This window comes from Collinsella aerofaciens, from assembly GCF_015555045.1.
Lineage (GTDB): Bacteria > Actinomycetota > Coriobacteriia > Coriobacteriales > Coriobacteriaceae > Collinsella > Collinsella aerofaciens_W.
The window spans coordinates 1-57,671 of record NZ_JADNJQ010000007.1; the positions used below are offsets into that span (position 1 = coordinate 1).

Annotated in this window: 51 protein-coding genes and 1 other RNA gene; 11 read left to right on the plus strand and 41 right to left on the minus strand. The window is 59.8% G+C overall.

From position 1 onward, the window contains the following. Positions 1-747: 747 nt before the first annotated feature. Together I2E45_RS03750 and I2E45_RS03755 are read right to left on the minus strand one after the other, a co-directional pair. The gene (locus I2E45_RS03750) at positions 748-2,052 is read right to left on the minus strand and encodes an MFS transporter (RefSeq protein WP_195444374.1); all 1,305 of its coding nucleotides are present in this window, start codon (positions 2,050-2,052) and stop codon (positions 748-750) included. A gap of 141 nt (positions 2,053-2,193) precedes the next feature. After that, a complete protein-coding gene (locus I2E45_RS03755) occupies positions 2,194-3,477 on the minus strand; it encodes an O-acetylhomoserine aminocarboxypropyltransferase/cysteine synthase family protein (RefSeq protein WP_117776343.1) in 1,284 nt (427 codons plus the stop codon). 158 nt (positions 3,478-3,635) lie between these two features. Here I2E45_RS03755 and I2E45_RS03760 point away from each other — a divergent pair, with 158 nt between their 5' ends. After that, on the plus strand, positions 3,636-4,154 hold the full coding sequence (locus I2E45_RS03760) for a C-GCAxxG-C-C family protein (RefSeq protein WP_148332163.1): 519 nt from the start codon (positions 3,636-3,638) through the stop codon (positions 4,152-4,154). Positions 4,155-4,221: 67 nt separating this feature from the next. Here the strand turns inward: I2E45_RS03760 and I2E45_RS03765 are convergent, their stop codons facing one another. The 3 genes from I2E45_RS03765 to rpsA form a co-directional block, all read right to left on the minus strand. Then, positions 4,222-4,860 carry a YigZ family protein gene (locus I2E45_RS03765; protein WP_195444376.1) on the minus strand — a complete coding sequence of 213 codons (639 nt, stop codon included), beginning with the start codon at positions 4,858-4,860 and terminating at the stop codon, positions 4,222-4,224. A gap of 229 nt (positions 4,861-5,089) precedes the next feature. Next, positions 5,090-5,451: RNase P RNA component class A (gene rnpB, locus I2E45_RS03770), an RNA gene on the minus strand. A gap of 340 nt (positions 5,452-5,791) precedes the next feature. After that, positions 5,792-6,958 (minus strand): 30S ribosomal protein S1, encoded by a 1,167-nt coding sequence (rpsA, locus tag I2E45_RS03775; RefSeq protein ID WP_022095232.1) that lies wholly within the window; start codon positions 6,956-6,958, stop codon positions 5,792-5,794. A gap of 315 nt (positions 6,959-7,273) precedes the next feature. On the opposite strand from rpsA, the gene I2E45_RS03780 reads away from it, so the two are divergent. Next, positions 7,274-8,032: an HAD family hydrolase gene (locus I2E45_RS03780; protein WP_271742132.1), complete on the plus strand. Its 759-nt coding sequence runs from the start codon at positions 7,274-7,276 to the stop codon at positions 8,030-8,032. Between the two features lie 188 nt (positions 8,033-8,220). On the opposite strand, the gene I2E45_RS03785 is transcribed toward I2E45_RS03780, so the two are convergent. Continuing rightward, the gene (locus I2E45_RS03785; protein ID WP_195444379.1) at positions 8,221-9,540 is read right to left on the minus strand and encodes an L-cysteine desulfidase family protein; all 1,320 of its coding nucleotides are present in this window, start codon (positions 9,538-9,540) and stop codon (positions 8,221-8,223) included. Positions 9,541-9,810: 270 nt separating this feature from the next. Here I2E45_RS03785 and rpiB point away from each other — a divergent pair, with 270 nt between their 5' ends. Next, positions 9,811-10,278, plus strand: coding sequence for a ribose 5-phosphate isomerase B (rpiB, locus tag I2E45_RS03790; RefSeq protein WP_035138007.1), 468 nt, complete (start codon positions 9,811-9,813; stop codon positions 10,276-10,278). 151 nt (positions 10,279-10,429) lie between these two features. Here rpiB and ndk read toward each other — a convergent pair whose 3' ends face one another. From ndk to I2E45_RS03810, 4 genes are all read right to left on the minus strand, one after another. Continuing rightward, complete coding sequence (ndk, locus tag I2E45_RS03795) at positions 10,430-10,834, minus strand: nucleoside-diphosphate kinase (RefSeq protein ID WP_006234152.1); 405 nt, start codon at positions 10,832-10,834, stop codon at positions 10,430-10,432. A 386-nt stretch (positions 10,835-11,220) separates the two neighbouring features. Beyond that, positions 11,221-12,651 carry an argininosuccinate lyase gene (gene argH, locus I2E45_RS03800; RefSeq protein ID WP_195444381.1) on the minus strand — a complete coding sequence of 477 codons (1,431 nt, stop codon included), beginning with the start codon at positions 12,649-12,651 and terminating at the stop codon, positions 11,221-11,223. A gap of 118 nt (positions 12,652-12,769) precedes the next feature. Continuing rightward, on the minus strand, positions 12,770-12,940 hold the full coding sequence (locus tag I2E45_RS03805) for a hypothetical protein (protein ID WP_195444383.1): 171 nt from the start codon (positions 12,938-12,940) through the stop codon (positions 12,770-12,772). A 233-nt stretch (positions 12,941-13,173) separates the two neighbouring features. Next, the gene (locus tag I2E45_RS03810; protein ID WP_035138001.1) at positions 13,174-14,400 is read right to left on the minus strand and encodes an argininosuccinate synthase; all 1,227 of its coding nucleotides are present in this window, start codon (positions 14,398-14,400) and stop codon (positions 13,174-13,176) included. A gap of 554 nt (positions 14,401-14,954) precedes the next feature. On the opposite strand from I2E45_RS03810, the gene I2E45_RS03815 reads away from it, so the two are divergent. Continuing rightward, positions 14,955-15,782 carry a Cof-type HAD-IIB family hydrolase gene (locus I2E45_RS03815; protein ID WP_195444385.1) on the plus strand — a complete coding sequence of 276 codons (828 nt, stop codon included), beginning with the start codon at positions 14,955-14,957 and terminating at the stop codon, positions 15,780-15,782. A gap of 274 nt (positions 15,783-16,056) precedes the next feature. Here I2E45_RS03815 and polA read toward each other — a convergent pair whose 3' ends face one another. Then, positions 16,057-18,807: a DNA polymerase I gene (gene polA, locus I2E45_RS03820; protein WP_195444387.1), complete on the minus strand. Its 2,751-nt coding sequence runs from the start codon at positions 18,805-18,807 to the stop codon at positions 16,057-16,059. Positions 18,808-18,973: 166 nt separating this feature from the next. On the opposite strand from polA, the gene I2E45_RS03825 reads away from it, so the two are divergent. Beyond that, positions 18,974-20,371 (plus strand): aminopeptidase, encoded by a 1,398-nt coding sequence (locus I2E45_RS03825; RefSeq protein ID WP_195444389.1) that lies wholly within the window; start codon positions 18,974-18,976, stop codon positions 20,369-20,371. Positions 20,372-20,471: 100 nt separating this feature from the next. After that, positions 20,472-21,281: a YaaA family protein gene (locus tag I2E45_RS03830; RefSeq protein ID WP_195444391.1), complete on the plus strand. Its 810-nt coding sequence runs from the start codon at positions 20,472-20,474 to the stop codon at positions 21,279-21,281. A gap of 134 nt (positions 21,282-21,415) precedes the next feature. Here the strand turns inward: I2E45_RS03830 and I2E45_RS03835 are convergent, their stop codons facing one another. Next, positions 21,416-21,937, minus strand: a complete 522-nt coding sequence (locus I2E45_RS03835) for a hypothetical protein (RefSeq protein ID WP_006234163.1) — start codon at positions 21,935-21,937, stop codon at positions 21,416-21,418. Positions 21,938-22,108: 171 nt separating this feature from the next. On the opposite strand from I2E45_RS03835, the gene thiC reads away from it, so the two are divergent. Both thiC and thiD read left to right on the plus strand, forming a co-directional pair. Then, the gene (gene thiC / locus I2E45_RS03840; protein ID WP_117820371.1) at positions 22,109-23,443 is read left to right on the plus strand and encodes a phosphomethylpyrimidine synthase ThiC; all 1,335 of its coding nucleotides are present in this window, start codon (positions 22,109-22,111) and stop codon (positions 23,441-23,443) included. A 182-nt stretch (positions 23,444-23,625) separates the two neighbouring features. Then, positions 23,626-24,456 (plus strand): bifunctional hydroxymethylpyrimidine kinase/phosphomethylpyrimidine kinase, encoded by an 831-nt coding sequence (thiD, locus tag I2E45_RS03845; protein ID WP_152067745.1) that lies wholly within the window; start codon positions 23,626-23,628, stop codon positions 24,454-24,456. Between the two features lie 333 nt (positions 24,457-24,789). Here thiD and I2E45_RS03850 read toward each other — a convergent pair whose 3' ends face one another. The 4 genes from I2E45_RS03850 to I2E45_RS03865 form a co-directional block, all read right to left on the minus strand. Next, entirely contained in the window at positions 24,790-25,449 is a 660-nt protein-coding gene (locus I2E45_RS03850; protein ID WP_195444393.1) for an SGNH/GDSL hydrolase family protein, read from the minus strand. Between the two features lie 78 nt (positions 25,450-25,527). Continuing rightward, positions 25,528-26,679: a TIGR02452 family protein gene (locus I2E45_RS03855; RefSeq protein ID WP_195444395.1), complete on the minus strand. Its 1,152-nt coding sequence runs from the start codon at positions 26,677-26,679 to the stop codon at positions 25,528-25,530. A gap of 137 nt (positions 26,680-26,816) precedes the next feature. Then, positions 26,817-27,512 (minus strand): Bax inhibitor-1 family protein, encoded by a 696-nt coding sequence (locus I2E45_RS03860; RefSeq protein WP_195444397.1) that lies wholly within the window; start codon positions 27,510-27,512, stop codon positions 26,817-26,819. Positions 27,513-27,595: 83 nt separating this feature from the next. Next, entirely contained in the window at positions 27,596-27,934 is a 339-nt protein-coding gene (locus tag I2E45_RS03865) for a hypothetical protein (protein ID WP_195444399.1), read from the minus strand. Positions 27,935-28,183: 249 nt separating this feature from the next. Between I2E45_RS03865 and I2E45_RS03870 the strand changes: the two genes are divergently transcribed. The 3 genes from I2E45_RS03870 (at position 28,184) to I2E45_RS03880 (ending at position 30,735) form a co-directional block, all read left to right on the plus strand. Beyond that, a complete protein-coding gene (locus I2E45_RS03870; RefSeq protein WP_006234237.1) occupies positions 28,184-29,233 on the plus strand; it encodes an inorganic phosphate transporter in 1,050 nt (349 codons plus the stop codon). 67 nt (positions 29,234-29,300) lie between these two features. Then, positions 29,301-29,924 (plus strand): DUF47 domain-containing protein, encoded by a 624-nt coding sequence (locus I2E45_RS03875; protein ID WP_035137980.1) that lies wholly within the window; start codon positions 29,301-29,303, stop codon positions 29,922-29,924. 280 nt (positions 29,925-30,204) lie between these two features. Next, positions 30,205-30,735 (plus strand): nitroreductase family protein, encoded by a 531-nt coding sequence (locus I2E45_RS03880; protein WP_195444401.1) that lies wholly within the window; start codon positions 30,205-30,207, stop codon positions 30,733-30,735. Between the two features lie 166 nt (positions 30,736-30,901). Here the strand turns inward: I2E45_RS03880 and I2E45_RS03885 are convergent, their stop codons facing one another. The 25 genes from I2E45_RS03885 to I2E45_RS04005 form a co-directional block, all read right to left on the minus strand. Beyond that, the gene (locus I2E45_RS03885; RefSeq protein WP_195444403.1) at positions 30,902-31,576 is read right to left on the minus strand and encodes a DivIVA domain-containing protein; all 675 of its coding nucleotides are present in this window, start codon (positions 31,574-31,576) and stop codon (positions 30,902-30,904) included. A 61-nt stretch (positions 31,577-31,637) separates the two neighbouring features. Then, positions 31,638-31,925, minus strand: a complete 288-nt coding sequence (locus I2E45_RS03890) for a YggT family protein (protein WP_040358293.1) — start codon at positions 31,923-31,925, stop codon at positions 31,638-31,640. 15 nt (positions 31,926-31,940) lie between these two features. After that, positions 31,941-32,663: a cell division protein SepF gene (sepF, locus tag I2E45_RS03895; RefSeq protein ID WP_195444405.1), complete on the minus strand. Its 723-nt coding sequence runs from the start codon at positions 32,661-32,663 to the stop codon at positions 31,941-31,943. Between the two features lie 60 nt (positions 32,664-32,723). Then, positions 32,724-33,461, minus strand: coding sequence for a YggS family pyridoxal phosphate-dependent enzyme (locus tag I2E45_RS03900; protein WP_117746754.1), 738 nt, complete (start codon positions 33,459-33,461; stop codon positions 32,724-32,726). Between the two features lie 119 nt (positions 33,462-33,580). Next, a complete protein-coding gene (locus I2E45_RS03905) occupies positions 33,581-34,438 on the minus strand; it encodes a phosphate signaling complex PhoU family protein (RefSeq protein ID WP_195444407.1) in 858 nt (285 codons plus the stop codon). Between the two features lie 92 nt (positions 34,439-34,530). Continuing rightward, positions 34,531-35,334, minus strand: a complete 804-nt coding sequence (gene pstB, locus I2E45_RS03910) for a phosphate ABC transporter ATP-binding protein PstB (RefSeq protein ID WP_089571588.1) — start codon at positions 35,332-35,334, stop codon at positions 34,531-34,533. 12 nt (positions 35,335-35,346) lie between these two features. After that, complete coding sequence (pstA, locus tag I2E45_RS03915) at positions 35,347-36,252, minus strand: phosphate ABC transporter permease PstA (protein WP_006234250.1); 906 nt, start codon at positions 36,250-36,252, stop codon at positions 35,347-35,349. A gap of 3 nt (positions 36,253-36,255) precedes the next feature. Then, entirely contained in the window at positions 36,256-37,182 is a 927-nt protein-coding gene (pstC, locus tag I2E45_RS03920; RefSeq protein WP_117820381.1) for a phosphate ABC transporter permease subunit PstC, read from the minus strand. A gap of 1 nt (position 37,183) precedes the next feature. Next, a complete protein-coding gene (locus I2E45_RS03925; protein WP_055251678.1) occupies positions 37,184-38,020 on the minus strand; it encodes a phosphate ABC transporter substrate-binding protein in 837 nt (278 codons plus the stop codon). Next, a complete protein-coding gene (locus I2E45_RS03930; RefSeq protein WP_195444408.1) occupies positions 38,017-38,817 on the minus strand; it encodes a polyphenol oxidase family protein in 801 nt (266 codons plus the stop codon). Before I2E45_RS03930 ends, I2E45_RS03925 begins: the two co-directional genes overlap by 4 nt. A gap of 210 nt (positions 38,818-39,027) precedes the next feature. Continuing rightward, positions 39,028-40,182 carry a cell division protein FtsZ gene (ftsZ, locus tag I2E45_RS03935; protein WP_195444410.1) on the minus strand — a complete coding sequence of 385 codons (1,155 nt, stop codon included), beginning with the start codon at positions 40,180-40,182 and terminating at the stop codon, positions 39,028-39,030. 199 nt (positions 40,183-40,381) lie between these two features. Continuing rightward, complete coding sequence (locus I2E45_RS03940) at positions 40,382-41,170, minus strand: cell division protein FtsQ/DivIB (RefSeq protein ID WP_271742121.1); 789 nt, start codon at positions 41,168-41,170, stop codon at positions 40,382-40,384. A gap of 424 nt (positions 41,171-41,594) precedes the next feature. Then, the gene (gene murB, locus I2E45_RS03945) at positions 41,595-42,506 is read right to left on the minus strand and encodes a UDP-N-acetylmuramate dehydrogenase (protein ID WP_195444412.1); all 912 of its coding nucleotides are present in this window, start codon (positions 42,504-42,506) and stop codon (positions 41,595-41,597) included. A 5-nt stretch (positions 42,507-42,511) separates the two neighbouring features. Further along, entirely contained in the window at positions 42,512-43,930 is a 1,419-nt protein-coding gene (murC, locus tag I2E45_RS03950; RefSeq protein WP_195444414.1) for a UDP-N-acetylmuramate--L-alanine ligase, read from the minus strand. A gap of 97 nt (positions 43,931-44,027) precedes the next feature. Further along, positions 44,028-45,143: an undecaprenyldiphospho-muramoylpentapeptide beta-N-acetylglucosaminyltransferase gene (gene murG, locus I2E45_RS03955; RefSeq protein ID WP_195444416.1), complete on the minus strand. Its 1,116-nt coding sequence runs from the start codon at positions 45,141-45,143 to the stop codon at positions 44,028-44,030. Beyond that, positions 45,133-46,626 carry a putative lipid II flippase FtsW gene (ftsW, locus tag I2E45_RS03960; protein ID WP_195444419.1) on the minus strand — a complete coding sequence of 498 codons (1,494 nt, stop codon included), beginning with the start codon at positions 46,624-46,626 and terminating at the stop codon, positions 45,133-45,135. The genes murG and ftsW overlap by 11 nt, the downstream gene beginning before the upstream one ends. A gap of 36 nt (positions 46,627-46,662) precedes the next feature. After that, positions 46,663-48,069: a UDP-N-acetylmuramoyl-L-alanine--D-glutamate ligase gene (gene murD / locus I2E45_RS03965; protein WP_195444421.1), complete on the minus strand. Its 1,407-nt coding sequence runs from the start codon at positions 48,067-48,069 to the stop codon at positions 46,663-46,665. 9 nt (positions 48,070-48,078) lie between these two features. Beyond that, positions 48,079-49,098: a phospho-N-acetylmuramoyl-pentapeptide-transferase gene (mraY, locus tag I2E45_RS03970; protein WP_195444423.1), complete on the minus strand. Its 1,020-nt coding sequence runs from the start codon at positions 49,096-49,098 to the stop codon at positions 48,079-48,081. 3 nt (positions 49,099-49,101) lie between these two features. Next, positions 49,102-50,526 (minus strand): UDP-N-acetylmuramoyl-tripeptide--D-alanyl-D-alanine ligase, encoded by a 1,425-nt coding sequence (locus I2E45_RS03975; protein ID WP_195444425.1) that lies wholly within the window; start codon positions 50,524-50,526, stop codon positions 49,102-49,104. Between the two features lie 127 nt (positions 50,527-50,653). Next, positions 50,654-52,276: a peptidoglycan D,D-transpeptidase FtsI family protein gene (locus I2E45_RS03980; RefSeq protein ID WP_195444427.1), complete on the minus strand. Its 1,623-nt coding sequence runs from the start codon at positions 52,274-52,276 to the stop codon at positions 50,654-50,656. 260 nt (positions 52,277-52,536) lie between these two features. Continuing rightward, entirely contained in the window at positions 52,537-53,007 is a 471-nt protein-coding gene (locus I2E45_RS03985; protein WP_152067760.1) for a hypothetical protein, read from the minus strand. A 90-nt stretch (positions 53,008-53,097) separates the two neighbouring features. Further along, the gene (gene rsmH / locus I2E45_RS03990) at positions 53,098-54,063 is read right to left on the minus strand and encodes a 16S rRNA (cytosine(1402)-N(4))-methyltransferase RsmH (protein WP_006234266.1); all 966 of its coding nucleotides are present in this window, start codon (positions 54,061-54,063) and stop codon (positions 53,098-53,100) included. 20 nt (positions 54,064-54,083) lie between these two features. Further along, on the minus strand, positions 54,084-54,512 hold the full coding sequence (locus I2E45_RS03995; protein WP_226802758.1) for a division/cell wall cluster transcriptional repressor MraZ: 429 nt from the start codon (positions 54,510-54,512) through the stop codon (positions 54,084-54,086). A 468-nt stretch (positions 54,513-54,980) separates the two neighbouring features. After that, positions 54,981-55,922: a site-specific tyrosine recombinase XerD gene (gene xerD / locus I2E45_RS04000; RefSeq protein WP_195444429.1), complete on the minus strand. Its 942-nt coding sequence runs from the start codon at positions 55,920-55,922 to the stop codon at positions 54,981-54,983. A gap of 2 nt (positions 55,923-55,924) precedes the next feature. Next, positions 55,925-57,586, minus strand: coding sequence for a CTP synthase (locus I2E45_RS04005; RefSeq protein ID WP_055286060.1), 1,662 nt, complete (start codon positions 57,584-57,586; stop codon positions 55,925-55,927). Between the last annotated feature and the right edge of the window lie 85 nt (positions 57,587-57,671).

Here is a 57,671-nt window from a genome sequence, read left to right on the forward strand (position 1 = left end):
GGCTACATGTCTCCGGTCGAGTTCAGGGAGGCGGGGCTGTCCCTCCCGGAATCGTCCAAATAGGTGTTGCCAATCCACAGTCGTTCCCCGCGGCCCCTCCCGCCCCGGCGGCAACACGTCCCGGGCCCTCTACGGGGCAGGGGCTGACGGCCGTCCGGGGCGGTCGGCCAGCGACCACCGGTACGGCTCAATCGTATAACCATGCAACGGAAAAGAGCCGCCCTTTCGGACGACTCAAACTGTAATGGGGCTCTTTTAGCTACTTCCAGAGGACCGATAGTCGCCTCGCAAGCCGCAAAGGCTGACACTGTTTTGATGTCATTTCAAAACTATGCCGGTTTACGTCGATGAATCGCGGACTCTCGACCAAGCCTGAATTCTAGAATACAAAACCGCAGGTAGACGACTTGGCATTTTTCCAAAAAAGGACGTATGGTGGCCATATGGCGAATCATCGCCGTAAACCGGCATAGTTTTGAGAAAACTGCCTCCCGAAGGCTCACACAGAGGGCTTCGCAGTCCCAAATGTCGCGCTTTCTTTCGTTTCCACGGATCAGAGGGGAACGTACGCCACGAAAACGGCCCATCTACTACGTTTGACCGCGCACCCCTGACCATACCCCTGATTTCCGAAAATCAGTAAGTCATCTGCCTGCGCTTTTGTTTTTACCAATTGCGCTATGGTTGGAGCCGCGCGGTCAAACGTAGTAGATGGGCGTGTTTCGTGGCGGACGCCCTCCAGAAACGCTAATGCCGGGTGCGCGTCCTCACCAAACGTACCAATGTGAGCGCAAAGCCCACGGCTGCAACGGCCATCAGCACGTAGAATACCGCGCGGAAGCCAAAGAGGAACACATCCGGACGGCCCACCACATAGCTCGTGACCGTCTTACCCATTGCCGCGCTCATCTGTCCATACAGGATGCGCGACGCCGCCGTAATGCCGAGTGCCATGCCAGCATAGCGCGCCAAACTTCCCAAGCTGCCCGCAAAACCGAGCGCTTCGCGCGGAGCCGAGCCCATATACAGCGAGTTGTTGGGGCTCTGGAAAATCGACGTACCGCACGACATAAACGCGGCACAGCACACGATCACAGGGATGGAAGAGTGCTCGTCGAGCGTACTTACCGCAAAAAGACCGCATACGTACAAGCCCAGGCCGACCGCCGTGGGGCCCTCGCAGCCAACACGGTCCGAAACCGTACCCGAAAGCGGGCCGATAAAGGCATTCACCATCGGCAGCGCCAAAAACAGCAGGCCCGAAACGTCAGAACCAAAGCCGTGGGCGTCCTGAAAATAGAACGGCAGGATAAACTCGGATGCGCCAATGCCAACGAACACGATGAGCATGCAGGCAAGGTTGATAGTGAAGGCCGAATTTGCAAAGCAGCGACGAGCGGCCTCGGCAAGGGACATGGGACGGTCGCCGGCCTCCGGCTTAACATGCGGCAGTGTGTAGAGTCCCACGATAAACGAGATGACGCCAATAGGCAGGTTGATGAGGAAGATACTCTCCCAGGGAAAGCTTGCCACCAGCATGCCACCGAGCACGGGGCCACACATCATGCCGAGGGCCACGAAGGTCGCGAGAATACCCATGGCACGGCCTCGTTCGCGCGCCGGAAACGACTCGGTGATGATACCCATGTTGTTGGCCATGGCCGCCGCGCAACCGACGCCCTGAACAATGCGTGCCAGGATAAGAACCTCGAGCGAGGACGAAAGGCCGCACAGCAGCGAACCGACCGAAAAGACGATGACGCCCAGCTGGAACACATTCACCTTGCCGCGCACGTCGCCCAGACGGCCAAACGGCAACATAGCCACGCATGTCGCAAGCAGATACACCGAGCTTACCAGCTGAATGCGATCGAGGCCCACGCCCAGCTCCTTTTGCATCACGGGCAGCGCCACGGTCACGACGGTCGAATCCAGACACACCATAAACGTCATGATGAGCACGGTAAACAGAATCGCCCACTTGTTCTTGCCATGGGTGTCGCCCTCTAGGGCAATGTGCTCGCGGCGCAGCTGCTCTGCAGTTTTCTCCATATCCATCCTTTCGAGTGGCGCAACGCAAAAACGGGGCCCCAATCGCCTGCAAACAGCCGCAATTGGGGTCCCGCCTACGGAATCGGAACTATATGTCACCGGAACCCCAAGGGGCACCGTCGCTTCATACGGGAAGCTAGCCTAGCACTGCTCAAGCGCCTGCTCAAGGTCGGCAATCAGATCGGCCGTGTCCTCGAGGCCGCACGACAGGCGCACCATGTCGGCGGAGATGCCACAGGCGATGAGCTCCTCATCGTTCATCTGGCGATGCGTGGCATTAGCGGGATGCAGGCAGCAAGTGCGGGCGTCGGCCACGTGCGTGGCGATCTGGGCGAGCTTGAGGCTCTTCATAAAGGTCTCGGCCGCCGCGCGACCACCGTTAAAGCCAAAGCTCACAACGCCGCAGGTACCGTTGGGCATGTACTTCTGAGCGAGGTCATAGTACTTATCGCCCTCCAGGCCCGGATAGCTCACGAAGCGCACCTTGGGGTGGCTCTGCAGGAACTTGGCAACGGCCAGGCCGTTCTCGCAATGACGCGGCATGCGCACATGCAGGCTCTCGAGCGAGCTGTTCAAGAAAAACGCCGCCTGCGGGTTCTGCATGGGGCCAAGATCGCGCATGAGCTGCGCGGTGGCCTTGGTAATGAAGGCACCCTCACGACCGAACTTCTCGGCATAGGTCACGCCGTGATAGCTCTCGTCGGGCGTGGTGAGACCCGGGAACTTGTCCGCATGGGCCATCCAGTCAAACTGGCCGTGGTCGACGATCACGCCGCCCAGGTAGGCAGCATGTCCATCCATGTACTTGGTGGTGGAGTGCGTAACGATGTCGGCGCCCCACTCAAAGGGACGACACATCACGGGCGTCGGGAAGGTGTTGTCGACCATCAGCGGCACGCCGTGGTCATGTGCGGCCTTGGCAAAGCGCTCAATATCGAGCACAGCAAGGGCGGGGTTTGCGATCGTCTCGCCAAAGACGAGCTTTGTGTTGGGCTCAAACGCTGCCTCGAGCTCCTCATCGGTGCAGTCGGGGGCGACGAACGTGCAGGTCACGCCCATGCGGCCCATGGTGTGGGCGAGCAGGTTATACGTACCGCCGTAAATGGCAGAGCTTGCGACCACGTGATCGCCGGCACCGGCAACGTTAAAGATCGCGAGGAAGTTCGCAGCCATGCCCGAACTCGTGAGCATCGCTGCGGTGCCGCCCTCCATCTCGCAGATCTTGGCGGCAACCAAATCGCACGTGGGGTTCTGCAGACGGCTGTAGAAGTAGCCAGACTCCTCCAGGTCAAACAGCTTGCCCATGTGCTCCGACGTGTCGTACTTCCACGTGGTGGACTGGTAGATGGGCACCTGGCGCGGCTCCGCATCTCCCGGGTGATAGCCGCCCTGAACACATGTAGTACCGATGGTCTGCTCGCTCATATCCAACTCCCTTACTTGGGTTTTGTTTTATTCGGTTCACGATACCGCTACCGCACACCCCTCTCAACCCATCACCAAGGTGGGTTGAGAGACAAATGAATCAAGGGTGTTTATCTCAAGCCTTGGGCATTTGCTCGATAGATAAAAACGAGGCATACATGAAGCTCTCGATGATTACATGCCCCGTCACGGGTACCATAGGCGGGTACACCGTGACCAAGGAGACAACGATGAAGCAGATCGATACCACCCAGCTCGACACCGCCGCCTGCCAGGCTCAGGCTGCCGAATACCACGCCCGCGGCTTTAACTGCGCACAGGCCGTTGCCTGCACGCTCGCACCTGCCGTCGGGCTCGACCCCCAGACCGCCTTTACCCTCACCGAGGGCTTTGGCGCCGGCATGGGTGGCATGACCGAGACCTGCGGCGCCATCTCGGGCGCTGTTGCCATCATGGGCTTTGTAATGAGCGACGGCATGGAGAACCCCAAGACCAAAGGCCAGACCTACAAGCTGTCGCGCGAGATTGCCAAGCGATTTGGCGAGAAGAACACGACGACCGTCTGCGGCACGCTCAAGGGCATCGGATCGGATAAAGGTCCGCTCCGCAGCTGCCCCGGCTGCATCGACGATGCCGTCGAGATCGCCTGCGATGTGCTAAAACAGCTCGCCGAGTAAACGGCAGCAGCATAAAACGACGGCCGGCGCGTTTGGGATCCATCCAAAAGAACGCCGGCCGTCGCCGTTAGAACTCGGCAAATTTGGGAGCGCCGACCTCGATCTCTTCGCGCCCCGCCATAAGCTCGCGCATCTTGGCGCAAAAATGCTCCTGCTCCCCCGCTTTGAATACCAGGTGAAGTGTCACGGCATCCGCGTAATCGGTATCCGAAACCTTGGCACCCGAATCCTGCGCCAAACGAAGCACCTGCTCATACTGCGGATAGGCCACATGCACGTCAACAGGCACGACACTCGTCATCTCGACAATCTGCCCGGCCTCCCGAGCAGCTGCCACCGCCGCCTGCGTCGCCGCAGTATAGGCGCGCACCAAGCCACCAGGTCCCAACAGCGTGCCACCAAAATAGCGCGTCACCACGCAGCAAACATTTTTGAGCTCTGCGCCGCGCAACACCTCGAGCGTCGGCATACCGCTCGTGCGGCTCGGCTCACCATCATCGCTCTGGCGCTCGCGTCCATCGACTAAAATCCACGCGGGAACATTGTGCCGAGCGTCGTAATGACGCTTGCGAACCATCTCGATAAAGGCATTCGCCTCGTCCTCGGACTCAATATGGACCAGCTGGGCAATAAACCGGCTCTTGCGGTCCACAAACTCGCCCGAAGCCTCAATATTCGATTGCAGAGTAAAATAGCTGTCCAACAAAGCCCCTCAACAAAATTAAGCGCAGCAACAAACAGCCTCAATAATACGGCAAAGACAGAACCGTTGCCCTTGCCGACAAGAACGGAAACGCCAATAATGCCGTCACCAACAGCGAGAACCCGTCAGCGCGAGCAAGGTGCCTTGAAAGACGAGGGCATTGACCTTATGGTCATGCCCGAAGGCTTGTAAGGCAGATTGCCGCGCTGACGGGTTCGCAGCGTCAACATAGTTGCCAAGTGGGCCTATAAGCCGGGTTCTGTCGTGAACGGTCATTTATCTTGTCTGCACGTTACCGTGCAGTTCCACGCACGCTACCCGAACGCGGACCGGGCCGGCCCATAGCGTTCCTATTCGCGCTTGCTCCGGATGGGGCTTGCCAAGCCGCCGTGTTGCCACGACGCTGGTGGTCTCTTACACCACCGTTTCAGCTTTTCCCTTTACGCCTTGCGGCGCAGGTGGGAGTCTTCTTTTCTGCGGCGCTTTCCGTCGGATCACTCCGCCCGGCCGTTAGCCGGCATCCCGCCCTCTGGAGCCCGGACTTTCCTCACGCGTACTGCAAGCAGCACATCGCGCGACCGTCTGGCCCACTCAGCAGTGCAAGAGTGTAACACACCGTTGCCGCAGGCAATGGCACAACGCAAACGCTCGACACGATAAACCAAGAACCGCCATGCGTTACAATGGTCCTGTCGATGGGCAACGTCGTCAGTCGAGACGCGACCGCGCTCCGCACCCCTCCGTCTACTCGGTGTGTTCCCGCCTCCTCCCCGAGGCGGGATGTCGGCATTTTTCACGCACCGACAACCCAATAGCCTATGGACAGCCCGGGCAGCATTACGCACGGGCAGCATCGCACATCTCGGCAGCAAAAGCAAAAAGGGACCCGTCCATTACGGACGGATCCCTTAAAACAAGTGATCGTCAAACCGATTTACTCGGCGTCGGTCTCCTCGTCCTTCTTCTCGGAAGGAAGCGGGGTAACCTCGATCTCGACGCCCAGAGTCTCAGCAGCGGACTTCATGGACAGGGAGATACGACGACGGTCGAGGTCGATCTCCATGACCTTGACCTGAACCTTGTCGCCCACGTGGGTGACCTGAGAAGGCTGATCGACGTGCTTGTTGGCCATCTCGGAAATGTGCACCAGGCCCTCGATGCCCTCGCCCAGGTCGACGAAAGCGCCGAACGGGACAAGCTTGGTCACAGTGCCCTCGACGATAGCGCCGACGGGGTACTTCTTGACCAGTGCACGCCACGGATCCTCGGTGGTCTGCTTGAGACCCAGGGAGATGCGCTCGCGGTTGAGATCGACGTCGAGAACCTCGACCTCGACCTCCTGGCCGACCTTGACAACCTCGGAAGGATGGTTGACGTGGTTCCAGGAGAGCTCGGAGATGTGGATGAGGCCGTCGATACCGCCGAGGTCGACGAAGGCGCCGAAGTCGACGATGGAGGAAACGGTGCCCTGGAGACGCATGCCAGACTTGAGCTTGGACAGAATCTCGGAGCGCTCGGCCTTACGGGACTCCTCGAGCACGACGCGACGGGAGAGGACGACGTTGTTGCGGTTGCGGTCCATCTCGATGACGCGAGCCTCGATGCGGGTGCCCATGTAGGAGGTGAGGTCCTTGACACGACGGAGGTCGACGAGGGAAGCGGGCAGGAAGCCACGCAGGCCGATGTCGAGGATCAGGCCGCCCTTGACAACCTCGATAACCTCGCCCTCGACGTTCTCGCCGGAGTTGAACTTCTCCTCGATGCGGTTCCAAGCACGCTCGTACTCGGCACGCTTCTTGGACAGGACCAGACGACCGTCCTTGTCCTCCTTCTGGAGAACCAGAGCCTCGATGGGATCACCGAGTGCAACGATGTCTGCAGGGTTAGCGTCCTTGCGGATGGACAGCTCGCGGACCGGGATAACGCCCTCGGACTTGAATCCGATGTCAACGAGCACCTCGTCATGCTCGATCTTAACGACAGTGCCGTTAACGAGATCGCCCTCATCAAAGTCGGTAATCGTACCGTCGATGAGGTTGTTCATCTCCTCCTCGTTGACATCGTCAAGAGAGAAAATGGACGAGTTCTGAATCTCACTCAAAGGTGGACCCCTTTCGAACTACGGGGCCCCGATTGCTAGGACCTACAGAAGGGTGCGACAAGCACACAACGTTTAGGAACACTCGGGAGCCGACAGATACTAATGTGACGCTTATGCAATCACGTTCGTATAGGTTACGGGGAAATGAGTTCGATTTCAAGCGTGAACTGCGATTTTTTACTCGTGTGGAGACTTTTTCGTAATCTTATGAACACACGTATCCGCAACTTGACGATAACCAGCAAGGCATTTGGCTTTGGGGTAAAGTATCCGGAGCCAACGACTCTAGATCAAATTTACGAGAAAGGTGCCCGCGTGCTCAAAGCAGTCGTTTTCGATATGGACGAAACGCTTCTTAGCATCAACCTCAACGCGTTCATCCTTCGCTATTTTAAGGATGTCTCTTCGATGCTCGCGGATATCGGGCGCCGCAGCCGCGGTGGCACGATGGCACGCCTCGGCACCATCCTGGTCGACCTCAACGCCAATCGCCGCAGCGGCACGGACAACCGCACCAATCTTGAGTTTTACCAAGAAGAGGTCGAGCGCCGATGCGGGATCCGCCTCTCCGATCCCCTCATCTACGAGGCGTTTACCTACTATGACCGCGAAGTTCTTCCGTACAAGAACGACGATGTCATTAACGCCCACGCCATGCCGGGCGCACACGCCGCGCTCCAGGCCGTACAGGACGCAGGGCTGCGTTGTGCGCTCTTTACCAACCCCAGCTTTCCCCAGGGGGCCATCGAGTGCCGCATGGGTTGGGGCGACCTGGCCGACGCTCCCTTTGAGCTCGTCACGCACATGGGAAACACCACCCGCTGCAAGCCCGATGCCACCTACTATCTAGAGCAGCTTCAGGTGATGGGGCTCGAGCCGCACGAGGTCCTTATGGTGGGCAACGATCCCAAGCGCGACTTCCCCAGTCCCGCCTGCGGCATTCAAACTGCCTATGTTGGCCAGGGAAAACCCGGCCGAGCCACCTGGCGCGGAACCATGGAAGACTTCGCCCGCGACTTTAACGCCGTAGTAGAAGCCTTCTACGAACACCAAGTAGCCGACGAACTGTCGTAGGACCCCTCGCTCCAAACCAAATATCGCCGCAGGTTGAGCACAAGTCAGCGAAAATGCCCTAAGCGAGCAATGTGCCTTGAAAGAGGAGGGCATAGGCCTTCTGGCCATGCCCGACGATTGAAAGGCAGATTGCCGCTTAGGGGCATTTGCAGCGTCGACTGGTTACGCGGTTTGGTAAAACCGCGTAACTAGCACACCTGGGTTTTGCCGATCATGATGTTGAGGATCTCGACGTCGGTGTCCTTCATGCCCACGCGGCCTACGTAGCCCATACTGGCGATCGTCTGCTCAATGGTATCTTGGATCAGGCCCTCGCCGGCGCGGAAGCCGCGGCCTTGCATGGCCATATCGTGGCCCAGAATCGCCGCATCGACGGCAGCCGAGATCTTGGCGGCACAGCTCGCCTTGGCGCCGTCGCACACGATGCCGCCCACGTTGCCAAGCGTATTCGAGACCGTCGCGCCAATCTGTTCGCGCGTGCCACCGCACAGCCAGGTAATCGCAGCGCCGGCGCCGCACGCAGCGCAAATAGCACCGCAAAACGCCGAGAGCGCACCAATATAGCTCTTGATATGCACGGCGATAAGATCGGACAGCATCACGGCGCGCACCAGGCGCTCGTGGTCGCAACGCAGGTACTCGGCATACTCCATGACGGGCAATGCGCAGGTAATGCCCTGATTGCCCGAGCCGCACACAATGGCGACCGGCAGCGCGCAACCGTTCATGCGGGCGTCGGACCCGGCGGCCGCACGGGCACGGGCACGGCAGGCGACGTCATCAGCACGAGCGCCCAACAGTGTACGACCCACCTCGGCGCCCCAAGCGTGCGCAAGGCCCTCGGCACTGATCGCGCCATTCAGCTCAATCTGACGCTCAACGGCAGCGCGGGCGTCCTCAATGTCACCGTCCTCGATAAAGTCGATGATGGACTCAACGCTCATAGGGGTATCGGCGTTATCTGCCGCACGCTCGGCCACCACGCGCTCGGCGCAGGCGGCACACTCCCCCGCTGACTTGCCGCATACCGGAATACCATCGAGCGTATGGCACGTGACATTAGTGTGGTGATCGGTAATCTCGACGACCGCGGTATGGCCCCCGGCCGTCGCAGTCACCTTGATGTAGAGGTTGGGCACACCCTCGACAAGCGACACATCGCAGTAGCCGGCGTCGGCGAGGAGCTCGGCCACGCGAGCGCGGTCTTCATCGTTAACGCTCTCGAGCACCTCGAGCGCGCTCTTAGCGTCGCCGCCCACGGCACCCAGCACGGCCGCGGCCTCAATACCGTGCATACCGCCCGAGTTGGGCACGGTCACGCTCTTGACGTTCTTGATGATGTTGCCCGAGCAGGCAACGTCCATATGATCGGGTTCGCAACCGAGCGTCTGGCTCGCCAGCGCCGCTGCATAGGCAACGGCAATGGGCTCGGTGCAGCCGAGTGCACAGACAAGTTCGCGGTTTAAAACATCGCAAAACGCGGCATCACGGATGGAATCGGTGGGCATAGGTATCTCCTGCTTGCATAACGGGCTGGGCTCTCAAAAAAGTTAGCTCCTTTATTTGATAACAATGCATCAAAAACCGCAACCATGGTTCCGGCGGACGGCGCTCAAGCACAAACTGACAGCATTCATTCATGAGAAGCCGGTCTTGTTTCATGCTAAAGCGTTTGACCAAAAAACGCCCGAGCGTTTACACAAAAGTCGCGCTATCATGCAGTCGAACGCGGTAAAACCTTTAGCAATTCCGCCGCACGGACCAGAGAGGAACCACTCATGAAGATTGGTATCGGCAACGACCATGCCGCCGTCGAGCTCAAGAACATCATCTCCGAGCACCTGAAGGAGCGCGGCTGTGAGGTCGTGAACTTTGGCACCGACACCTCCGAGAGCTTTGATTACCCCATCGCCGGCTACAAGGTGGGCAAGGCCGTAGCCAACGGCGACGTCGATCTGGGCATCCTGATCTGCGGTACCGGCGTCGGCATCAGCCTGGCCGCCAACAAGGTCGAGGGCGTACGCGCCGTCGTCTGCTCCGAGCCCTTCAGCGCCAAGCTCTCCCGCATGCACAACAACACCAACGTGCTTGCCTTTGGCGCCCGCGTCGTGGGCTCCGAGCTCGCCAAGATGATCGTCGACGAGTGGCTCGACGCCGAGTTTGAGGGTGGTCGCCACGAGCGTCGCGTTAACCTCCTCAACGAGATCGACCACACGCGCGGCCTTAAGATCGTCGACGAAGCCTAAACTATTCAGTGCCACAAGCTAACAGCAGGGGCCCGCTCGGAACACATGTCCGAGCGGGCCCCTGCATAGATTTTGGAATAAAAGGGCGCCGCAGATGGAGTTCCGCGGCGCCCAAGCCACACGCTAACAGCTTTAAGGAGTCAAAGCTGGTTTAGCCAAAGAAGCGCTTGATCTCAATCTCGGCGTTCTCCAAACAGTCGGAGCCGTGGATCACGTTGGCGTTGACATCGACGGCAAAGTCGCCGCGGATGGTACCAGGAGCAGCGTCAAGCGGGTTGGTAGCGCCCATGAGGGTGCGCATCTTAGCAACAGCGGAGAGACCGGAAACGACCATCTTGACGACCGGACCGCTCGTCATAAAGTCGCAGAGACCGCCAAAGAAGGGCTTGTCGGCCAGATGGGCGTAGTGCTCCTCGACGGTAGCGCGCTCGAGCGTGGTCATCTCCATGCGCTCGATGACAAGGCCGCTGCGCTCGATGCGAGCAACAATCTCGCCGATCTTGCGGTCACGCACGGCGTCGGGCTTAATCATGATGAAGGTCTTCTCGATAGCCATAAAAGTAGCCTTTCAAGTAGGTTCGCGCGTGCCCAAGTCCCATTCCGGCACCCGCCTGGACTGCATCGTAACAGAGTTTTAGCTGCAGTTAAACAAAAAGCTGTTTATTGAAACGTTGCAATTTATTGAAGCGTTCCATATGTGTCACTTCTGTTTCGAAGCTCGATTAGAGTACCATCCGACTGCCCATCAACCGCATCGAGCAGAGCAGACGGTCGGTTGCCGCCCGCGAACGTACCCCCTTCACAACCTGCCCAAAGGTCCTACAGAAGTTCTCGACAAGCCCCTCCCCCATAGCAACAAAATACGGGCGTCCGCATCAGCAGATACCCGTAAAAGCAAAAACGATTTATCGATAAATGGCCAAAGCCGCTTCAGTCAAATCCCTACTTTGCCCCGTGGCCCATCTCGACGACCTTGGTCAGCGATCCAAACACGCCCTCGTCGGCCACGAGCTGTGCCTCGGCGCGCTGCAGCTGCACGGCAACGGCGGCAGGGGCGGTACCGCCCTCGGTCGTACGCGCGGCGACAATTGAGGGGATGTCGAGCGCCTCGGTAATATCGCGTTCAAAGAGCGGGCTTGCCTCCTGGAACACCTCAAACGGCAGGTCCTCAAGATTGCAGCCACGCTTCTCACACATCAGGACCAGATGGCCCACCACGGCATGTGCCTCGCGGAACGGCAGACCACGCTTAGCCAGGTAATCGGCAACATCGGTGGCGGCAAGGTGCCCCACGCCGCACTCGCGCGCCATGGCATCCTCGTTGACGGTCCAAGTCGAAATCATACCGGCCATAACCGACAGACACTGCATGAGCGTATGGGCGGTATCGAGCGCGCTCTCCTTGTCCTCCTGCAAGTCCTTGTTATAAGCAAGCGGCAAGCCCTTCATGGTTACCAGCAGCTGCACCAGGTTGCCGTACACGCGACCGCTCTTGCCGCGGATAAGCTCGGCAAAGTCGGGGTTCTTCTTCTGCGGCATGATAGACGAGCCGGTGGAGTAGGAGTCTGAAAGCGTGATAAAGCCAAATTCGGAGCTCGACCACAGCACGATCTCCTCGGAAAGACGCGACAGGTGCATGGCCATGACGGAGCCGGCGTAATGCAGATCGAGCAGGAAATCACGGTCGGAAACCGCATCGAGCGAGTTGGGAATCACGCCCGCAAAGCCAAGTTCGGCAGCCGTCATCTGGCGATCGAGCGGATAGCTCGTACCAGCAAGCGCGGCAGCACCCAGCGGGCAGCTGTCGGCGGCATCAAAGGCGGCCTTCAGGCGTGTAAAGTCGCGCGCGAACATCCAGGAATACGCCAGCAGATGATGCGACAGAAGCACGGGCTGAGCGTGCTGCATGTGCGTGTAGCCCGGCAAAATCACCTTGTCGTACTTCTTAGCCGCATCCACCAGCACATGGCGCAGCTCAAGATTGGCCTCCATGAGCTCCTTGGCCAGCGCCTTGACGCCCAGGCGCGTGTCGGTCGCCACCTGGTCGTTGCGCGAACGTCCGGTATGCAAGCGCTTGCCAGCCTCGCCGATGCGACGCGTCAGCTCGCTCTCGATGGACATATGAATGTCCTCATCGTTGATATCGAAGGTGAAGTTGCCGGCATCGATATCCTGTTCGATTCCGGTCAGGCCATTGGCAATCGCCTGCTCGTCCTCGGCACTGATGATGCCCTTGGCCGCCAGCATTTTGGCATGCGCCTTAGAGCCGGCGATATCCTGTTTATAGAGATGTTTGTCGACCGGCAGCGACGCGCCAAACTCCTGCGTGACCTCGGCCACGCCTGCCTCAAAACGACCACCCCAAAGAGCCATGGAACCGTCCCCTTTCTCCAAATACCAAAACAAGCGCCCAAAGCAATGCGCCATATCGCTAAAGCGATTTTTCAACCGCTAGTTTTACACATTCCCCACCGTGTGCGGAGCCATGTAGCTAATTTGCAAAGAAGTGACGCGCCATGCACTTGGCGCCCAACGTCTCCCTCCGGATGTTGCCCTGCGAACCATCGATCCAGGCCTTCAGGCTCATAGGAACGTCCTCGACCTTTACAGCATCGAACTCGGGCGCGAGGGCAAGTAAAGCATGCGCGAAAGCATTGAACATAATGGATACTCCTCATATATATAGGCGCAGAGCCGCCAAATTGATAGAAGGAGCCCCACCGGACAACCCCGGCGGGGCTCGGACTCAGCCGCAGACGCGGCATCATATATGCGGGCGGAACGTAGGGGCCACCGATGTTAAGAAGTGTCAGCAAGCATAACGAAAGGTAGGGACCCCGTGCGCCCGTTATGTATCACGCGGATGGGCCGCGCGGATACCAAGGGAAGGAGGCGCTAGGCCTGGGCGGCAGCAGAGCTGGGGCCCTGGACCTTTGCCCACGTCTTGAGCGACAGCGTATCGATCTCGATAAAGCCAGCGCTGGCCTTCTCGTCAAACGTGGTGTCGCGGTCGTAGGTAGCCAGACCGTAGTCGTAGAGGCTGAAGGGGCTCTTGCGGCCGACGACATGGCAGTTGCCCTTAAAGAACTTCAGACGGACGGTGCCGGTCACGAACTTCTGGGTATCGGCCATAAAGGCGTCGAGCGCGTTCTTGAGCGGGCTGTACCACTGGCCGTTATACACGGCGGTGGCCCAATCCTGCTCGAGCTTAATCTTAGTCTTGAGCAGGTCGCCCTCAACGCAAATGTCCTCGAGCGCCTTGTGGGCGGTGATGAGCGTCAGTGCGCCGGGAACCTCGTAGCACTCGCGGCTCTTAAGGCCCACCAGACGATCCTCGACCAGGTCGAGACGGCCAAAGCCGTTGTCGCCCGAAATCTTGTTAAGGGCGATGACGATCTCGGAGAGCTTCATCTTCTTGCCGTCGACGGCGACGGGCTTGCCGGCCTCAAACTCAATCTCGGTGTAGGTCGGGGTGTCCGGGGTGTCCTCGGGGTTCTTGGTCATAACCCAAGCGTCGTCGAGCGGCTCATTCCAGGGATCCTCCAGGTGACCGCACTCAATGGCACGACCCCACAGGTTGTCGTCGATGGAGTAGGGGTTGTCGTTGGCACCCTCGGGAACCGGCACGTTGTGGGCGTGGGCATAGGCGACCTCGTCGGGGCGGCACTTCAGGTCCCACTCGCGAACCGGGGCGATAACCTTGAGCTCGGGGTCGAGGGCCTTGACGGCGGCCTCAAAACGGACCTGGTCGTTACCTTTGCCGGTGCAGCCGTGGGCGACGTAGGTCGCGCCAAACTCGTGGGCGACCTCAACAAGCTTCTTGGCGAGCAGCGGGCGAGACAGGGCGGAGAGCAGCGGGTACTTGTTCTCGTACATGGAGTTTGCGGCGATGGCCTTAGTCAGGAACTCATCGGAGAACTCGTCGCGCAGGTCGAGCACCTGACAATCCAGAACGCCCAGGTCGAGGGCCTTCTGCTTCTTGGCGTCCAGGCCGGTCTCCTCCTGGCCCACGTTGCCGCAGACGCAAACGACATCGAGATTCTTCTCATCCTGGAGCCACTTGACACATACGGATGTATCAAGACCACCGGAATATGCGAGAACGACTTTTTCCTTGCTCATGGCTGTTTCCTTTCGCCCTTGGTAGCTAGTTAGAACATCGGTCAGTTGCAAGTCATTTCAAGGTCATATAACGTGCAATATCAGGTTAAATAGCAAAAATCAGCACATACATGCCCTAGAAACATGCAGCAATGTCGTGCTAAAACCCAACGACCTCAAAATGACTCTGTTGAGGCAATTCGCCCCATGCGGACAGAGACGATTGTTATCGTCGTCGGGAAATTGCGCGCTGGCGTCGGATGGCATTGTCTGCAGTAGTGATGATCTTTACGAACTGCATCTGCCTCTCCTTTCACCTATCGCAGGGCGCAATTCTAATATCGCAAACGGTACCTTTTCCTCGGTAAGCGGTTGTTTTTCCGTCTCCGTTTTCGATGGTCGCTATATTACGCTAAAGTGCCTGCTGCACAAGCGACAAATTCAAATTTCTGAAAAGTTTTTTCATTAGTTTGTGAATGGTGATGCAAATGCGCGCCAATCCTGCGATAATACGCCTGACTACGAGTTGATGGTTATAGCGTCTGAAACAATTTCGAAACGAAAGGCTCGCCTTTATGCAAACTTACGAATCGGACGCCAATATCGGAAACATTAAGCTCATCGCCGTCGACATGGACAAGACGCTGCTGACCGACGAGCGCGTGCTGCCGCAAGGCCTCGACGAACGCCTGGACAAGCTCGCCGATGCCGGCATCGTATTCTGCCCCGCCAGCGGACGTCCCGCCCCCAAGCTCGAGGAGATGTTCGAGGGCATCAAGAACCGCCTCGCTTTTTGTCCCGACAACGGAGCCTGCGTTATTTACCGCGGCAACTATATCTATAAGAGCAATATCGATGTGACGCTGTATCAGCAGGTCTTGAGCCGCGCCTCGGAGGATCCGCGCGCCGTCCCCGTCCTGTGCTGCTTCGACGAGTTCTACGTGCTTGCCCGCGACCATCAATACCACGACGAGATCAGCGTGTACTACAACACGATCAACTATGTCGACACCTTTGAGGGCCTTGATATCGAGTCCAATAAGATCTCGGTCTTTTTCCCTGCCTACGATGCCGAGCCCGCATTCCGCGAGACCTATAGCCCCGCGTTCTCGGATCAGCTCTACGTCACCAACGCCGGGCGCGAGTGGATCGACTTTATGAACCTGGGCGTCGACAAGGGCGCCGGCGTCGCGCACCTGTGCGAACACCTGGGCATCGATATCGCCGACGCCGCCGCCGTGGGCGATACGTACAACGACATCCCCATGCTGGAGCGCGTCGGGCATAGCTTTATCGTGGACAATGCCGAGGAGCACATGAACGCGCACGCCAAGTGGCGCATTCCGAGCAACAACGACGGGGGCGTACTGACGCTCATCGACGCCATCTTGGCGGCTCGTTAACGCAACCTGTCGGACCTGGCCGGGCGACGCGGGTAAGTTTTTCGTTCGGTCAGGTCCTGGGCTCGCTCGAAGGCCACATTAAGTGGCCTTCGGCTCGTGCGGAATCTACGAAAAACTTACCCGCATCGCCCGGCCAGGTCCTGCGGTGACTTGCTTGCCGCATGGATGGCGTCTTGGCGTCTGGATACTTGGCTGATAGTTTGGAATGAAGGGGGCTCCTTGTTGGCAAGGAGCCCCCTTCTGTTTTGGTTACTTTGGGGTTGTTGGTATGTCTTTACTTGGCATCGGCCCAGGTTATGCCGGTGCTGGCTTCGGCGATTAGGGGAACGCGGAGGTCCACTACGTGCTCCATGACGTCGCGGACCATGGTGGTTAGGCGCTCGACTTCGTCGATGGGGCACTCAAAGTCCAGTTCGTCGTGTACCTGCAGAATCATGTGGGCGGCAAAGCCCTCTTCTTCCAGGCGGCGGCTTACGCGGGCCATGGCGATCTTGATGATGTCGGCGGCGGTTCCCTGCATGGGGTGGTTCATAGCTGTGCGCTCGCCAAAGCCGCGGAGTTGCGGATTTTTAGCCTTGAGCTCGGGAATATGGCGTCTGCGGCCATACATGGTCTCGGCGTAGCCCGTCTGCTTGGCGCGCGCCACCACGTTGTCGAGGAACGTACGCACGCCCGGGTAGGCCTCGTAGTAGCGGTCGATCATGTCGCGCGCCTCGGCCATCGAGATATGCAGCGACTGCGACAGACCGTAGGCCTGCTGGCCGTACACGATGCCAAAGTTCACGGCCTTGGCGCGGCTGCGCAGGTCGGGCGTCACCTCGGACACCGGCACACCAAACACGCGCGCCGCCGTCTCGGCATGGAAGTCCTCGCCCTCGTTAAAGGCGCGCACCAGGTGCTCGTCACCCGAAAGATGCGCCAGCAGACGCAGCTCGATCTGCGAGTAGTCCACCGCCAAAAAGACGCTTCCCTCGCCTGCCGAAAACGCCGTTTTGACGGTGCGGCCCAGCTCCGAGCGCGTCGGGATGTTCTGCAGGTTCGGGTCGCTCGAGGACAGACGCCCCGTTGCCGTGATGGTCTGGTTGTACGTGGTGTGCACACGACCGTCACCACGGCGCAGCGGGCCCAGCGTGTCCAGATAGGTTGACTTGATCTTGGACTTCTCACGCCAGTCCAAAATCAGGCGCACGATCTCGTGGTCGCGGGCAAGATCGCTCAACACCTTGGCATTGGTCGAATAATAGCCGCGCTTAGTCTTCTTGAGGCCCTTGGTCGGAAGCCCCATCACATCAAAGAGCACGTGCGACAGCTGCATGGGACTACCGATGTTAAACGTCTCATCACCCGCCAGGTCGCGAATGCTGCGCTCGACCTCGGCAATCTGGGTCGCCAGACCCTCGGACAGACTGTGCAGGCGCTCGGGGTCCACGAGCATGCCCGCGCGCTCCATCTTGGCAAGTACCGGAACGAGCGGCATCTCGATGCCATCGAACACGTTGGCGGCGTTCTCGCGGGCCATGCACTCGCGCAACGGCGCCACGAGCGCCAGCGTCAGAGCCGCAGTACGGGCGGCAGGTGCCGGAGCGTCCTCGCCGGCACCCTCTGCGCCGCACGCCGCAGGCAGCGCCATCTGCAGATACGTATCGGCAAGATATGCCTCATCGAACTCGGAGCGGTCGGAATCCAGCAGGTAGGCGGCAACCACGGTATCGAAGATGCGCGTAGAATCGACTGCCAGCGGATCCATGAGCTCGGGCTCAGAAGAATCGATGGGCGAAAGCTCGTGCAACAGCACCTTCATATCCGGGCTCGCCACGCGACCCTCCATAAACAGACGCGCGAGCACGCCAGCAATCACGCCGTGGACGAAGTTGAAGCCCTCAACCTCAGCCGCCGCGCAGCTGTCGCCCTCCTCGAGCGCGAAGAGGCCCTTGGACGTCGCCAACCACAGCGTGCGCGTCAGTCCAAAGAGCGCGCCCTCTTCCTTGTCATCGTCCACCACGGTGGCGACCCACTCGCCCGCCTCGATCGCACGCGAAACCTCGGACGCCACGTCAGCAAGCGCCTCGGCATCGCCGGCAGCGGTGCGCTCAATCGTGGGCATCTCAAACGTTCTAGCAGCGGCAGCAGCCCCGCCCCCGCCGCCGATCAGCGCCAAGAAACGGTTCTGCATGGCGGTGATACCAAGCGTACCCAGCGCCGCGGAAACCTCATCGGCAGAAAACGCCGGGAAGGACGTCGCCTCAAAGTCGAGCTCGACGGGCGCATCGGTGCGAATGGTCGCAACCTTGCGGCTCAGCAGTGCGTCGTCGATGTGTGCACGCAGGTTCTCGCCCATCTTGCCCTTGACCTCGTCGGCATGCGCGATGACTTCGTCCAGACTACCGTACTGCGCAATGAGCGCACTCGCCTTTTTGGGGCCGATGCCCGGTACGCCGGGAATGTTATCCGACGTATCGCCCTTCAGACCGTAAAAATCGGGCACGAGGGCCGGCGTAATGCCGTGATACAGGTCGTCTACGCTCTCGGGCGTCATGATCGCCACGTCGGACAGGCCCTTGCGAGTCGAGACCACGTTGACGTGCTCGGTCACAAGCTGATACATGTCGCGGTCGCCGGTCACCAGCAGCATGTCGCAGCCGGCCTCCTCGCCCAGGCGAGCCATGGTTCCCAGGATATCGTCGCCTTCCCAGCCCTCGGACTGCAGAATCGGCACGTTGAGCGCGGCGAGCAGCTCCTTAATCATAGGGAACTGCGCGTGCAGATCGGGGTCCATGGGCGGGCGCTGCGCCTTATACTGCGGCAGCATCTCCATGCGCACGCGCGGCTTGCCCTTATCAAACGCCACGACCACGCCGTCGGGGTTAAAGGCATCGATCATCTTGAGAAACATGTTCAGAAAACCAAAGATTGCGTTGGTGGGGCGACCGTCCGGCGCGTTCATGGTCGGCGGCACGGCGTGGAAGGCGCGGTGCATGAGCGAGTTGCCGTCGATAACGGCAAAGGTACGGCGCTTGTCAGACATATTGAATACCTCGCTTTGGGCTGGGCACGGTTTGCTCACTCCAGTTTACACGCTCCCCGCCCCGCGGCCACCGCACATCAAGCTCCCCCGCCACCGCGCGCCCGTGCGTGATACGATGGCTCACGGTACATTAACCAGCACGATCGACCCGAAAGGAGCCTGCGTCATGGAGCGTCCCTGCGCATGGAAAAAGTACACGCCACAGCAAGTCGAGGAGCTCGAGGAGCTTTGCCGCGGCTATAAGCAGTTTTTGAGCGAGAACAAGACCGAGCGCCTGTGCGTCAAGACCGGTATCAAGATGGCCGAGGAGGCGGGCTACGTCAATCTGGAGACCGTGATCACCGAGGGCCGCGCGCTCAAGGCCGGCGACAAGGTGTACGCCGCCAATCACGGCAAGGACCTTATGCTCGTCAACCTGGGCAACGCCCCGCTCGAGCAGGGCTTTAACATCCTGGGCGCCCACGTGGACTCGCCGCGCCTGGACCTCAAGCAGAATCCCGCCTTCGAGGCCGGCGACATGGCCTACCTCGACACGCACTACTACGGCGGCGTCAAAAGCTACCACTGGGTCGCTTCCCCACTTGCACTCGTGGGCGTCATCTGCAAAAAGGACGGCACCACCGTCGACATCAACATCGGCGACAAGGCAGACGATCCGGTCTTTACCATCTCCGACCTGCTGATCCACCTCTCGAGCGAGCAGATGGCCAAGCCCGCCAAGGACGCCGTCGATGCCGAGATCCTCGACGTGATCGTGGGCGGCCGTCCCGTCAAGTTCGATGAGGGCGACAAGGACGCCCCCAAGGAGCCCGTCAAGCAGATGTTCCTGGACATCCTCAAGGAGCAGTATGACGTCGAGGAGGAGGACTTCCTCTCCGCCGAGATCGAGGTCGTGCCCGCCGGCCCCGCCCGCGACATGGGCCTCGACCGCTCCATGATTTTGGGCTATGGTCACGACGACCGCGTCTGCGCTTACCCCTCCATGCTCGCCCAGATCAATGTGGCCAATGTCGAGCGCACGAGCATCACGCTCATCGTCGACAAGGAGGAAATCGGTTCCGTGGGTGCCACCGGCATGACGAGCCGCTTCTTCGAGAACACCGTCGCCGAGATCATGACGCTCGCCAGCGAGGATAGCCCGCTGGCCCTGCGCCGCGCACTCGCCCACAGCCGCATGCTCTCCTCTGACGTGTCCGCCGGCTTCGACCCGGGCTACGCCGGCAAGTTCGAGACCAAGAACGCAGCCTTTATGGGTCGCGGCCTGTGCTTTAACAAGTACACGGGCAGCCGCGGCAAGGGCGGTTCAAACGACGCCGACGCCGAGTACGTGGCCCTCGTCCGCGACATCATGGACGAGGCCGGCGTGGACTTCCAGACCTGCGAGCTCGGCCGCGTCAACGCGGGCGGCGGTGGCACCATCGCCTACATCATGGCCAAGTACGGCATGAATGTCATCGACTCCGGTGTTGCCGTCCTGTCCATGCACGCCCTGTGGGAGGTCGCCAACAAGGCCGACATCTACGAGGCCTATCGCGGCTACAAGGCCTTCCTCGAGCGCGCCTAACCAACCCTTCATCAGTTGCGGTGAAATACGGACTAAACTGGCCCATAAACGGCCAAAACAGACCGTATTCCACCGCAACTTTTTTGGCAGAGGAGAGCCCATGCTGCAGGTCATCATTTCGCCCGCCAAGCAGATGCGCGCGGCCCAAGATGCTTTTGAAGTCCTGGGCATCCCACCCTTTGTGCGCGAGACGGCTCGCCTCCACCGCGCACTGCTAGATATCGAGCGGAATGAAGGCAGCGGCGGCCTGCAGGCGCTGTGGAACGTGAGTGACAAACTGCTGGGACCTTGCCTCAACACCCTGCATGAGTTCGGGCCCATCCTGAAAAGCGGCGATCTCGACAATCCCGCACTCGCCCGTCACCTCTCCCCTGCCGCCATGTCCTATCACGGCATTCAATACCAGAGCATGGCACCCGAGGTGATGGATCCCGCGCAGCTCGCATGGCTGCAAGACCATCTGTGGATCCTCTCCGGCCTCTACGGATGCGTACGCCCCTTTCATGCCGTCGAACCGTATCGGCTGGAGATGGGCGCGAAGCTTGTCGTCGACGGTGCCCGAGACCTCTACGCATTTTGGAGCGATAAGCTCGCGCGGGCTATCGCCCCGGCAGGTTCAAACACCACGATCGTCAACCTCGCCAGCGTAGAGTATGCCAAAGCCGTTCTGCCCCACCTCGCGGGCGACGCCACAGCCGTCACGTGTCTCTTTGGCGAGGGTATCCGCAACGGGAAGCCCATCCAACGGTCGACCGCCAGCAAAAAGGCGCGCGGCTCCATGGTGCGGTGGATGGCAGAAAACAAGCTCGAGGATGCAAGCGAACTTACCGCATTCAACATCGGCTATCGCCACGTCCCCGAGCTCTCATACCTAGGCACCCTCATGTTCATCAACGAACAGATGCTCTAGAGCCGGCACCCAACACTGACCCGCTCAGCCTTCTCTATATAACTTGCGGTGGAATAATTCCTATTTGAGCCTTTTTCGCACAATCAGGAACTATTCCACCGCAACTTTTATGAATTGGCTGCTAGGCTCGACACCTATTCTGCTAGACCGTCGGCCTTTGCAATCCCGTTTGTCGAACCGTCCTGATAGACAATCTTGACGTGCTCGACCTCGGACACCGCAACACCCGACGGGGGCTCCAGGCGCCATTCCGTCAGCGCGATATCCATCGTCGTGGGCACATCCCCTTGATCTTTGAGCTTCACCGTCAACGTTTTGAACGTCGCATCATACGTCACGCGTTCGATTTCCTCACCAGGAATAGACCCACCACTCAGCTGCAACTGCACAAACTCATCGCACGGGTACCAATAATCGCCCGGAACGGCGAGCGTATTGGCATTACCGCCAGTACTCCTCACCGTCATAATCGGTAGGCTATCATCAGCCTCGAACTCCCATGCAGCGCCGCCGCGACCACCAAACGTCCAGATACAAAAGGCAATCACCAGCACGGCAAGCACCGCAAAACCGATCGCGACAAGGCCATGGTGCGCACGGCTTTCCTCGGCCGATACATCCCATTGCGTCTCTCGATATAGATGCTTGTCTTCCATGTTCGCCTCCTCACAGGCACGCTCGTTAGGCCAATCGTACCCATTCGAGCTATACTTGAGCCCATTACATAAACGGGGGGCTTGCAGGACAAGACGGCAGGCTGAGATTGGGCGCGCCCGCCCTGACCCGCAAACCTGATATGGGTAATGCCAACGAAGGGAGCCGTGCCAATGAGCACACAGACCGAGCCCAAGCTCGTCACGCAAATCGACTTCGCCCGCGCCGGGCAGATCACACCGCAGATGAAGGAGGTCGCCGAGCGCGAGCATCGCGACCCCGAGTACATCCGCGAGCGCGTGGCCGACGGCCGCATCGCCATTCCTGCCAACATCGTGCACATCAAAAAAGGCATGCGCGCCTTTGGCGTCGGTGAGGGCCTGTCCACCAAGGTCAACGTGAACTTGGGCATCTCGGGCGACAAGGCCGATGCCGCCGAGGAATGGAAGAAGGTCAAGATCGCCGAGGACTTTGGCGCCGACGCCATCATGGACCTCTCCAACTCGGGCAAGACGCGCCAGTTCCGCCAGCAGCTCATCGACGAGACGCCGCTCATGGTAGGTACCGTCCCCATGTACGACGCCATCGGCTACATGGAAAAGCCGCTGGTCAAGCTTACCAAGGACGACCTGTTCGAGGTCGTGCGCGCGCACGCCGAGGACGGCGTGGACTTTATGACCATCCACTGCGGCATCAACAAGTCGGTCACAAAGACCTTTAAGGAGACCGGCCGCCTCATGAACATCGTGAGCCGCGGCGGCTCGCTGCTGTTTGGCTGGATGGAGGTCACCGGTAACGAGAACCCGTTCTATGAGTTCTACGACGAGCTGCTCGAAATCTGCCACGAGTACGACGTGACGATTTCGCTCGGCGACTCCTGTCGCCCGGGCTGCCTCTACGACTCCAACGACGCCACCGAGACCGCCGAGATGATCGAGCTGGGCAAGCTGTGCAAGCGCGCATGGGCCGCCGGCGTCCAGGTTATGGTCGAGGGTCCGGGCCACATGGCGCTCGACGAGATCGCCGCCAACATGAAACTGCAGAAGCGCCTGTGCCACAACGCCCCGTTCTATGTGCTCGGGCCGCTGGTGACCGATATCGGCGTGGGCTACGACCACATCACCGCTGCCATCGGCGGCGCTATCTCCGCCAGCTCCGGCGCCGACTTCCTGTGCTACGTGACGCCGGCCGAGCACTTGTGCCTGCCCAACGCCCAGGACGTGCTCGACGGCCTCATGGCCACCAAGATTGCCGCACACGCCGCCGACATCGCCAAAAAGGTGCCCCACGCCCGCGACATGGACGACAAGATGGGCCAGGCACGCCGCAAGCTCGACTGGGACGCCATGTGGAAGTGCGCGCTCGACCCGGTTACGGGCAAGAAGCGCTACGAGGAGTCCCCCGCCGCCACCGAGGGCACTTGCACCATGTGTGGCAAGATGTGCGCCGTCCGCACCGTCAACAAGATCTTCGAGGGCACCACGATCGACCTCGGCATGGAGGACTAACCCTGTCGCCGCGGCCGCTTCTGGCGGCGAGCTGGTGCCTGTCAATTGTTGACGTGTGAACATTTTCTTGCATTTGCGTAAAGATTGCATCGCCCGCCCGGGTTCGACATAGAGTCGGCCCGGGCATCTTTATAATGCTGGCCTATAGACCCATTTGATTCCGACCGAACAAGGGAGCGAACATGGATCGCAGTAAGGTACCTGCCGTTCTATCCATCGCAGGATCCGATTCCAGCGGTGGCGCCGGCATTCAGGCCGACATCAAGACCATCACGGCACACCGCCTGTATGCCGAGACGGCCATCACCGCCATCACCGCACAGAACACCCTGGGCGTCACCGCCGTGCAGAACATCTCCCCGGATATTGTCGCGGCGCAGATCGATGCCGTTTTTGACGATATCCGCCCCAACGCCGTTAAGATTGGCATGGTTTCCTCTGCCGAGATTATCGATGTTATCGCCGACCGCCTGAGCGCTTGGAACGCGACAAACGTGGTAGTCGACCCCGTCATGGTAGCCACCTCGGGCGCACGGCTGATTGCCGAAGATGCCGCCGAGGCGCTCACCCGCCGCCTGTTCCCGCTAGCGACGGTTATCACGCCCAATATTCCCGAGGCCATGGCCCTGCTCGACTACGAGGTCGACTCCGAGCGCACGCAGCAAAATGCTGCCATGCTCCTCACCCGCCGCTTTGGTTGCGCATCCCTCGTTAAGGGTGGGCATCTTGTCAACGAGGCCAACGATGTACTGGCCGAACCCGCGCCACTCGATGACGAGGGCAACCATCTGGGAGATCCACTCACCACGTGGTTCCGCCACAAGCGCATCGAGACCGACAACACGCACGGCACCGGCTGCACGCTCTCGTCCGCCATCGCCTGCGCGCTGGCCCAGGGCATGGATCTTGCCGACGCCGTCAATGCGGGCAAGGCATACCTGACAGGCGCTCTGGCCGCCGGCCTGAACATGGGCAAAGGTTCCGGCCCCGTCAATCACATGTGGCAGTATTAAGATTCACAGCCCAAAACCACCGCAAAGGGGACAGGCACCTTTGCGGTGGTTCCCACAAACATCTCGATCCGTAACAGTTAAAGTCCATTTTTCGGCCCACCTGTTACAGATTGAGACATTCAAATTCCGCTGAGAAGATAATCTCGGTCTGTAACAGTAACTCGGCGAAATCGACCCTAGATGTTACAGATCGAGACAAACGACCGATATCGACCTAAATAATCTCAATCTGTAACATCTAGCCCGTTTTCGGCCTTACAACTGTTACAGATCGAGACAAAGCAACGAAACAAGCCGCCGCAAGGGGAACTTCTGTGGTGGCTTGGGGTCGCGCTACTCACCGAGCATCTCTTGGAGTTTGACTGCCACGGCGTGACCCAGGCTCTCATGGCTTTCGGGCATCATATGCAGATAGTCGATATCGCCCGGCTCGGCAAACTCCGCTGCATTCAAAAAGTCGCAGCCAAACTGCTCGGCTACGTGCGCATAGTATTCAGCAAAATGCTCCGAGGCCTCGACGGAACGCTCATCAAAATCGGTCATATATACATCGGCGATTTGCGGCTTGATCTTGATAGGTGCCATCAGCAGAATACGCGGGCAGGGTGCGGCATTGGTCCAGGGAAATGCACGCACCGCGCGAATCAGCGCCATGGTGCCACGGGCAATATCGGAGGCCGTCACACCAAAGACCGTCTTGCAATCGTTAGTTCCCAGCATAATAACGATCGCATCCAGCGGCTTATGGGCCTCGAGCAGCATCGGAAGCGCGCGAATGCCGTTAAGATTGGTGTCCAGATGGCACATGTCGTCGCGTACCGTCGTGCGGCCGTTGAGGCCTTCTTCAATTACATGCCAGCCCTCGCCTAAGTCACGTTGGGCCACGCCGCACCAGCGCACGTCCTGCGCATAGCGCACCGCGGTGCCGTCGCGCATGCCCGCCGGATCGTAACCATAGGTGTTGCTGTCGCCAAAGCATAGAACGTTTTTCATCGTAAGCCCCTCGCTCGGTAAAAAGCCGACGGAAGCAGCCTCTCCCGTCGGCTCGACCTATCTGTCAGCACGTACCGATTACAGGTACTTGCGCCAATCGTCCTCGTCCTCATCATCCTCGGTAGCAGCCTGGGCCTGCTCGGCGGCGCGAGCTGCCGCAGCGCGAGCGGCAACCTGGGCATAGGACTCCTCGTTGCGCTCGGGGAAGTTTGCCAGCACGTGCTCGAACTTGGCAAAATCCTCATCCCAGCGCGTAGAAGGCACGGCAAAGAAGACTTGCTTGACCTTAAAGTCGCCCGACGCGAGCTCCTTGCGGAAGAGCTCGGCCACGGTCTCTGCGTCAAAGCCGTTGTTGTCGCAGCCCCAAGCGCCCAGCACGAGCTTCTCGCGACCTAGCTCGTCGCAGATGGCAAGCACAAAGCGGATGCGGTCGCGCAGGGCATCCAGCAGAGCATCGTCGCTCACGCGATACTCCTGGCGGGCGCGCTTAACGTTGGGCGCGGCGGCCACGATCACGTCGGCGTATGCATGCACGTGGTTGCGGTCGAAGCGCACCGCAGGCACCACCAGCGCACGGTTTCGGTAAAGCTCGCAGTTGATGTTGCGGCGACGGTTCTCGCCGTACCATTTGCGCTGCTTATCGAGAACGTTGTACAGATACGAATCGGCGCACAGTGTGGCCTCCTGGCCCAGATAACCCTGAATATAGCCACCGCCCGGGTTGGTGAACGAGGCAAAGGCGAGCACGGCCATGTCGCAGAACTGCGCATAGCCACGACCGTTGTCCAAGATGGCCTGCGTGGCGGAGGCATCGAGCACGGTGACCTCAGGCAGGGACGCAGCAGGCTCCTCAGCAGGCGCGGACTCAGCTTCGGCGATTTCCTCGGCAGGCTCCTCGACGGGCTCAGGAGCTGCCTCGGTCTCGGGCGCTGCCTCGCTCTCGGGTGCCGCCTCGGTCTCGGCAGCCTCCGCGCCCTCGACGTCCTCGGCAACCTGTTCTTCGGTGGCCACAGCACTCTGGACCTTGGCCTTCATCGCCGCGACAAAGCCGGCAGGCATACCGTCAAACTCGCGAACACCGGCAAGCGAACGCTCGATATCCTTGGCGCACGCTTCGGACACAGTTGACACGTGACGCTCGGCGGCCTTGGCACGGGCCTCGCGCTTGGGATTGGGCTGACCCGCTCGGTTGGACCTGCGGTTACGGTTCCTGTTGTCGACGTCTGCCATACGTGGCCACCTTTCCTGTCGCTGCCGCTATCGGCTTTTCCCATCCATGATACCCCGCCGCGTACAAAAAAGACGGCCCCGAAGGACCGCCTTTCGCATCGATTTGCCCGCACGGCAAGCACCGCCGCAATTCGCCACTAGTCGCGACGGCCAAGGATGTTCAGGATGCGCAGGAACACGTTGATAATGTCAACGAACAGATTGGACGCCATGAGCACGGCGTTGGGCAGCGTAGGCGGCACCGTCGTGGCAACATAGGTGTCGTAGCCAATAAAGCCGGCGAACACCACGATCACGATCAGGTCGGTGATGGACTGCGAGACGCCCATGAACATCAGCACGATCTCAACCAGAATAGTGGCGAGCAGAATGCCAAAACCGATGCCATATACGCGCTGGAAAAACTTGGGGAAGGTCACGCCCAGCGCGCCAAAGACAAAGGTGATGGCGGCCGTGGCGATAAAGGCAGTGTTGATGGTGGGCAGGTCGTAGTTGGCAAGGCCAAACGACGCGGTCAGGCCAAAGGTACTCGCAAAGATTACGTAGCCCACAAGGGACAGGCCCACGGACTGCTTGCTGGCGGCGGCCGACATCATGACCATGCCGACGATGGTCAAAATAAACGAGCCAAAGACCAGCGGCAAGGCTGCGCCGCTCATCATCATGCGCGCAAACGACATGGTGCTCGTAAAGTAGGCGCCGGCGCCCATGGCGCAAAAGCCCAAGAAGATCAGGGCAGACATGACAAGGTTGTACGCGCGCGGCGACATCTCCTTGGCACGGCTTGCACCGGTCTCGATGGGGCCGTTCTGATAGCCCTGGATATCGTTCATACTTCGTCCTTTCACAAAGCGCCGTGAAAGACGGCGCAGCAGATGACAAGATTCCTGCCATTGTACCCGAACGCCGTGCGTCCTTACCTACGGCGCTCGCCCTCAAGCGTACGATCAAACGCCCAGACCCACCAACGCATCACGTGGGCCTGCGAGCCGTCCGGCCGTCCGTACGCCTGGTCCTCCAGATACAACTCGGTCGCGTGCCCGCCAAAACGCACCTTATAGGTTGCCGTACGAACGCCGTGGACCGTCAGGCCAAAACCAGTGGACGAGACGATCTCGTCAATCGTAAAGCAGCGACCGTCGACCCAGCAGACGGTAACCGGCACGACTTGTCCGCCCGCGAGGATGCGAGCCACGACGTCCACATACTGCTTGTGCACGCGCCGAGTTTTGCCATCTGTCTGTCGATATTCCATACTTCCCATTATCGAACGCATGTTTGCATATTGTAAAGCGAACAGACTGTGGTTTTGGAATGTCGGAGCGAACGCGCGTGTCCGCATGGCGTGATAGCAAAAAGAACACCCACGGTCAACAGGGCTAATATTCAATTTTAGTGCCAAAAAATTACTTCTCCCATCAGAACTCGGCAAAGAAACCCGCAGGAGGTGATACGATTTATCATGTTTTTGTAACGTGTCTGCAAACTTCGAGAAAGCCCATATATGGACGTAACGTTCTCAACTTTCCTCGGCCAAATTGTGTCGAACCCAGTCCTTGCCGTCACCGTGATCCTCGCGCTCGGCGCCATCTTCGTCAATGGATGGACCGACGCGCCCAACGCCATCGCGACCTGCGTCACTACGCGTTGCATGCCCGCCCGCGCCGCCATTCTCATGAGCGCCGCATTCAACTTCCTCGGTGTGCTCATCATGACGCACTTTAATGCGAGCGTCGCCAATACCATCTCGCATATCGTCGACTTTGGCGGAAACAGCACCATGGCGCTCGCCTGCCTGTGCGCGGCCCTGTTCTCCATCGTCGTCTACGGCGCCACAGCGTCGCGTTTTGGCATCCCCACCTCGCAAAGCCACAGCCTTATCGCCGGCCTGACCGGTGCCGCTATCGCCCTCGGCGGCGCGAGCAGCGTCAACGTCCACGAGTGGATGAAGGTCATCTACGGCCTGGCACTCTCCATCGGCCTGGGCTTTGTCATGGGCTGGGTCCTGTGCAAGCTCGTCTCGATTCTTTTCGCCGCCGCCAACAGGCGACGTGCCAATGTCTTCTTTAAATACGCTCAGATCGCGAGCGCTGCGGCCATGAGCTTTATGCACGGCGCGCAGGATGGACAGAAGTTCATCGGCGTGCTCTTTTTAGGCGTGGCCTTTGCCAGCGGCCAGACGAGCGTCGGCGATGCAGGCATCCCCATCTGGATTATGCTGCTGTGCTCGGCCACTATGGGCATCGGCACCAGCGTGGGCGGCGAGCGCATCATCAAGTCCGTCGGCCAGAGCATGGTCAAGCTCGAAAAGTACCAGGGCTTCTCCGCCGACCTGGCGGGCGCCGCGAACCTGCTGCTTGCCACCCTTACCGGCATCCCTGTGTCCTCCACGCACATCAAGACCTGCGCCATCATGGGCGTCGGTGCCGTCAAGCGCCTCTCGGCCATCAACTTCGGCGTCGTCAAGGACATGATGTTCACCTGGTTCTTCACCTTCCCCGCCTGCGGACTCATCAGCTTTGTCATGGCCAAGCTGTTCATGATGTTCCTCTAGTCAAACCGAACGTCCATCTGGACCGCAACACTTCGCCCACCCGTCTTCGCCTCGAAAGGACCCACCCATGGCAAAGAAACCTGATTCGTTCTACTTTGACAACTACGTCGCCTGCGCCGACCTTGCTGTCCAGGCCGCAGAGTTGCTCATCAAGATTTTTGAGAACTTTGATCCCGCGCAGATCCACGACATGCTCGAGGAGATGCATGCGATTGAGCATGCGGCCGACAAGAAGCACCATGAGCTCGAGGATGCCTTGCTCACTGCCTTTATCACCCCGCTTGAGCGCGAGGATCTGGACCTGATGAGCTGCTCGCTCGACACTGTGCTTGACCGTATCGAGGGCGTCGTGCAGCGCGTCTACTTCACCAACATCCAGAGCATTCACCCCGATGCCATCGTCATCGCTCACAAGGTGACTGACGCCTGCCGCGCCATGAAAGACCTGATGGTCGAGCTTCCCAACTACCGCAAGTCCAAAACGCTGCGCGAGCTCGTCATCCAGATCAACACCATCGAGTCCGAGGCCGACGAGCTCTACATCAACGCCATGCGCAACCTGCACGTTAACGGCAAGGACCCGCTCGAGGTCATCGCCTGGCGTGACGTGTACGCCTTCCTGGAGTACTGCGCCGACTGCTGCGAGAATGTGGCCGATGTTGTGGATTCGATTGTCATGAAGAACAGTTAATTGGGGGTACGTGTCCCGGCGGCGAAGGGCCGGCCACGGTTTGCTTTCTCACTCCGGCTGCTTTGCAGAGTCGTTCGAAAGTAAACCGTGGCCGGCCCTTCGCCTTACGTACCACCATTGGGAACTTTGGCTGATACTTTGAAAGCGATGGGGCCTTTGTTGACAGGACCTTGGGGCCCGATTGGAAACTTTGGGACCGCCTTAAACGTTTGGGTGGATGGGGCTTTGGGTACCCTTTGGTTTACTTTGGATTGATTTGCTGACTTTGGAGGGTTTGGTTATGGGGTATTTGGATCTGGCTCGGTCTCGGTATTCTTGTCGCGAGTTTGAGAATCGTTCTGTGGAGCAGGCTGTGGTGGATGCCATTGTTGAGGCTGGGCGTATTGCTCCTTCTGCTTGTAATAACCATCCAACCCGTGTGATGGTGTTGGATACGCCTGAGCTTCTGGAGAAGGCAGCTGCTTGTCAGCCTCGGTTTGCTCGTGATGAGTCTATCTTTGGCGCTCCGCTTGTCTTCCTTATTTGCAGCGTTACCGATGACGCTTGGGTGCGCCCGTATGACCAGATGAATTCCAATGAAATCGATACGTCCATCGTGTGCGATCAGATGATGATGGAGGCCACCGAGCAGGGGCTGGGAACGTGCTGGGTATGCCATTTTAAGCCTGAGGTGGCACAGGAGCAGTTCAATCTGCCCAAAGGCGTTTATCCCTATCACATGCTCGTCTGTGGCTATCCTGCCGACCACATCGCCGATCCCGAGCATCGCGAGGCCCGTACCATTCCCCTCTCCGACTTCCTCCTCAAGTAGGTTTTGGGACATGCCTTAAAACCTACCCTTGACCGCTCACCCGTTCGCCGAGTTCTGCGCCATTATGTGCAGGGCTCGGTTTTTTATGTTACGCACTCCGGCACAGTCATAAAAAAGGACCCGCAAGCTGCGGGTCCTTTCTAGGCACTAAATTGTAGGCCGAATGTTAGTCCAGGTCGTTGGCAGCAAAGTTGTCGATCGGGGCGAAGGGATCGGCCACGGGGACAACCGGGTCAGCGACGGGCAGCGGCTCGGCGGGAACAGTCACTGCAGGAGAAGCGGCAGAACCGACCGGCGTGGAGGCCATCAGATCGGCCGGGAAGGAATTCTGGGCATCGTCCATGAAGTGCTGGATGAGCTTGAGATACTCTGCCTTGAACTCCTCACGGGAAGCCTTGAGACGATCGATCTCCTCGAGCTCGGCCTGCTTCTCGGTCAGAGCCTGGCGGATAACCTCGCGGGCCTTGGCGTCAGCCTCGTTGCGGATACGCTCAGCGTTCTCGTTAGCATCGTTGACGATAGTCTCAGCGGTCTGCTGGGCAGCGATCAGGGCAGCGGAAATCTGGCGCTCCTGAGCGGAGAAGTCAGGGGCGGGAGCAGCCACGGGGGCGGCAGGAACGGCCTGGGCGGTGGCATCCTGAGCTTGGGCAAGCTGAGCCTGCGCATCGGCAAGCTGCTGCTCGGTAGCAGTCAGACGACCCTTAAGGTCGACGATCTTAGCGAGCATAGCGTCAACCTCGGAGGACAGCGTCTCCAAGAAGACGTCGACCTCAGCAGGATCGTAGCCACGCTTGGCCTCAGAGAAAGTCTGAGCCTGGATGTCTGCAGGGGTAATAGCCATAACAAGTCTCCTTTTTCATCGCCTCGGCGCTACACGCCCGACGTAAGTTACTAAGTCAGTTCTACACGAGTATACCTATAAGAAGCTGCAGAACCAGCCTCTGCACCAACTGCAACGCAATAATCGCAACGACCGGCGAAAAATCGATACCGCCCATCGGCGGGATGAAACGACGGAACAGGTTGAGCCACGGACCGCACACGCTATCAAGCACCGCGGCAATATCCTGAAGCAAACCACCCTGCTTCATGGGAATCCACGTCATAAAGCAGTAGACGACAATGAGCGTGGAATAGAAGTTGAACAGCGTGTTGACCAGCTGGACGATAGTGTAGATGTTGATGGGAATCTCCTCGTCTTGTCTTTACTTAAGGTAGCCGTCGGCACGAAGCTTCTTGAGATCGGAATCTTTGACCTCGCAACCGGCGGGCAGCACCATGAACACGCGGTCGCCCACCTCCTTGACCGTGGCACCCAGACCGCAGGCAAAGCCGCAAGAGAAGTCCAAGACGCGCTTGGCAACTTCGGTGCGTACGCCCACAAAAATCAGTGCGACAGGCTGCTTGGTGCGAACGCGGCGCACCACGGTCTCCACGTCGTCATAGCTCTCGGGGCGCAGGACATAGGCCGGCAGCTGCGGCGTGGCGTTGATGATATTGCTCGCATAGGCCGAGGCATCGCTCGGTGCAGGCGCGGGTGCAGCGGCGGCACGGGCGCGGGTATTCTCGGCGTAGCTCGACGGCGTGTCATAGGCACCAGGACGATAACCGCTCGCAACACTGTCCTGCGAGCGCGAAGGCGGGTTATACGTCGTGGCATGGCGGGAGTCATCGCCGACCAGCTGACCGGAGCGCGTATACACGGCAACCGACTCAGCTTCACCGCGGCGCGTCTGGCCAAGCAGGCCGTTGCTCGGCTCGTCTTGGGTGTAGAAGCCCTCGCCCGAAGCACCACTGTAGCCGTTGTTCTGATAGCCATCGTCGTAGCCGTCATCGTAGCCGTAGTCGTCGTCCTGGCCATAACCCTGGTCGTAACCCTGCTGGCCGCCCAGGTGCATCTTATTTTTAATCTCGTCAAGGAAGCCCATGGTTGTGTCCTCTCGCGGTTTAGTGCAGGCGCCCCGATAATCAGTGCGCACTTCAGAGCCTTATTTTACTGCAAACTCCGGGCTAAATACTACCCTGCCCAGGCGAACGAGCGTAGAGCCCTCCTCAAGGGCAGACTCAAAGTCCTCGCTCATACCGCAGGAAAGCTCAGGCAGGTTCAAATCGGGATGCGCCGCCTCCAGCTCATCCCTCAGCTCACGAAGCCCCGCAAAGGTGCGGCGTGCCACATCCTTATTCCCCCGGGGCGCCATAGTCATAAGCCCCTGTACGCAAATTCCCTCAAGTTCTGCAAGCTCACCCGCGGCGGCGCGAATCTCATCGGGTGAAAAGCCTCCCTTCGACTCCTCACCACTCACATTGACCTCAATGAGCACACGCTGGGGGCCGACGAGCTCGCCTGCCTCAATCTTGCGAACAGCACGACTCGAGATCGCCTGCGCCAGATGCAGCGAACCCACCGAGTGAATCAGCTCGGCTGAGCCCAGCACCGCATTGATCTTATTGGTCTGCAGGTTGCCGATCATATCGAAGCGCACCTCGGGCAGCTCCGGATGCTCCGCCAGACCCGTGAGCTTGCGAACCAGCTCCTGCGGGCGGTTCTCGGCAAAATGGCGATACCCCGCCTGGATGGCGGCAACGGTCTCATCGACACCAACGGTCTTGGACACGGCAATGAGGCTCGCGGCGTCGTGGGGACGGCCCGCGCGATCGAGCGCCGCATAAAAACGTTCCAGAATCTGCTCGCGGCGAGCGCGCATCAAGTCCAAATAGTTATCCATTGCCAATCGCCTCCGCTGACAGCCAAACAAGTAGTCCCATGCTAACGCAAGAGCGCGGCCCCGCATGTGCAAGGCCGCGCTCACTTAGGTATTTACAATCTTTCGACGAACGGGGTTACTTACTCCTCGTCGTCCTCGCCATCGTCCTCATCCTCAAGATGATCGAGCAGGTAGCGAAGACCCTCGCTGACCTCGTTAACGGGCACCTTGGCAACGTAGCGTGCATCGACGGCGGGCCTCATGATAACACCCTCGCCCGAAGGCACGCGCATGCTCTCGAGCTCATCCTCATCAGTGCAGGCGATATCACCGGCAGTCATACGCTGTCCGGTCAACAGGAAGGTCAGACGGCAGGCGGCATCGATGGAAATCGAGGCGATGCGATCGAGATAGCGCGATACCATGATGGCGCGGCGCAGGTCGTCATAGTTGCTGTCGTCGTCCATAAAATCGCCCGTGTCCATGCGGTTAAAGGTGCGGAAGAACTTCTCGTAGGCGGCGTGCACTGGCTCGTCCTCGACGGCCAAGTTGCAGATGATGGACATGTCGTTGGTGACGAGCGCAGAAAGCGAAGAGCCCAGCACCTGGTAGACGGCCTCAGCCTCGGCCTCGACCGTGCCGACAAGCTCCTTGGGCAGCGAGATGTCGGCCTTGATCATATGACGCGTGGCGCGGCAAATCTGGCGAACCTTATCGGTCATGCGCTGCAGGTTAAAGTCGACGTAGATGATCGTCTGCAGCAAGCGGAAGTCGGAGGCGACCGGTGACTGCGTGGCAATCAGGTTGTAGCAGACGGCCTCCAGGTTGGCGCAGCGTGCGTCAATCGAAAGCGTGCGCTTCTTGGTCTTGGTGGCGAGCTTGCGGTCGTCGGTCACATAGGCCTTCATGGCATCGTGGAGGGCCAGATCGACGGCCTCGTAGATGCTCAGCATCTCGTGACGGGCCTCGATGAGCTGACGGGAAAACAGTTTGCGCATGGTTCACTCCAATCAGTTGGGTGCGGTCATGCCGCCCGCACAGTGAATACGCACCGGACCAGATCCGATCGGCTTGGGACTAGTCGCACCGATCAGCCAAAGCGGCCGGTGATATAGTCTTCCGTCCGCGAGTCCACCGGGCTGGTGAAGATCGCGTCGGTTTGACCATACTCGATGAGCGTAGCGGGCTCGCCGGCAACTTCCTGCAAGAAGAATGCGGTGTAGTCGCTAATGCGAGCTGCCTGCTGCATTGAATGCGTGACGATGATGATCGTCATCTCGGGCGCCAGCTCGGCCATCAGATCCTCGACCTTAGAGACGGACGTGGGGTCGATGGCGGAGCAGGGCTCGTCCATCAGAAGGACATCGGGTTGCACCGCAAGCACGCGCGCGATGCACAGACGCTGCTGCTGACCGCCCGAGAGCGCCAAACCATCCTTGTTGAGCTGATTGGATACCTCTTTCCAGAGGTTGGCGCGCTTGAGCGATTCTTCCACGATGTCATCGAGGTCACTTTTGCTAGTCACGCCCTGCAGACGAGGGCCAAAGGCGACATTCTCGTAGATGGATTTAGGAAACGGGTTGGGCTGCTGAAAGATCATGCCCACGCGACGACGGAGATCGACCGGGTCGACACCCTCGGCATAGATATCGTTGCCGTCGAGCGTCATGGTGCCCTCGACGCGCGTGCCCTCGATCAGGTCATTCATGCGGTTGATGCAGCGCAAAAACGTCGACTTGCCGCAGCCCGAAGGGCCAATGAAGGAGGTGATGGCGTTTTTGGCGATGTTGAGGTCAAGCCCCGTCAGCGCATGAAAGTCACCGTACCAAAAGTTGAAATCCTTGGCCGTAATGGCCGCTTGCTCCAACGTGGGAGCGGACTGATAAACGGACATGGGACTCCTTAACTAGCGACGCTTGCGCGACAGGAAGCGCGCAAACAGGTTGAAGGCCAGAATGATCACCATCAGCAAGAGCGCGGTGCCGTAGGCTGCGTTCATGTTGATGCCGTCGTTGGCAAGCAGATACAGGTGAACCGTCATGGGGCGGCCGGAATCGAGCGGCGAAATAGGTAGATTGATGGCCTGCCCCATGGTATAGAGCACCACCGCGGTCTCGCCAATGGCACGGCCGATGGCGAGAACGATGCCCGTGGCAATACGGCCAAAGGCAGAAGGAAGCACGATCTTGGAGACAACCTGCCACTTGGTGGCGCCCAGGCCATATGCGCCCCAGCGGATATAGCGCGGAACGGCGCGAATGGCCTCTTCGGTGGTACGCATGACGATGGGAAGCATCAAGAGCGCGAGTGCCAGGGCGGCCGAGACCATCGAAAGGCCCAGGCCCATGGCCTCGACAAACAAGGCGTAGCCAAACAGGCCCATAACGATGGAGGGCACCGAGGCCAAAGCGTCAGCAGCGTAGCGAATGAGCTCGACGACCTTGCCCTGCTTGGCGTACTCGGCCAGATAGACGGCTGCCAGCACAGCGATCGGCGTGCAGATAAGCATGGCGAGCGCCGTCACGTAGACGGTCGAGACGATCGTGGGCCAAATTCCGCCCTCGGCGTTGACGCCCTGGGGCCAACCGAAGATAAAGTCGAGCGAGATGTGTGGCAGGCCGTTGATGACCACGTAGGCGATGATAGCGACCAGCACCAGCGTGGTGATGTAGGCAGCGGCACGAAACACGCCAAGCATGATCTTGTTGGACAGGTCCTTGTTGATGCGGCCCTTCTTGCCGTGGGAAAGGGCACGCTTGATGCGCTCGCGCGACGAGGTCGTATCGACCGTCGTGTCAACGGAATCGGACATAGCCTACCCCCTCTTCTTCTTGGAAATCAGACGGACGATGCCCACCAGCGTGGCGGAGATGATAAACAGGACCACGCCCATGCCGAACAGCGCCGAGCGATGCAGACCCGAGGAATAGCTCATGTCGAGCGCGATCTGGCTCGTGAGCGTCGAGATAGGGCTCGCAATGCTGTCGGGAATAACCGGGGCGTTACCCACGACCATGAGCACGGCCATGGTCTCTCCGATGGCACGGCCCATACCCAGCACGATGGCATCCACGATACCCAGCTTAGCGGCAGGTAGCACGACCTTATAGATGGTCTGCCACTTAGTAGCACCCATGGCATACGATGCCTCGCGAATGCCCATGGGAATGGAATTGAGGGCATCGATGGTGAGCGTGGTGATGGTAGGGACGATCATGATGGCGAGCACAAACCACGCCGTCAGCGCACCAAAACCAAGGCCGCCGGTCAGTTGTGCGATAAACGGGCGGATGATGATCATGCCGAAAAAGCCGTAGATGATAGAAGGGATGCCGGCCAGCAGGTCGACGGCAGGGCTGATGAGCTTGCGCACGCGCTTGCCGGCGATCTCGACCAGGTACACGGCCGTGCCCACACCTAGCGGCACGCCCATGGCGAGCGCACCGACGGTCACCAGACCTGAGCCGGCAAGCAGCGACATGATGCCGTAGTGGCCCTCAGAGGGCGCCCACGTAAAGCTAAAGAAGTCCGCCAGACCGATGTCGGTAAAGACGGGCAGCGCCGAGTACGTGGTAAAGACAAAAATCAGGATGACGGTAACGACCGCCAAAAACGCGCAGGCAAAGAAGATCCACTGCAGCGCCTTCTCCTTGATATAGGTACTGCGCGATACGAGCGCCAGCTCGCGCTTCTTGGGTGCCTGAGCATTCTGCTCAGTCTGGGAGTTTTCCTGTGCTTCCATGCTACTCACTCCCCTTCTCGTCGTTGGTGACGGGAATAAAGCCCGCCTCGCGAATCTGCTTGTCCATCTTTTCGGACGTCACGTAGTCGATGTAATCCTGCGCCTGCTGCGAAGGCGCACCCTTCACAAAGAAGTAAAGGTCGCGCGAGATGGGATAGCCGCCACTCGCGACCGTCTTCTCGGACGCCTCAACATGATTGACCGAGACGGCCTTGACCGAGGTCTTGGCGTTGAGGCTATCGACGAAGCCCAGCGAAATGTAGCCGATGGCCCCACGCGAACGAGATACCACGTCGCGCACCTGGCCCGTACCCGAAAGAACAGCCGAGCGGCGATCGAACGGCGTGCCATCCATCACGATGGTACGGAAGGCCTCGCGCGTACCGGACGCCTCGTCTCGGTTGATGACCTGAATCCTCAGGTCCTCGCCACCGACCTCTTTCCAATTGGTAATCTTGCCGGCGTAGATATCGCGGAGCTGCTCGGTCGAGAGGTTATCGACGGGGTTGTCGTCGTTCACGATGACCGCAATACCGTCGTGGGCAATGACGATGGGAGTCAGGCCCAGATCCTGTTCGTCGGCATTGAGTCCACGGGAGGAGCTGGCGATATCGGCCGTGCCGGCGCTGACGGCCTCGATCCCAGCGGAAGAACCCAAACCGGAAACGAGCACGTCGATGCCGGTCTCCTCCTTAAAGCCCTCGGCCGCAATCTCGGCGATAGGAAGGCAGGTCGTGGAGCCGGCCACGGTAATGGAAGAGGTAGAAGATCCCGAAGAACAGGCGCACAGCGTAAGCGTAAGCACAGCGGCGCTCAGGACCGATACGATCTTTCTCATAGCATCACGCCGATCGCAGCATGGCGCCCACAGGTGCCGTCCTCGTTACGGTAGGAATAAAAGCGGTCGTTCTGACGCACGGTCGAAAGCTGGGTATCCACGATATTATCCGTGTCGACACCGACATCTACCAGCGCCTCGCGAATGGCAGCGGAAAGATCAAGCATGCGAGAGGTATTCGCATCGATGCAAGAGAACTCGGCGGCAAAGCGATCCATGAGTTCCTGGGATACCTCATATTCGTCACCCAAGATATGGGGGCCGATATAGGCGGAAACGTCGCTCGCATCGCAACCGGCAGCATCGCAAAGCGCCTGGCACGCCTTGGCGGAAATACGTGCAATCGTGCCCTTCCAACCGGAGTGCACCACGGCAAATCCGCCGGGGGCCACCAGCACCACGGGAACGCAGTCGGCAAAGCAGAGCAGCACGGGCACGTTATGCGCCGTGCAGACGATGGCATCACAGCCCTCGGCAATCTGCTCGCGAACGTCCTCAAGGTCATCGGCGCCGTTCGAGGTCACCGCAACGATATGATCACCATGGACCTGATTGGGAATGAGCAGGTTGTGCTCGCACTCGGCGGCACCCATAGCCTCGAGCGCGCGACGACGATTTTCTTGAACAGCAAAGGGGTCATCGCCAACATGCGAGCCCAAGTTGAGTGAGGAGTACGCATCTTCGGAAACGCCACCGGCGCGCTCGGTGAAGGCAAAGCGAACATCGGATGTCGCGCCCTCCACCAACGTAACTCCATCATGGTCGACACGCGAAACTTTGTCCGCACGTGCTGCCATACTAAAGCCTCCTAATAACACAAGTACCGCGGCATCGCCGCTACAGCCCGCGTTTATACGGCTGTCATACTTCTCTAAAAGGATACCTGCTGCGCTGGAGGCAATCGTAAAGGGAACGTAAGGAGATTGGAGGTTCTAGTTTACAAAGTCGAAATAAAAAGGGCGCGTCCATACGGACACGCCCCTGTGCACAACAATGCAAAGAACGACTTAGAAGCTACCGCGCTTCAGGAAGTCGGGAAGCTCGAACTGATCGTTGCCGAAGTTAGGAAGCTCGGTGCCACCGACGTTGCGGGTCGGAGCGGCCTGAGCCGGGCTGGTGGTCGGAGCGGTGCGCTGCGGCTCAGCGGAGGCAGCGGCCTTGCTCTGAGACTGCTGAGCGGCAAAGAGCTCGTCCTGACGGTTGACGTTGGAGTCGGAGAAGCCCGTAGCGATGACGGTGATACGCACCTGATCGCCCAGGGACTCGTCGACAACGGTACCGAAGATGATGTTGGCCTCGGGGTCGACGGCGTTGGCGACAACGTCGGCGGCGTCGCTGATCTCCTGGATGCCCAGGTCCTTGGAACCGGCGATGGAGAGCAGCACGCGTGTGGCACCATCGATGGAGCTCTCGAGCAGCGGGCTGGAGATGGCCTGCTGGGCAGCGTCGACGGCACGGGTATCCCCAGAAGAGGTACCGATACCCATCATGGCGGTACCGGCCTGCTTCATGATGGTCTTAACATCGGCGAAGTCCAGGTTGATGATACCGGGGACGGTGATGAGGTCGGTGATGCCCTGGGTGCCCTGGGAAAGAACGCCATCGGCAATCGCGAAGGCCTCGAGCATGGTGGTCTTCTTCTCGGCGATGTCGAGCAGCTTATCGTTAGGGATGACGATCATGGTGTCGACGCAATCGGAGAGGGTCTTAATGCCCTCCTCGGCGCTCTTCTTGCGCTTGCGGCCCTCGAAGGTGAAGGGCTTGGTCACGACGGCGACGGTCAGCGCACCGACCTCGTTCATCGCGATATCGGCAACGATGGGAGCAGCGCCGGTACCGGTGCCACCGCCCTCGCCGCAGGTGATGAACACCATGTCGGCGCCAGCGAGCGCCTCGGCAATGTCGTCGCGGGACTCATCGGCAGCCTTGCGGCCAACCTCGGGGTTGGCGCCGGCGCCCAGGCCGCGGGTAAGGTCGGTGCCGATGTGCACCTTGATATCGGCATCAGAGATCGCGAGTGCCTGAGCATCGGTGTTGATGGCAACAAACTCGACGCCGCGGATGCCCTCTTCGATCATTCGATTGACCGCGTTGGTACCGCCGCCGCCGACGCCGACCACCTTAATGACGGCAAGGTAGTTGTTGATCTCTGTCTCGTGCATGTCGGTCCTCCGAACAAAGGTTATAGCCATAGCATGGGTCGACCCCTGCGCACATTAACCTTCAGGTTGAAAGTAAATGCAAAGGTAAACCGTATTATGTTTGCACATTATGAACGTATCAGTCAAATAATTGACCGTGAAAACCAAACAAACCAGATAAACGGCGTGGTATGGCCCCTCAACAAAGCATCAACCAGCGCTACGAGGTCGGAGCGTTCCTAAATGTATAGTTACCCGGAGAGCGCACATTGATATACGTTACGCCCTCTACCTGCGAAAGCAGCTTGGTGACTACGCGCTCCTTCTTGACGATATCGTTCGAATCGCCCAGCGACACCTCAATGCCGTTATTGAGATTTGCCGAGATGGCTTCGACCGAAGGCGTGGAAATATCCTTGACTTGTCCCAAGAACTCGTTCGAAAAACCACGCACATAATCCAAGCCAGCCTTAACGGCCTTGGAGCTCACCGCCTGGCCGGAAACCGGAGCGACATCCGCCGAGACATCAGTCAACAACACCGCGCCATAGTGCTTAGCGAGCGCCAGTGCGGCATCAATGCCGGTCAGGGTATTTGAGCCCTGCCCTGTCGTGATGACGTTGCCCTGGTCGTCAACTTCGACCGACGTCGACAGCGGGGCGATCCAGGTGTCATCATCCCCGATGGCCCAGGCAAGGTCATCGGAGCTGATATAGGCAATTGCGATGACCTTGCGCTCCATCGGCGTAATGATGAGCGTATGCGGGAACTGACGCTGGACATCCACGCCCGAGACCCACGGGTTCTGCTTGAGATCCTCGGTAATCTGGTCGGGATCGACGTTAAAAAGCGACGTTCCCTCGGGCAAATCGATCAGCTGGATAGCATCGTGCTTCGTCACATGCTCGCTGCCTTGAATCTGAATATCAGTGGCGGTAAACAATCCAGAGTTGATCACCACGACGGCAACGACGACGAGCACGGCCAAGGCGGCCAGAACTCCGCCCACGATTTTGCCTTTGCCTGCAACGACAGAAGCGGCGTCTGATGTTTTATTTGCCATCGCCCCAAGTGAAGACAACGGGTTTACGCCTTTTTTACTCAAAGGCTTCTTGGCGGTAGCCGGCACCGATGTCAGCGAGCGCGGTTTCGATGCGCCCAGTGTGCGACCTGGACGCGCCGCTTTAGTTCCCGTCGAGGGCTTAGGAGTTGCCATGGGGCGGGCAGGCTTGGCGCCCATAACAGGCTTTGAAGTCACCGAGGGACGCGAGGACTTTTTTGCAGCCGGACGATTACCGAGCTGCGAGCCGACGACCGGACGACTGGTCTGTCGAGCATGCCCGACAGGCTTAGAGTGCGCGACGGTATTGCGTTGAGGTTTGGCAGGCGCGCCGGAACGCCCTCCGGCGCGGCGGAAGGTGGGTTTCGATGCTCTAGAAGCCGAGGAATTTAACTTCCGGTCTGAGCTCGATGCCATACGCCTCCCTCACCTTTCCGTGCACATGTCTGATAACCGCGGCAACGTCATCGGCCGAGGCAGTTCCGTTATTAACGATAAAATTAGCGTGAACGGGCGAAACTTCCGCGCCGCCAATCGAAAAACCCTTTAATCCACAATCCTCGATAAGCTTGCCCACACTCGCATCGGGCGGGTTGCGAAAGACCGACCCGCAGGATGCGCGACCCATGGGCTGCGTACGCTTGCGCCTCGTCAGGTACCGTTCCATGCGCTCGCGAATGTCGGCCTTGGGCGCCGGTTTAAGTTTGAGCACGCACTCGAGGATGATCTCATTGCGGGGAAGGCTACATTCGCGGTAGCCCCAAGTGATCTCGGACCCCGCATAATGCTTGATACCGGATGCCGGGTCAAACGTTACGACATCCTCGACCAGCGAGCCAATCCATTCGATCCGCGTGCCGGCATTCATAGATATCGCACCGCCGACCGAACCAGGGATGCCAACGGCAAACTCAAGGCCCGAGAGGCTACGCGACAGGGCATCGTTGACCAGGCGCGCAAACATCACGCCCGCACCGACCGTCAGCGTACAACCGTCATCGGCAACAACCGTGCGCTGAAACTCACGTCCGAGCGAAATGACGGCACCACGATAACCGCCATCGGCAACCAGCAGATTAGAGCCCTTGCCGATGATGACCCACGGCACCTGCTCGCGATCGAGCACCGCCACGGCGCGGCGGAGGGCATGATAACTATGGCACGTCACAAAGAGGTCGGCCTTGCCGCCGATACGATAGCTCGTATGACGCGCAAGGCGCTCGTCCTCGATCACATCCGTGTCGATCATGCCCGAGAGCGCCATGACGGCGTTAAACAGACCCATTAGACTTAAGCGTCTTTCTTGGCAGTCAGATACTCGATGAACTCGGGACCGACGGTCGTAACGTCACCGGCACCCATAGTGAGCAGCAGGTCGCCCTCGCCCACCATTTGCTCGAGCTCCTGATTGAGCTCAAGACGGCTGGAGCAATACACGACCTCCTTGCCAGGATGCTTGGCGCGCACGGTATCGGCGAGCATCTTAGAGGTGACACCCGGAATGGGCATCTCGCCAGCCGAGAACACATCAATCAACAGCAGTTTATCGGCATTGGCAAATGCATCGGCAAAGTCGTCGCACAGGGCCTGCAGGCGCGAATAGCGGTGCGGCTGGAACACGACGTCGACGTGCTTGTAGCCCAGCGACGAAGCGGCAGCAAGCGTCGCCTTGATCTCGGTGGGGTGATGGCCGTAATCATCGACCACGGTGATGCCATCGATATCGCCCACGTGGGTAAAGCGACGGCGGACGCCCTCAAAGCTCGAGAGCGCCTTGGCGGCGGCGTCGATGTCAAGGCCCAGGACATGGGCGACGGTGAGCACCGCCGTGGCGTTGAGCATGTTGTGGCGACCGGGATTGCTCTTGATCTCCACAGCATGCTCAGTGCCGTCCTCAAAGCGAACGATAAAGTCACTCTGGATGCCCTTGACATCCGGGTGCATGCAGACGATGTCGTTGCTCTCGGCAAAGCCGTAGGAAAGCACGTGACGGCCCGTCGACTTGGCGAGCTCGACCAGATGCGGGTCCTCACCGCAGACGATGACGGTGCCGCCCTCGCCCACCAGGCTCATGAATTTGGCGAAAGTTGCCTCGATCTCCTCGATACCCGAGTAGTGATCGAGGTGGTCGGCCTCGACGTTGGTCACAATGACCACGTTGGGGTTCAGGAACAGGAAGGAGCTGTCGGACTCGTCGGCCTCGGCGACAAAGTAGTCGCCCGAGCCGTTCTTGCCGTTCGTGTCATAGCCCTCGACGATGCCGCCGATCAAGAAGCTCGGATCCAGGCCCATGCGGTCGAGCATGGTGGCGCACATCGAAGACGTGGTGGTCTTGCCATGCGTGCCGGCAACAGCGACAGTCGTGTAGCCGTGGCCCAAAGCAGAGAGCATCTTGGCACGGGGCCACACGGGAATACCAAGCTCACGAGCGCGCACGAGTTCAGGGTTGGACTCCGGAATAGCGGTGGAGACAACAACCACGTCGGGCTTGACCTCGTCGATCGTGGCGGCCTCATGGCCCACATGCACCTTCACACCAGCGCGGGTAAGCTGGCGGATATAGCGTGACGTCTTAAGGTCGGAGCCGGTAACGGCATAACCGCGCTCGTGCAGAACGAGGGCGATGCCGCTCATGCCGGCGCCGCCGATACCGATAAAGTGGGCGCTCTTAAACTCGGGCGCGGAGGTTGCAGTCTGGGAATCAGCCATGTGCTCGTGTACTCCTTGCGTAAACACTGCCTGTAACCCGTTAACTGTACCGCACCTACCGCATCAGCGCGAGGGCGACCGACGATATCCCGTCTAACTAACGCAAACCCTCTACCGCATCGGCCAGAAGAGCGGCGGCCCTATCCTGAGCCAGACCACGCGCCGCCTGACGCATGGCGTCGCGCGCCGCCGCGTCATCGACCAGGTGCAGCAGCTCATCGGCAAAGGCATAACCGTCGATATCGGCATCGGCGCAGAGCACGCCGGCCCCGGCGTCGACCAGATACCGGGCATTGGTGGTTTGGTGGTCGGCCGTCGCATGCGGATACGGCACGAGCACCGAGGGCACGGCGAGCGCCGCGATCTCGGCCACGCTCGATGCGCCCGAACGCGAGAGCACCAAATCGGCAGCAGCCAGCATATCGCCCATGTTGTCGATGTAAGGCTGGACGCGGTAACGCTTCGCCTCCTCAGGCGTCAGCGCCAAAGCACGCTCGGTCTCCTCAAAGCCGTCGGCACCCGTCGAATGCAACACATAGAGGTTCTTGCGCGAAAGCAGCTCGTTTTTGAGCGAAACCACACGCTCGTTGAGGTGCTGGGCGCCAAGTGAACCGCCAAAGACGAGCAGCAGCATAGCGTCCTCGGGAACGCCAAGTGCCTTACGGCCGCGAGCGCGATCGCCCTCGATCACCGAGCGACGTACGGGGTTGCCGGTCATGAGCACGTGGCCGGGGTCACCTTCGCGCTCAAAGACCGAGCGCGCTGCCGGCACCGAGATGCACACGCGGGCGGCGTGGGAGTTCATCATCTTGTTGGCCAGGCCCGGAACAGAGTTCTGCTCATGCAGCAGATACGGGACGCCTGCGCCCTTGCACCACCCCAGCAGCGGAACCTCGACATAGGCACCGAAACCGATGGCGGCATCGGGCTTGCCGACCTTTGAGAAATGACTGGCGAGCGCACGCTTGGCCTTGTTGACACGCCACAGCGAAGTCAGCGCCGTCCAAGGACGGGAGCGGTCGAAGCCCGTGACCGTAATGGGCACAAAATCAAAACCAGCCTCGGGGACCAGACGACCCTCGAGCTTGCGCGACTGGCCCACGAACACAACGTGGTGGCCACGGTCACGCAGCTCTTCGGCCAAGGCGAGCGCGGGGTTGATGTGTCCTGCCGTGCCGCCGGCTGCAATAGCAACGGTCATCTTATCGGTCATGGTAGTCCCTTCGTACACGCGGTCCCTGGTCGTCGGTGCGCAGACGCGCCGACGGGTCCGAGTTCAAATCGATTCGATTATATCCGCCGCCCGCGTTGCGAGAGCTGGGACGCTGCGGACGACCTTGCGGAGCCGTTCGCGGGCGTGGACGAGCTGCCGGCTCGGATGCAGAACCATCCAGAACGGTAAAGCCGCTACGCGAAGGTCGTTCACCGCGCACATGAGCTACGCCGGCGGTACTCTCATCCATAACGGCAAAGCTCTCGCGGCGACGGTCGTACTCATCGCGACGGGCGCTCTCGTACGAAACGCGCAGGATCAATCCGGCAAGCATAAGCGACACAATAATCGACGAACCGCCGTAGCTAATAAACGGCAACGGTTTGCCCGTCATGGGAAACACGTTGAGGATGCCCAACGCGTTAATCAAAAACTGCACCGCGAGAATGACCGCGGAGCCAGACGCCATGAGCGCGCCCCGACGATCGGTCGCCTGCTCGGCAATGCGAAACGCCGAGTAGATCAGCATCGCAAACACCAAGAAGAACAGCACGGTTCCGACAAAACCGACTTCCTCGCCAATGATGGCCAGGATGTAGTCGTTGTGCGCCTCGGGCAGATACGAGTACTTCATGGTTGAGTTGCCGATGCCACGGCCGAACAGACCGCCCGAGGCAAAGGCCATGATGGCAAGCGTGGCCTGATAGCCGTCACCATACTCGTCGGCCCAAGGGTTCAAGGCAACCTGAATACGCACCATACGGTACGGCTCTGCGACAAGCGCAATCACGATCACGAGAATGCCGAAGATTAGCACGCCGATGATAAATCTGGGGTCGAGACCCGCAAACAACGCCATGCACATGAGGGTCAACAGGATGATCAGGACAGTACCGAAATCGGGCTGGATAAAGATCAGAAAGAGTGAAATGCCCAGGTAGATGCCCATCTTGCGAAGGAATTCGTTGATGTTGCCACCGGGCGAAAAAAAGCGATCAAGCATGATGGCCGAATACGCAATGGCAAATGGCTTTAAAAACTCGGAAGGCTGGAACTGAATGCCGGCGATGTTGAGCCAGCGCGTGGCGCCACGGCTGCCGCTGCCCACCAAGAACACCAGAAACAGTAGCCCTATCATGCCTATGAGGAAGATCCTGAGCACATCCTCCCCAAACCAGCTGTCCGGCAAAACGCGCACGATGGCAATCAGCGCCAGAACACCGACCACGGCAAACGCGGCCTGTCGACCCAGAAAAAACGTCGCCGAGCCATTCTCGTGCAGCGCCTCGACCGAAGACGCCGAGTACACCATCAGCAGGCCAAAGCACACCAAGGTAAACAGGCAGGCCATGAATATCAAACGGGGGCGCATGATACGGGCGGGAACGCCGGCAATATAGCGTTCGCTAAACGTCTGCCCGCCGCGACCGGAACGCGGTGTGCTGCGCCGCGAGGAAGCACGGTCCGAGTCGGGCCTCCTCATACCTTGTCGGGGGCTCTCCTCTCTCACCGGCAACCCCTATTCCATTTGTGATTTCGCTGCAGCGGCAAGCTGGGCCACGTAGTCCTTAAACACGCGGCCGCGCTCCTCATAGCCCGAGAACTCATCGAACGAAGAGCAGGCAGGAGAAAGTAAGATCACATCGCCACGGCTCGACAGCGAACGGGCGACGTCCACGGCGTCGCGTAGGTCATCCGCCTGGGCGATATCCACATCGCCATCGACATCGGCCTCGTCCATAGCGGCGGTGAAGCGCTCGCGCGCATCGCCAAAGCAGACGACCGAGCGCACGTTGTCCATAACGACGCGCGCGAAGTCCGTGAGCGGCGTGCCCTTATCGTGGCCGCCGAGCAGCAAGATCACGTCGTCATCGGGAAATGCCGTCAGTGCCTTCTCGACCGCATCGGTGTTGGTCGCCTTGGAATCGTTGACGTAGCGCACGCCGTCAATCTCGCCACACGGCTCCACGCGGTGCTCGAGCGGCTGGAACGAGGCAAGACCGCGGCAGACACCATCGACATCGGCACCGACCGCCAAGGCAGCCGTGGCGGCGCACAGGGCATTGATAACATTGTGATGGCCCGAGATCTTGAGCTCGGATGTAGCGATGAGCGGGGTCTCGACGCCCTTCAGGCGCACGATCATCTTGCCATCGCGCACAAAGGCGGCATCCTCGCCCTCAGGCTCGTCAAAGGCAACCTTGCAGATGCGACGACCCGGCGTGTAGATGTACTCATCGAACTCGTGAATGCCGGCGTCTTCGACGTCGACAACCGCCAGATCGTCATCGACCATATTGTCAAACAGTTTGATCTTGGCAAGCGCATAGTTCTTATGGCTCTTATGCCAGCCCAAGTGGTCGGGAGTGATATTGAGCAGCACCGCCACGCGGGGGTGAAGCTCGGTTGTCGTAGCAATCTGATAGCTCGAGAGCTCAGCCACAAACCACTCGTTGTGGGCTCGGCCGTCAATCTCGTTGACCGGCGGCTCGCCGATGTTGCCGACAGCAACGCTGGCCTCGCCGGCAGCCTTGAGCAGATAATCAGTCAGCGACGTGGTGGTCGTCTTGCCGTTGGTGCCCGTGATGGCAATCCAGTTATCGGGCGACAGGCGATAGGCAAACTCGGGCTCACCCATAATCTGGGCGGCATGCTCGCGCCCGGCCTTAAAGAAGCCCGAGAACTCCGAGATGCCCGGGCACGTCACGCATACGTCATAGGCGCCCTCGACCTGTTCGGTCCCATAGACAAACGACGCACCAGCAGCCTCGAGCGCACGCGTGGCGTCATTGGGCTCAGAGGTGCCGCCGCCATACACGGTAACGGCGCTTACGCGCTCGGGATGTGCCAGCGCCCAGCGGGCGACATCGAGACCGGATTTGCCCTGACCCAAAACGAGCAGGCTAAAGACATCAGCAAGAGGCATGAAAGACCACTATCCCAACTGGAAGAACAAAGCAAGGCCAACGGCACCAAAGGCCGCAGCGATAATCCAAAAACGGATGACGACCTTGGTCTCGGCCCATCCCTTCTTTTCGAAATTATGATGGATGGGCGCCATAAGGAAGACGCGCTTGTGCGTAAAGTGGAAGTAGACAACCTGAATCATGACCGACAGGGTCTCAACGATAAACAGGCCGCCGATGATGAGGGAGACGACCTCGGTGTTGGTCATGATGGACGTGCAGGCAAACGCGGCGCCCAGGGCAAGCGAGCCGGTATCGCCCATAAAGATGCTCGCCGGATAGCAGTTGAACCACAGAAAGCCCAAGCAGGCACCGGCACACGCGGTGCAGAAGATGGACAGGTTCACGTCTCCGTGCAAAAACGCCATGGCGGCCATGGCGAGCATGGCAATCATGGAGGTGCCGCCAGCAAGACCGTCAAGGCCATCGGTCAGGTTCACGGCATTAGAAAGACCGGCGATCATCAGCCAGCAAAAGACAATGTAGAGCCACGGGAACGAAAGGCCGCAGATGGTGGTCGAAAGAACACCGAGGTCAATCGTCAGGCCGCCGGGAAAACGAATCTCGGGGGCGACGCCGCACCAGTTGACGGCAAGTACCGTAAAGGTGACACAGATAATGGTTAGGCCGATCATCTTGGCATGGGGCGTCAGACCGAGCGAGCGCCCATGCGTAACGGAGGTCAGGTCGTCGATCAGGCCCAGCACGCCGGTCGCCAGCGTGGCGAGCAGCACGAGTACGAGCTCGGTGGTGAGCTTGCCCATCAGCAGGCAGGTCAGCGAGATCGCGACGAGGATGACAACGCCACCCATGGTGGGCGTTCCCTGCTTAACCAAATGACGCTTGGGGCCGTCGGCACGAACCTGCTGGCCGATACCCTCGACCTTCAGCAGCTTGATCCACCACGGCATGAGCAGCAGCGCAATGGCGGCGGCGATGCCAAGCCCCAAAAAAGCCTGATACGTTGGATACGAGGGATTTCCGAACATGGGCTAGCACACACCTTCCACAAAGCGGTCGAGCTCAACAAAGCGGGAACCCTTGACCAGTACAACATCATGTTTTTCAAGCGCGCCGCCCATGCGGTCGAGCACCTGCTGATAATCGGAGAACACCTGGATGCGGTCCTCGTCCATGCCCATCATGCGCGCGGCATCGGCCATAAGCTGGGCCAGCTCACCACCCACGCACGCCAGCATGTCGAGCTTCTTGGCGGCGGCATAGGCGCCCACGAGCTCATGCATGCGAGGAGCCTCATCGCCCATCTCGCCCATCTCGCCCAGGATCGCCATACGAGACCCCGTGCACGAAAGCGAGCACAGCAGATCGAGGCCAGCAGCCATGGATTCGGCACTGGCGTTATAGGAATCGTCGATGACGCGGGCACCGCTCTTGGCGCGCTTGATCTCCTGGCGGTGACCGGTGATCGTGAGGCCTCTAAAGGCAGCATCGATCTGCTCGGGCGTCACGCCCAGGCGATAAGCAACTGCGGCGGCCTTAACGGCATTTGGGACGGACTGCACGCCGGGGATGGCAAGCATGGTATCGGTCGTCTCACCCTGGCCAAAATCGAGCGTAAAGACCGGACGGCCCTCGTCATCAACACGAATGTCGCGGGCACGGACCTCATCATCGTCCGAGACGCCGGCCAGCATCACATCGATACCAGCAGGCTGGGCGAACGTATCGCGAATGAACGGCGTAAAGTCGTCCTCACCGCCCAAAACCAGCAGCGGCAAGAAGTCGCCGGCGGCGCGCATACCCTGGACAATCTCGGCCTTAGCGCGGGCGATGTTCTCGCGGCTGCCCAAAATGCCGATGTGAGAGGTGCCGATCTTGCTCACGATGGCAAGGTTGGGATTGGCGGACTTGGACAGGCGCTCAATCTCGTGGAAATGGTTCATGCCCATCTCGAGCACCAGGACCTCGGTATCGGCCGGAGCGGAAAGCACCGTGAGCGGCATGCCGATCAGGTTATTGAAATTGCCCTTGGTGGCCCAGACACGATAGCGCTTGGCGAGCACGGCGGCGAGCACGTCCTTGGTCGTCGTCTTGCCGATGGAACCGGTAATGCCAACGACCAGGCAGCCAAGCTCCAGGCGATACGCGTGCGCCAAACGCAGCAGAAACTCCTCGGGATCATCGGTCAGCAGGATGGCACAGCCCCTGTCCTGCGCCAGCGAGACCAGCTCGGCCTCGGGCTCACGCGTCATCACGACGGCGCCGGCACCCGACTGGACGGCACGGGAAGCAAAATCATTGCCGTCGACGTTTTCACCGGGAAAGGCGACGAAAATCGTCCCTTCCTCGACCTGGCGCGAGTCGATAACGCACCCGCGGCATACCCGATCGGCTTCTCCCGTCACGGTTCGGGCCCCTGTTGCGGCCGCGAGGTTGTTGACGGCGATCTCTATCATTGCAGCTCCCCTGTAAACCTAATAATGCTATCGGCGTATTGTATCCCAGCGCCGCACATGCGTGGTGCAGGGCATGTGAACACCCTCATATGGGACAACAAACAACGCCCCAAAGATTGTAACCCCCCTACTTCGTGTGCGGGATACCCAGCACGTCGAGCGCGTTGGCCATAATGGACTGGAACGGCACCGCAGCGGCATCTGAGCCGCTCGGCGTTCCGTCGAGCGTGATATAGCACAGCACCTTGGGCGATTGTGCCGGTGCAAAGCCCATAAAGGACGACATGTAGTTCTCCTTGAGGTAGCCGCCGTTCTCGTCGGCACGTTCGGCCGTACCGGTCTTACCCGCCACGTCATAGCCGTCAACCGCGCCACCAACGCCCGTTCCCTCGGACACGACCGTCTGCATGCACGATGTCACCTGGGATGCGGCGTCCTCCGAAATCGCGCGCTCGCCTTCGCCCCAGTCCTTCTCGTCGCCCTTGCTGGACTTATAGAAGTGCGGGGTCATCATCACGCCGCCGTTGGCGATACCGCCCACGGCACGTGCGATCTCAATCGGCGAGACGGACAGCGCCTGTCCAAAGCTCATCGAGCCCAGCGTGGCGCCGTCATACTGGTCACGTTCCTTGACGATGCCCAGGCTCTCGCCCGGAAAATCGACACCGGAGCTGTGACCGATGCCCCACTTGTCCACATAGGCGGCAAAGTCGTCGGCACCGATCTTGCGCCCCACCAGGACAAAGCCCACGTTGGACGAACGGCGCATCATCTCGCGCACATCCATGGTCATGGCGTAGTCGCGCTTGTCGGCATCGGTGACGGTATCGTCGCCCACCTTGATGCTCGCCGGCACCTCAAACGACGTGCTCGATCGCACGACGCCCAAGTCGAAGCCGGCGCCTGCCACGAGCGTCTTAAAGACCGAGCCGGGCTCGTAGGCGTCGGTGACCAGGCGCAAGTTCATATCCTCGGTCTTGGCGTTTTCCAGATTGGTCTGGTCGTAAGTCGGATACGAGCAGGCTGCCAAGATCTCGCCTGTCGTAGGATCGGTGACCAGCGCCGAGCCGTTCTTGGCCTTAGTCTTCTCAACTGCCTCTGCCAGGGCATCCTCGGCCGCACGCTGGATATTGACGTCGAGCGTCGTCACGATATCAACGCCGTCGACCGCAGCCACCTTTTTATAGGCACCGCCCGCGATATAGCTGCCGTCTCTCGCGCGCTCGCGTACGAGAGAACCGTTCGTGCCTGTCAGAAGCTTGTTGTATTGCTTTTCGAGACCCGTCAAGCCGTCGTTGTCCACATTCACTACACCCAGCACCTGCGATGCCAGATTGCCGTATGGATATACGCGCTTCATGGCCTGCTCAAAAAGCACGCCGGGCAGGTTCTTCTTCTCCAGCGCCGCAGCATCGTCTTCGTCCACCTGGCGCTTGATATACACCCAGGTGCCATCGGACTCAACGAGCTTGTGGCAGGTCTTTTTATCGATTCCCGTTGCCTTGACCAGCGCCGACACCGTCTTGTCAACATCCTCGACAAGCTGCGGGTTCACGGCGATGTTGCGACATTCGACCGACGACGCCAACACGTTACCGTTGCGGTCGTATATGGTGCCGCGTTTGGCATAGAGGGTCTGCGCTAGCAGGCGGCGCGCATCGGCGCGCTCGCGCAGTTTATCGGCTTCGACAATTTGATAGTCGGCAAGGCGAAAGACGCCCAAGCCCAAGCCAAGCCCAATGAATCCCATGACGGCTTTGCGGCGAGGCAGAGGCGCGCCTGTGAGCCATTCGGTCGACGAACTCTTGCGCGACCTGGTGTTATGCACTTGAGGGCCGCCCGAGCCGCGAAGTCGCGACGCCGGGTCGTTGCCACGGGACCGCCCGGCGTTGTAAGATTGCCGACCCGTTCTTTGATAACCAGAACGTCCCCGCGACGAGGGACGTCCAGAACCGCGGCCCCCATCGGAACCGCGGCGATAGTCATTTGTCATACTCAGCTACCGTCTTGCTACTGAGCGGTCGCGGTCGCGTTGGCGCCCGCGGCTGCATCCTGCGAAAAGTCAAGTGTAACGCTCTCGCTGGGCTCCACCATGCCATAAGCGCCCGCAAGGTCGCGAATGCGCGTGTCGGCGCCATAGACCGAATGCATGACCTCCAGGTCGGAGCTCTCATCGGTCGCCTTTTCGAGCGTGTTGGTAAGCTCGGCGTTGCTGTTGAGCACCTGGGCCGTAACGCCGGCGAGCGCCACGCGGGCGACGCCGATCGTCATGAAGATAGCCGCAATGATGCAAAACGTTTTAAGAACGCTCATGAAAACCGGGCTTACCGCCTGGTTTGCCTGACGGCCCGCGCCCGTGTAGACATCAAAGCGCGGCGCGCGCTGCTCACGGGGAGCAACGGGGGCCTGCGGCGTCTCACGATAGGCGGGCATGGCGTTCATATCATAGGCGAGTGCTGCGCTTGAAGTGTTGTAGCCCATGATATGCCGCCTCCCATCCCGAGTACGTTGGTAGTGTGTTTAAGCTTCGTTTATGGTGCGAGCGGGAGGTCCAATATCGCGCGGTCGCGCCTACAGACGCTGCGCCACGCGGATTTTGGCCGATCTCGCCCGAGGGTTGCGCTCAACCTCATCAGGCTGGGCAACCAAGGGTTTGCGGGTGATGACCTTGAGTATCGGCACGTTGCCGCACACGCACACCGGAATCTCCGGCGGACACGTGCACCCCTGGCTCATCTCCTTAAAGTGGTTCTTTACGATACGGTCCTCGAGCGAGTGATACGAGATGACGCAGATACGTCCGCCCGGGTTGAGCCACCTGGTGGCGGCATCAAGCCCTCGTTCGAGCACATCGAGCTCGTGATTGACCTCGATGCGAATGGCCTGGAAACTTTTCTTGGCCGGGTGTCCGCCATGCCGACGAGCGGCAGCCGGGATACCCGCCTTGATGATCTCGACAAATTGGCCGGTGGTTTCGATCGGTTCTTGCTCGCGGCGGCGCACGATCTCGCGCGCAATCTGCGAGGCGAACTTCTCTTCTCCGTAGACGCGTAGAATCCGGGCGAGGTCGTGTTCGTTATAGGTGTTGATGACCTCAGCTGCGTTTAAGGTGTTATTACCCGGATCCATCCGCATGTCCAATGGGGCGTCCTCGTTATACGAAAAGCCCCTGCCAGGGATATCGAGTTGCGGTGACGAAACGCCCAAATCGAACAGGAAGCCATCGACCCCGGGCACCTCGGCCGAGCAAAGCAGCTCGTCCAAGTCGCCGAAGTTGCCCTTCAGCAGCTGGTGCGGAACGCCGGGAACCTCGCGGTCCAGACGGGCACCAGCGGCCTCAAGGGCCATGTCGTCCTGATCGACGCCGAGCAAAAGGCCCGTCTCCCCCACCTGCGCGGCCATCTTTACCGAATGGCCGGCACCGCCAAGGGTGCAATCGCAGACAACGGAGCCGCTCTTTAGCCGCAGCGACTCAAGCACTTCGCCGAGCATGACAGGTTCATGCCGATATTCTTGTGTCAAGATCCCACGCTCCATCCGTTACCCGTGCCTTGCCCTTACGAGAAGAAGAGGTCCAGCAGGGCCTCATCGTCATCGTCCTCATCGGCCGCGGCGCGATCCCAAACCTCAAGGTGGTCGTAGTTGCCCACAACCGTGACCTCGCGGTCGAGGTTCGCCTGCTTGCGGAGAGACTCGGAAAGACCGATACGACCGGCGCTGTCCACGTCCATCGACGTGGTGCGCTTGTTGATCGCCCTCATGAGCTTCTGGTCGTTGATGTCACGCGGGTTAAAACCCTCGTGGCCCTCACGACCCGCGAAGAGTCCTTCGACCCACTTATCGAAGGCCTCGGCAGAGAACACGTACAGAGCATCGACATCCAGGGCTTTAAACACGCGAACGTGCTCTCCAAGCTCCTCGCGAAGGGGTGCAGGCAGGGACAGACGACCTTTTGCATCGAGATTGCGCTCGTATGCACCCGTCATTCCCATGTGCGCCCTCCCCTCGGTTACTCAGATGGCACGTACGCGGGGAACCACCCCGCCTGTCGACGTCATCAATAATATGGGGAACCGCCCCATTTTTCAACACCTTTCCCCACCCTTTCCCCCACCCCGCCCCACCACTCCACCCTCAATATGTTGTAAAACACCCCCGAGCATATGTTCGAGAACACAATATGTTGTGTTTGCAGCAAAGGCGTGATGCCACCTGTAGAACCACGCCCGCGAACCTCAACCTTCAAGTTGACCTTGAGGCGATTTTTACGTCCCTTTACACGCCGTTCACATCGCCCCCAAACTCCCCCACCCACGACACACACGGCCCACCACCGCGTCGGTGTCTGGCGAAAAATGGGACGGGCCCCAGATTGCCCATGCGCGCAAAAGTGCGTCTCGGCAATCTGGGGCCCGTCCCCTTTAATATTTATAAATATGCAGGTCAGCGAGGTGCTAGCGATGTGCCAGCGGATGCGCCGCCAGATAGACCTCGGTCAGTTGCGTACGATCGACATGCGTGTAGACCTGCGTGGTCGATATATCGGCATGTCCCAAGATCTCCTGTAGCACACGGAGGTCTGCGCCGCCCGCAAGCATATGGGTGGCAAAGGAGTGACGCAGCGTATGGGGATGGAGCCCCACCAGTCCCACCTGGCGCCCGTAGCGCTCACAGATGGCATGGATGCCCTGGCGCGACAGACGGCGGCCGTTCTTATTTAAAAAGACCGCCGAGGTCTCGGTTCCGCGGGCATGGGCCGCCAAGCGAGAACGCCCCTCAGTTACATAAAGCGTCAGAGCTCGCGCCGCGCTTCCTACCAGCGGGGACAGGCGTTCCTTCGAGCCCTTACCACGAACGAGCACAAAGCCATCGTCGATATGGATATCGCCCACATCGAGCCCCACCAACTCGCTCACACGCAAACCGCATCCATAGAGCACTTCCAAGATGGCATGGTCACGCAAGCCCATCTCGCCCTCGGGGAAATCTTGATCGAGCAGCGCCGAGACATCCCCCACCGATAGATACTCCGGCAAACGCTCAGCCTTTTTAGGCAGGCGCAACGCCGCCGTTGGATTTTGGGCCACAGCCCCATCGCGCACCAAAAAGGCATGCAGGCCCTTCACGGCCGCAAGCGCACGCTCCACCGAGGCATCCGAATAGCCCCCATCGCGACGGTCGGCGACAAAGCCCTCCACGACCTGACGGGTCACCTCTTCAAAAGACACAATACCCGCCCGCTCCAGATAGGCGCAGTACGTCGTCAGGTCACGACGATAGGCCGCAATCGTGTTGCGCGCCAAACCCCGCTCGACCGCGAGGTAATCGAGATACTCCCCCGCCGCCACGGCGAGCGACGAGGGAGTAGCTTCGGTATGTTCCTTATTCGCCGGCACCCTTAGTCCGTAGCGAGGTTCATGGGCGTCACCTGCAGACGGTCGACACCCTCGTGCTGGCCGATCGAAGCGCGCACGAACTCGCGGAACAGCGGCTGCGGGTTGGTCGGGCGGCTCTTGAACTCGGGATGAGCCTGGGTCGCCACATACCACGGATGCACGTCGCGCGGCAGCTCGACCATCTCGACCAGGCGCTCGTCGGGCGACAGACCCGAGATAACCAAGCCGGCGTCCTCGAGCTGGTCACGGAAGGCGTTGTTGAACTCAAAGCGATGACGGTGACGCTCGTAGACGAGCTCCTCGCCATATGCCTCGCGAGCAAGGGTATCGGCGGCGAGCTTGCACGGATAGGCGCCCAGGCGCATGGTGCCGCCCTTCTCGGTCACGTCCTCCTGCGAGCTCATCAGATCGATGACGCTAAACGGGCCGTCCGGATCGAACTCGGAGGAGCTGGCGCCGGCAAGGCCGACGACGTTGCGGGCGAACTCGCACACGGCCACCTGCATACCCAGGCAAATGCCCAGATACGGAATCTTGTGCTCACGGGCAAACTCGGCCGCGAGGATCTTGCCCTCCAGGGCGCGCTTGCCAAAGCCGCCGGGGACCAGGATGCCCGAGGCGTCGCCCAGAACCTCGGAGACATTCTGCTCGTCGAGGCTCTCGCCGTCGACTAGCTGGACGTCCACATGGCGATCGTAGAAGACGCCCGCATGGTGCAGGGCCTCGATAACCGACAGGTACGCATCGGGCAGCTGCGTGTACTTGCCCACGACGGCGATCTTCACCTTGTCGGCGTGATGGTTGGCGTGATTCTGTTTGCGCAGGAACTCGTTCCACTCGCTCATGTCGCGCTCACGCGGGTCCAGACCCAGGCGCTCGCAAATGCGCAGGTCAAAGTCCTGCTCGGCAAGCAGCTGCGGAACATCGTAAATGCTCGCGCAGTCCTCGTTGGTAAAGACGCAATCGGTGTCGACGTCGCAGAAGCTTGCGATCTTTCCGCGGATAGCGTCATCGATATGGTGGTCGGAGCGCAGCACGATGATATCGGGCTGGATGCCAAAGCTGCGGAGCTCCTTGACGGAATGCTGCGTGGGCTTGGTCTTGACCTCGTGGGCGGCGGCGATATAGGGAACGAGCGACACGTGGATGTAGCAGACGTTCTCGGGGCCGGCCTCCTTGCGGTACTGGCGAATAGCCTCGACAAACGGCTGCGACTCGATGTCGCCGATCGTGCCGCCCAGCTCGGTGATGACCACATCGGAGCCGGTCTGCTCCTCGATGCGGCGGAACTTGTCCTTAATGGCATTGGTGACGTGCGGAATCACCTGTACGGTGCCGCCCAAAAAGTCACCGCGACGTTCACGGGCGATCAGGCTCTTATAGATGGCACCAGTCGTAAAGTTGGAATCGCGGGTCAGGTTCTCGTCAATAAAGCGCTCGTAGTGGCCCAGGTCCAGATCGGACTCGTAGCCGTCCTCGGTCACAAAGACCTCGCCATGCTGGAACGGGCTCATGGTGCCGGGGTCGACGTTCAGATACGGGTCGGCCTTTTGCATCGTTACCTTGTACCCGCGCGACTTGAGCAGACGGCCCAGCGAGGCCGCGGTAATACCCTTGCCCAGAGACGAAACCACGCCGCCGGTCACGAACACATGCTTGGTCATATTGAGTTACCTGCGCTTCCCGTAGAAGTTGTCCATACACATCTTACGGGTCTTCATTGTAATACTCGCGACGCGCGCCGCACGC

What these genes read in the sequence shown, in the direction of transcription:
- I2E45_RS03750 (WP_195444374.1), bottom strand. Translation starts at nt 2,052, where the DNA reads ATGGAGAAAACTGCAGAGCAGCTGCGCCGCGAGCACATTGCCCTAGAG.
- I2E45_RS03755 (WP_117776343.1), bottom strand. Translation starts at nt 3,477, where the DNA reads ATGAGCGAGCAGACCATCGGTACTACATGTGTTCAGGGCGGCTATCAC.
- I2E45_RS03760 (WP_148332163.1), top strand. Translation starts at nt 3,636, where the DNA reads ATGAAGCTCTCGATGATTACATGCCCCGTCACGGGTACCATAGGCGGG.
- I2E45_RS03785 (WP_195444379.1), bottom strand. Translation starts at nt 9,540, where the DNA reads ATGCCCACCGATTCCATCCGTGATGCCGCGTTTTGCGATGTTTTAAAC.
- rpiB (WP_035138007.1), top strand. Translation starts at nt 9,811, where the DNA reads ATGAAGATTGGTATCGGCAACGACCATGCCGCCGTCGAGCTCAAGAAC.
- ndk (WP_006234152.1), bottom strand. Translation starts at nt 10,834, where the DNA reads ATGGCTATCGAGAAGACCTTCATCATGATTAAGCCCGACGCCGTGCGT.
- argH (WP_195444381.1), bottom strand. Translation starts at nt 12,651, where the DNA reads ATGGCTCTTTGGGGTGGTCGTTTTGAGGCAGGCGTGGCCGAGGTCACG.
- I2E45_RS03805 (WP_195444383.1), bottom strand. Translation starts at nt 12,940, where the DNA reads ATGTTCAATGCTTTCGCGCATGCTTTACTTGCCCTCGCGCCCGAGTTC.
- I2E45_RS03810 (WP_035138001.1), bottom strand. Translation starts at nt 14,400, where the DNA reads ATGAGCAAGGAAAAAGTCGTTCTCGCATATTCCGGTGGTCTTGATACA.
- I2E45_RS03815 (WP_195444385.1), top strand. Translation starts at nt 14,955, where the DNA reads ATGCAAACTTACGAATCGGACGCCAATATCGGAAACATTAAGCTCATC.
- polA (WP_195444387.1), bottom strand. Translation starts at nt 18,807, where the DNA reads ATGTCTGACAAGCGCCGTACCTTTGCCGTTATCGACGGCAACTCGCTC.
- I2E45_RS03825 (WP_195444389.1), top strand. Translation starts at nt 18,974, where the DNA reads ATGGAGCGTCCCTGCGCATGGAAAAAGTACACGCCACAGCAAGTCGAG.
- I2E45_RS03830 (WP_195444391.1), top strand. Translation starts at nt 20,472, where the DNA reads ATGCTGCAGGTCATCATTTCGCCCGCCAAGCAGATGCGCGCGGCCCAA.
- I2E45_RS03835 (WP_006234163.1), bottom strand. Translation starts at nt 21,937, where the DNA reads ATGGAAGACAAGCATCTATATCGAGAGACGCAATGGGATGTATCGGCC.
- thiC (WP_117820371.1), top strand. Translation starts at nt 22,109, where the DNA reads ATGAGCACACAGACCGAGCCCAAGCTCGTCACGCAAATCGACTTCGCC.
- thiD (WP_152067745.1), top strand. Translation starts at nt 23,626, where the DNA reads ATGGATCGCAGTAAGGTACCTGCCGTTCTATCCATCGCAGGATCCGAT.
- I2E45_RS03850 (WP_195444393.1), bottom strand. Translation starts at nt 25,449, where the DNA reads ATGAAAAACGTTCTATGCTTTGGCGACAGCAACACCTATGGTTACGAT.
- I2E45_RS03855 (WP_195444395.1), bottom strand. Translation starts at nt 26,679, where the DNA reads ATGGCAGACGTCGACAACAGGAACCGTAACCGCAGGTCCAACCGAGCG.
- I2E45_RS03860 (WP_195444397.1), bottom strand. Translation starts at nt 27,512, where the DNA reads ATGAACGATATCCAGGGCTATCAGAACGGCCCCATCGAGACCGGTGCA.
- I2E45_RS03865 (WP_195444399.1), bottom strand. Translation starts at nt 27,934, where the DNA reads ATGGAATATCGACAGACAGATGGCAAAACTCGGCGCGTGCACAAGCAG.
- I2E45_RS03870 (WP_006234237.1), top strand. Translation starts at nt 28,184, where the DNA reads ATGGACGTAACGTTCTCAACTTTCCTCGGCCAAATTGTGTCGAACCCA.
- I2E45_RS03875 (WP_035137980.1), top strand. Translation starts at nt 29,301, where the DNA reads ATGGCAAAGAAACCTGATTCGTTCTACTTTGACAACTACGTCGCCTGC.
- I2E45_RS03880 (WP_195444401.1), top strand. Translation starts at nt 30,205, where the DNA reads ATGGGGTATTTGGATCTGGCTCGGTCTCGGTATTCTTGTCGCGAGTTT.
- I2E45_RS03885 (WP_195444403.1), bottom strand. Translation starts at nt 31,576, where the DNA reads ATGGCTATTACCCCTGCAGACATCCAGGCTCAGACTTTCTCTGAGGCC.
- sepF (WP_195444405.1), bottom strand. Translation starts at nt 32,663, where the DNA reads ATGGGCTTCCTTGACGAGATTAAAAATAAGATGCACCTGGGCGGCCAG.
- I2E45_RS03900 (WP_117746754.1), bottom strand. Translation starts at nt 33,461, where the DNA reads ATGGATAACTATTTGGACTTGATGCGCGCTCGCCGCGAGCAGATTCTG.
- I2E45_RS03905 (WP_195444407.1), bottom strand. Translation starts at nt 34,438, where the DNA reads ATGCGCAAACTGTTTTCCCGTCAGCTCATCGAGGCCCGTCACGAGATG.
- pstB (WP_089571588.1), bottom strand. Translation starts at nt 35,334, where the DNA reads ATGTCCGTTTATCAGTCCGCTCCCACGTTGGAGCAAGCGGCCATTACG.
- pstA (WP_006234250.1), bottom strand. Translation starts at nt 36,252, where the DNA reads ATGTCCGATTCCGTTGACACGACGGTCGATACGACCTCGTCGCGCGAG.
- pstC (WP_117820381.1), bottom strand. Translation starts at nt 37,182, where the DNA reads ATGGAAGCACAGGAAAACTCCCAGACTGAGCAGAATGCTCAGGCACCC.
- I2E45_RS03925 (WP_055251678.1), bottom strand. Translation starts at nt 38,020, where the DNA reads ATGAGAAAGATCGTATCGGTCCTGAGCGCCGCTGTGCTTACGCTTACG.
- I2E45_RS03930 (WP_195444408.1), bottom strand. Translation starts at nt 38,817, where the DNA reads ATGGCAGCACGTGCGGACAAAGTTTCGCGTGTCGACCATGATGGAGTT.
- ftsZ (WP_195444410.1), bottom strand. Translation starts at nt 40,182, where the DNA reads ATGCACGAGACAGAGATCAACAACTACCTTGCCGTCATTAAGGTGGTC.
- murB (WP_195444412.1), bottom strand. Translation starts at nt 42,506, where the DNA reads ATGGGTCTGTTTAACGCCGTCATGGCGCTCTCGGGCATGATCGACACG.
- murC (WP_195444414.1), bottom strand. Translation starts at nt 43,930, where the DNA reads ATGGCTGATTCCCAGACTGCAACCTCCGCGCCCGAGTTTAAGAGCGCC.
- murG (WP_195444416.1), bottom strand. Translation starts at nt 45,143, where the DNA reads ATGACCGATAAGATGACCGTTGCTATTGCAGCCGGCGGCACGGCAGGA.
- ftsW (WP_195444419.1), bottom strand. Translation starts at nt 46,626, where the DNA reads ATGAGGAGGCCCGACTCGGACCGTGCTTCCTCGCGGCGCAGCACACCG.
- murD (WP_195444421.1), bottom strand. Translation starts at nt 48,069, where the DNA reads ATGCCTCTTGCTGATGTCTTTAGCCTGCTCGTTTTGGGTCAGGGCAAA.
- mraY (WP_195444423.1), bottom strand. Translation starts at nt 49,098, where the DNA reads ATGTTCGGAAATCCCTCGTATCCAACGTATCAGGCTTTTTTGGGGCTT.
- I2E45_RS03975 (WP_195444425.1), bottom strand. Translation starts at nt 50,526, where the DNA reads ATGATAGAGATCGCCGTCAACAACCTCGCGGCCGCAACAGGGGCCCGA.
- I2E45_RS03980 (WP_195444427.1), bottom strand. Translation starts at nt 52,276, where the DNA reads ATGGGATTCATTGGGCTTGGCTTGGGCTTGGGCGTCTTTCGCCTTGCC.
- I2E45_RS03985 (WP_152067760.1), bottom strand. Translation starts at nt 53,007, where the DNA reads ATGGGCTACAACACTTCAAGCGCAGCACTCGCCTATGATATGAACGCC.
- rsmH (WP_006234266.1), bottom strand. Translation starts at nt 54,063, where the DNA reads ATGGAGCGTGGGATCTTGACACAAGAATATCGGCATGAACCTGTCATG.
- I2E45_RS03995 (WP_226802758.1), bottom strand. Translation starts at nt 54,512, where the DNA reads ATGACGGGTGCATACGAGCGCAATCTCGATGCAAAAGGTCGTCTGTCC.
- I2E45_RS04005 (WP_055286060.1), bottom strand. Translation starts at nt 57,586, where the DNA reads ATGACCAAGCATGTGTTCGTGACCGGCGGCGTGGTTTCGTCTCTGGGC.